Source organism: Cryobacterium sp. Hh11 (genome assembly GCF_004404045.1).
Lineage (GTDB): Bacteria > Actinomycetota > Actinomycetes > Actinomycetales > Microbacteriaceae > Cryobacterium > Cryobacterium levicorallinum.
The window spans coordinates 229,331-287,001 of sequence record NZ_SOHF01000019.1; the positions used below are offsets into that span (position 1 = coordinate 229,331).

A 57,671-nucleotide genomic window follows, 5' to 3' on the forward strand; every position below is an offset into this window, starting at 1 on the left:
GCGCAGCGGCTGTTCGCCACGCAGTCGTCGCACGACGAGATGCGCGACTCGCTTGCTGCCACTCACGAGCAGATGATGCGGGTCGTCCTCGAGCTCACCGGCGACCAGCAGATCGCTGTCGTGCATTTTCTGGATTCGATGAGCGCGATAGCTACGGTGCCGCGCGCTCCGAAGGTACCCGCCGATGAGCTGGCTCCGGAGCGCTCGGAATCCTGACCCTGGCCGTTCCTTCCGCATACGGCTGCGGGCAACGCAGCTTAAGATGAATCAGTGACTCAACTCTCTGCTCCCACTTCGCCGTCCTCCGCCGCCAGCCACGTCGAAGCACTTCTGGCCTCCTATCCCGATTTTCCCCAGCCCGGCATCGTGTTCCGCGATCTGAACCCGGTCTTCGCCGATGCCCTCGCCTTTCGCGCGATCGTCGATGACCTGGCCGACCAGCATCGCGGCCAGTTCGATGCCGTGGCCGGCATCGAGGCGCGCGGCTTTCTGCTGGCGGCCGCCGTCGGGTACGCAGCGCAGACATCCGTTCTGGCCGTGCGCAAGGGCGGCAAACTGCCCGGCACTGTGCTGACCGAAGAATATGACCTCGAGTACGGCTCGGCACGCCTGGAACTCGAGGTCGGCCAGCTGCCCGCAGGTACCCGCGTCTTGATTCTCGACGACGTGTTGGCAACGGGGGGCACCATCGCTGCCACGAGCCGGCTGATCGAACGGGCCGGCTACACCGTCTCCGGTGTCGGCGTCGTGCTCGAACTGACCGATCTGCACGGTCGCGAACGTCTGGGCACAGCCCCGATGCACGCCATCATGTCGATCTAGGGATCGAAAATCCACCGATAGCGGCAATTCGCCGGCCGCCTGAATTCTTTTTGGGGTCGCAGACGGGCATGCTTAGAGCATGACTGACGGTTCTAGCGTGTCTGGTCCGGCTGCGGCCGGTGTGCCTCGTCCTGGCGTGGATCGAGATAGCGGCGACGCCTGGGTTTACAGTCCGGACGGCCGCAAATATTGGGGCCGATTCGGGGCGGCCGGTCTGCTCGTGCATCATCCCGACCGTGGGGTGTTGCTGCAGCATCGCGCGGTATGGAGCCATTTTGGTGATACCTGGGGACTGCCCGGTGGCGCCCGTCACGAGAACGAAACCGCCTTCGACGCGGCGCTGCGCGAAGCGCGGGAAGAAGCGGGCGTCCCGGCCCACCTCGTGACATTGAAATTCACGTCGCGCTTCGACCTGGGATTCTGGTCGTACACGACCGTCGTAGTCGAGGCCACCGAGGTGTTCGAGCCGGTCATCAGTGATCTGGAGAGCATTGCCCTGAGGTGGGTGCCCGCCGACGGGGTGGACCTGCTCGCGCTGCACCCCGGTTTCGCTGCCAGCTGGCCGGCGCTGCGGGCGCGACTGGGCTGACCGAACCCTCGGGCGTGGAGTGCATGGCCGTGCGGTTCCGGTCGGGCGCTCGATAGACTGCGTATGTGACAGGCCCAGTGAACGGCACGGTGAGCGATCGGGTCTTGAATCTGCCCAACGTGCTGAGTTTTCTGCGCCTCCTGCTCGTGCCGGTGTTCCTGGTGCTGCTGGCTCAGGGGGAGGATGCCTGGGCGCTCGTCGTGCTCAGCATCTCCAGTTTCACGGACTGGCTGGATGGCTTTCTGGCCCGCCGTTGGAACCAGATCACCCGCCTCGGTCAGTTACTGGATCCGGCCGCCGATCGCCTCTATATCTTCGCTGCGCTGATCGGCCTGGCCTGGCGCGACCTCGTGCCGTGGTGGATCGTGCTCGTCGTGGTGGGGCGCGATGTGTTTCTGCTGGCTCTGGGAATCGTCCTCGCGAACTTCGGTTTCGGACCGCTCCCGGTGCACCAACTGGGCAAGGTCGCTACCTTCTGCCTGTTCTACGCCCTGCCGATGCTCATGCTGGGGCAGGCATTTCCGCAGCTGGAATGGTGGTCGCAGCCGGTGGGGTGGGCCTTCGGAATCTGGGGCGCTTTTCTGTACTGGTGGGCCGGCATTATCTACGCCATTGAAGCGATGCGAGTGATTCGACTACCGAGGGTCTCCGAGGGTGTATCTTCCGATACGCTGGAACGATAGGAGGTGCATGATGGTCGATCTTTCCGGTAGGAATAATTCCGAGGAGCAGAACGAGCACGTGCCCGCAGATCAGCCAGAGAACCCGACGACAGGCGAAGCAATGCCCAGCAAGGCGCAGTCCACCCCAGCATCGTCCAACGCGGTGTCGTCCAACGGCTCAGTGCCCAACGGCTCAGTGCCCATCGACGCCGTGCCCGGCGAAGCGACGACGGTGCACGACATGCTCAGCACCGATACGACGATGAACTTCAGCCAGGAGTTCGCCGCCCAGATCGCGTCGATCGACTCCAACGTGACCGCAGAGGAGCAGGATTCGATCGCAGCGTTGCCGTCGGGCTCTGCGCTCATGGTGGTGCGGCGTGGCCCCAATGCCGGCGCCCGCTTTCTGCTGGACGCCGATCTCACGAGTGTCGGCCGACACCCCAACGCCGACATCTTTCTCGACGATGTCACAGTGTCCCGCCGTCACGCCGAATTTCTGCGCAACGGCACCGCGTTCACCGTCAAAGACCTCGGCTCGCTCAACGGAACGTACTACGAGGGGGAGCGTATCGAAACCGCGCGACTCACCGACGGTACGGAGGTGCAGGTCGGTAAATTCCGCCTGACCTTCTACGCCTCCCGCCGTGACCTCGCCCGCGCGGCGAGCGAATAGTGGCGGCAAGCGCCGCTCAGGCTCGGCCTGTGTCGGCGGCGAAGGCCCAGTCCCCGGGCTCGGCGCCGTTGCTGAGCATCGGCCAGGTTCTGGCACGCCTCACGCCGGAATTCGCTGATCTCACCCCGTCCAAGCTGCGTTTTCTCGAGGAGCAGGGTCTGGTCTCGCCGGCTCGCACTGAATCGGGCTATCGAAAGTTCTGCACGGGTGACGTGGATCGGTTACGGCTGATTTTGTCGATGCAGCGCGATCACTACCTGCCGTTGAAAGTTATCCGTTCTTATTTGGACGATCTGGACGCCGGTCTCTCGCCGGTGCTGCCGGGCGGAACGACCCCGGGGCCGTCGATGCTCGGCACCGTGCGACGGCTCTCCCGGGAAGACCTCCTGCGCGAAGCGGGAGCATCGGCGACACTGCTGCACGATGCCGTTTCGGCGTCGATCATCCTGCCCGCCGATTACTACGGCGATGGGGCACTGAACGTGCTGCGTGCCCTCGTGGAGCTGCAGCGCAGCGGCATCGAACCGCGCCACCTGCGTGGCTTCCGTGGGGCCGCTGAACGTGAGCTGGGTCTGATTGAGAGTGCACTGGTGCCCCTGGCTCGGCGTAAAGACGCTTCGAGCCGGGCAAAGGCTGCCGAAATGGCGGTAGAAATCGCCGGGCAGCTCGAAGTGATTCGGGGCAGCCTGATTCGCTCAGCTCTGGGCCGACTGACCAAGTAGGTCGTAGACTGACTCAGGCACAACCCGTCGTGAAGTCGAGTGACGCCGTCGCAACGGGTGTCTTAGTCGGTGCCTGGCGCCGACACGCCAAACCGTTGGCGCGAATGTCAGGCACTAAGGCACCCCACCTCGGTACCGTAACTAGAGCGGTCCACAGCAGGACGTCGTCGCATCACCAGCTGCAAGGCGCAAACCTTCAGCACTAGTTTTCTCATTAATTCTTTTGCACCACGTATCTTTTGTACCAGTTCCACACCACAGTGAATCAGGGCGCCACCGCCAGCTGAATCACCGCACCAGGTAAACCCCCGAGAGGCAACCCATATGAGTGAGCTCAAGCCTGACGCTGACGCTTCGCGTTACTCGTTAGGACTGCTGTTCACCGATGGCATGCCCGAGCTCGATGAGAACACAGGCTACCGCGGCGCTGTCGCTGCGCGTGCCGCTGGTATCAGCTATCGCCAGCTCGACTACTGGGCCCGCACTGGCTTGGTCGAGCCCACTGTGCGTGGGGCGGCCGGATCCGGCTCCCAGCGCCTCTACGGCTTTCGCGACATCCTCGTGCTCAAACTCGTCAAACGCCTGCTCGACACCGGAATCTCACTGCAGCAGATTCGCACCGCGGTCAACCAGCTGCGCGAATCGGGCATCAGCGATCTCGCCCAGACCACACTCATGAGCGATGGCGCGAGTGTCTACCTCTGCACCTCCAACGACGAGGTCATCGATCTGGTCAGCCGTGGCCAGGGCGTCTTCGGCATCGCCGTTGGCAAGGTGCTGCGTGAGGTCGAGACCAGCCTGGTCGAGCTCGACATGCAGCCCGTCGACCCCGCCGACGAGTTGGCCGCCCGTCGCACCACCCGCAAAATCTCCTAGCAGCGCCGCACCCGCGAGCACCCACCCGCAGACACGGTCGGGGCGGTAGATGGTGATCTCGCGCTCGATCAACGGATGGAGACGAGCGCAGGCACTGACGGGTCGGCCAGGCCGGTAGCGCAAGTCTGCAGTCGAAGTACTTGGTCACGCTGCGAAGCAGCCGTGACCCGCGTCGGGGACGCGCCCATCCCGAAGTCGATGCGGGGGGGGGCGGTTGGCTGCGGGGTGCGAGTTTCGCCGTTCCGGAGGCGGAATCCGAGCGCTTGATTCGGATTGCACCGGAGCAACGGCGATGCCTGAGCCGAGGAGCAGATGACTGCCCCCGCATTGCCCATCCAAAACCCCGTAAATTCAAAAAGCCGCGGTTCGAACTCAGCGACTTCGCAGGCGCCGAGTTTCGAACTAGTGCGCGGCAACCTCGGCGTACTCGCCGATGCGCGCCGTGCGCAGCACCCGGTCGAGCAGCTGGTCGAAGTAGCCGGCCATTTCGAGGGCACTGTCACCCGGCCAGATGTGCAGCGGCTTCGCAGCCCCCTGCGCCTGCTGCAGCGAGGTGCGCTCGGGCAGCTGCGGGCTGAGCACGAGCGGACCGAACATGTCGCGCAGCTCCTTGATCCGGAACTGGTGCTCGAGCGACGCCGTGCGGGCCCGGTTCACGATGATTCCGAGCGGCTGCAGCCGCGGACTCAGCCCCCGGCGAATTTCTTCGATCGCGCGCAGCGCCCGGTCAGCCGCAGCGACCGAGAACAGACCGGGCTCGGTCACAACCGCAACCCGGTCGCTCGCGGCCCACGCGATACGCGTGAGGGCGTTGAGCGAGGGCGCGCAGTCGATGAGTACGAGCTCATAGTCCTTCTCGATCGTCGAGAGAGCCTCTTCGAGTTTCCAGATATCACGGATGCTCGGGTGCGGCCCGTCGAAATTGATGGCCGAGGGGCTGCCGATCATGACGTCAATGGTGCCGGGATGGTTGTATGTCCAGCCGCTCGGCGCAATAGCGGCCCGAACGGTTTTTTCCTTGGGCGAACCGAGCACATCGGCGACATTGAGGTGACCAGCCACCTGGACGCCCATACCGGTGGAAACATCGGATTGCGGATCGAGATCCACGACCAGCGTTCGCACGCCGCGGGCGAAGGCAGCAGAAGCCAGACCAAGGGTCACCGTGGTCTTTCCTACGCCTCCTTTAAGGGAGCTAACGCTGAGTACGTGCATGAGTAGCAAGGTTACCTTCACTAGTGTTAGAGAACCTAACCGTTAGCTGTGCGCCCGGCTGCCCTCGAAAGGCTTGCATGTTTGAGAAAATCCTTGTTGCCAACCGCGGAGAGATTGCGATCCGTGCCATGCGCGCGGCTTACGAGCTCGGAGCCAAGACCGTGGCTGTGTTTCCGTTCGAGGATCGGAATTCTTTGCACCGCCTAAAAGCGGATGAGGCGTATCAGATCGGCGAGGCCGGGCATCCGGTCCGCGCGTATCTCGACGTGAGTGAAATCATCCGCGTGGCGAAGGAATGCGGCGCCGACGCCATCTATCCCGGTTACGGTTTTCTCTCGGAGAACCCCGAGCTGGCCGATGCGGCCGCCGCTGCCGGCATTACGTTCATCGGCCCGGGCGCCGACGTGCTCGAAATGGCCGGCAACAAGGTCACCGCGAAGGAGCACGCCATAGCGGCCGGCGTTCCCGTGCTGAAGTCGACGCAGCCGTCGACCGATGTTGAACTGCTGATCAGCCAGGCCGACGAGATCGGTTTTCCCATCTTTGCCAAGGCCGTCGCCGGTGGTGGCGGGCGTGGCATGCGTCGTGTCGCCAAGAAGAGCGAGCTGCGTGGAGCGCTCGAAGAGGCCATGCGTGAGGCCAACAGCGCTTTCGGCGACGCCACGATGTTCCTTGAAGCTGCGGTGCTTCGGCCCCGGCACATTGAGGTGCAGATTCTGGCGGATGCGTCCGGCGAGACGGTGCACCTGTTCGAGCGCGACTGCTCGGTGCAGCGTCGGCACCAGAAGGTCATCGAGATCGCTCCGGCGCCGAACCTGAGCGATGAGATTCGGGTGCAGCTCTACGCCGACGCGATCAAGTTCGCCCGCTCGATCGGCTACGTCAACGCCGGCACGGTCGAGTTTCTGCTCGACACCGTCGGCGAACGCGCTGGGCAGCACGTGTTCATCGAGATGAACCCGCGCATCCAGGTGGAACACACCGTGACCGAGGAGGTCACCGATGTTGACCTGGTGCAGGCCCAGATCCGCATCGCGGCGGGGGAGACCCTCGAAGAGATCGGCCTGACCCAGGGCGAGATCCGCCTGCGCGGCGCCGCCCTGCAGTGCCGCATCACCACCGAAGACCCCGCCGCCGGTTTCCGACCCGACACCGGTAAGATCACCACCTATCGCTCTCCCGGTGGCGCCGGCATCCGCTTGGACGGTGGCACGATCAACCCGGGCGCCCAGATCAGCCCGCACTTCGACTCGATGCTCGCCAAGCTCACCTGCCGCGGCCGCGACTACGCCGCCGCCGTCGTGCGGTCCAAGCGCGCGCTGGCGGAGTTCCGCATTCGGGGCGTCTCCACGAACATTTCGTTCCTGCAGGCCGTGCTCGACGACCCCGACTTCGCCGCCGGTGACCTGAGCACCTCGTTCATCGACGAGCGTCCGGAGCTGCTGCGCGGCCGGGAGTCCAAGGACCGCGGCACCAAGATTCTCAACTGGCTGGCCGAGGTCACCGTCAATCAGCCCAACGGCGCGCCGCCCACCACGGTGCACCCGCGCGACAAACTGCCCGAGCTCGACATCACCCAGCCGGCCCCGGACGGCTCACGCCAGAAGCTGCAGCTGCTCGGCCCGACCAAGTTCGCCGCCGACCTGCGCGGGCAGACCGCACTCGCTGTCACCGACACGACGTTCCGGGATGCCCACCAGTCGCTGCTCGCGACGCGGGTGCGCACCAAGGACCTCGTCGCTGTCGCCCCGTATGTGGCCCGGCTGACCCCGCAGCTGCTGTCGGTCGAAGCGTGGGGCGGCGCCACCTACGACGTGGCACTGCGTTTTCTCGGCGAGGACCCGTGGGAGCGCCTTGCGAGCCTGCGCGAAGCCCTGCCGAACATTAACCTTCAGATGCTGCTGCGCGGCCGCAACACCGTCGGCTACACCCCGTATCCGACGGAGGTGACCGACGCGTTCGTTCGGGAGGCCACCGCCACCGGTGTGGACATCTTCCGCATCTTCGACGCCCTCAACGACGTGTCGCAGATGCGTCCGGCGATCGACGCGGTGCTGAACACCGGCACCGCCCTGGCCGAGGTCGCCGTCTGCTACACCGGCGACCTGCTCGACCCGGCCGAGAACCTCTACACCCTCGACTACTACCTGCGCCTGGCCGAGCAGATCGTCGCCAGCGGCGCGCACGTGATCGGCATCAAGGACATGGCCGGGCTGCTCCGTCCGAGCGCCGCCGAGAAGCTCGTTAGCGCGTTCCGTGAACGGTTCGACCTGCCCGTGCACGTGCACACCCATGACACCCCGGGCGGCCAGCTCGCGACGCTGCTCGCCGCGGCGCGCGCCGGTGCGGACGCCGTGGACGTGGCATCCGCTCCGATGGCGGGCACGACCAGCCAGCCGTCGGCATCCTCTCTCGTCGCCGCCCTCGCCCATACCGAACGCGACACCGGCATTTCGCTCAAGGCCACGACCGATCTCGAGCCGTACTGGGAAGCCGTGCGCACCCTGTACCGCCCGTTCGAATCGGGCCTGTCCGCCCCGACCGGCCGGGTGTACTCGCATGAAATTCCGGGCGGGCAGCTGTCGAACCTGCGCACCCAGGCCGTTGCCCTCGGCCTGGCCGACCACTTCGAACTGATCGAAGACATGTACACCGCAGCGAACACCATCCTCGGCCGGGTGCCCAAGGTCACCCCGTCGTCGAAGGTCGTCGGTGACCTCGCCCTCTACCTCGCCGCGGTGAAGGCCGACCCGGCCGACTTCGAGCAAAACCCGGACAAGTACGACGTGCCGGACTCCGTGATCGGATTCATGGCCGGGGAACTCGGCGAGCTGCCCGGCGGCTGGCCGGAGCCCTTCCGTACCAAGGTGCTCGCTGGACGCAACGTGCGCGTCGGCGTCACCGAGATCACCGCGGGGGAGCGCACCGCGCTCGAAGCCACGAGCGCCGAACGTCGCTCGATGCTCAACCAACTGCTGTTCCCGGCGCCGACCCGCCAGTTCGAACAGGTCAAGGAGACCTACGGTGACCTCTCGGTCATCGACACGCTCGATTATCTCTACGGCCTGCATCAGGGCCAGGAACACGCCGTCGAGATTGAAAAGGGCGTTCGCCTGTACGTCGGCCTCGAAGCCATCGGTGAAGCCGACGAGAAGGGCATGCGCACCGTCATGACCATCCTCAACGGCCAGCTGCGCCCCGTCTTCGTGCGTGACACGAGCATTACCGTGCAGACTAAAATCGCCGAGAAAGCGGATGCCAACCAGCCCGGCCAGATCGCCGCGCCCTTCTCCGGCGTGGTCACCCTGCAGGTCGAAGAAGGTGCCCAGGTCGAAGCCGGCCAGAGCGTCGCGTCGATCGAAGCCATGAAAATGGAAGCCGCGATCACCTCGCCGATCGCCGGAACCATCGAGCGGGTCGCCATCCCGCTCACCCAGCAGGTCGATGCCGGCGATCTGCTCGTGGTGGTGTGTCCACGCTAAGATTAGGGCCGTTATCGATCAGTTGAGGATGTGCCGTGCCAGACAAACGTACTGACGACCAGAGCGCGCCCGCGCGCCCCGTGTCGGCCACCGCCAAACGAACCCGGGACGAGCATCGCGGTACCGATGACCGCGGCGACGAGTACCACAGCGAGCTGCCACCGCACACGATCGACAACCTCGCAGCCTCCCTGCCCGAGAGTTTGAGCGTTTCCATCGACGTGCCCGCCGCCCCGCGGCGGGCCGTCGCCGCGGGGGGACTGAGCACCTCCGTCGAAAACGCCCGCGCCCTGCCGACCCCGGCCACCCACACCGTCGAAATCAACACGCCGGCCCCGGCCAGGGCAGCTGGCGCCAGTTCCGCCATCGAATCGCTTTCCAGAACGGATGCCGCCGCGTCGGTTCAGCGCGATCGCATCCGCTCCGAAAACAGCTCAGCCCCCGAGTCGGCGGCCATGCTGACCTCGGATCGCCTGCTCACTGTGAACCGCAAGACCCGCAAGGCGCCGCAGGGCGCCTGGCCGGAATTCATCTACGCGCTCTCGCTGCACCTGGTCAATCTCGGCGACTCGCCCAAGGTGCGCGCCTACAAGGAGATGGATGAGCGCATTCGTCGCAAGTTCGAAGGCGGCACCCGGTTCGTGCCGATCCTTACCCGCAAGGGCGGCGTCGGCAAGACCACCGTCACGACGCTGCTCGGCATGGCGCTGGCCGACGCTCGCGACGACCGCATTATCGCGATCGACGCCAACCCCGACCGCGGAACGCTCTCCGAACGCGTGAGCAAGCAGACCCGCTCGACCGTGCGCGATGTCGTCTCGAAGGCCGCATCGATCGGTAACTTCACCGATTTCTCCACGCTCGTCTCGCGCGATGAAACCCGCCTCGACATTCTTGCTTCGGACACCGACCCGCTGCTCTCCGAAGCCTTCGATGAGAACGACTACAACGTCGTCGCCGACCTGGCCGCGCGTTACTACTCGATCGCCCTCACCGACTGCGGCACCGGCATTGTGCACTCGGTCATGCGCGCCACCCTGCAGCGGGCCGACTCAATCGTCATCGTCTCCGGCGGAAGCGTCGACGAGGCGCGTCTGGCCTCCGAGACCTTGACCTGGCTCGAAGCGAACGGCTACGGCGACCTCGTGCGCAACGCGATCGTCGCGCTCAACACTGCCACGCAGGGCACCAACCTGGTGCGCCTCGAAGAGATCGAGTCGCACTTCCGCTCGCGGGTGCGGGAAATCGTGCGCATTCCCTACGACCCGCAGCTCGCCGCCGGCAGCGTCGTGTCCTACAAGGACCTCAGGCCGATCACTCGGCTGGCAGCGCGCACCCTGGCCGAGCTCGTCGTCGAGGGTCTCCCCGCCGACCGCAGCGCCTAACCCGACCCGCACAGGGGATACGCTGAATCCGCTTGAACCAGTCGTGCCCTCCTGCTCAACCTGCCTCATCCGCTCACCCCGAGGAGTGTCCCCGTGCCCGAACGTCAGATCCGTCTCTTCGGGGATCCGGTGCTGAAGACCGTCTCCGACCCCATCGACGGAATCGACGACCGCGTTCGCGGCCTCGTGCGCGACCTGGTCGACAGCGTGCGCCTACCCGGCCGGGCCGGCGTCGCCGCCTCCCAGATCGGTGTCAACCTGCGCGCCTTCAGTTACAACGTCGACGGCGACATCGGCTACATCCTCAATCCCACCGTCGTCGAACTCTCCGGCGAACCCGACTTGGTGGACGAGGGCTGCCTGTCCGTTCCGGGCCTCTGGTACCCCACCAAGCGCTACCCCTTCGCCCGGGTGACCGGAATCGACCTCGACAATAACCCGGTCGAGCTCTCCGGCACCGGAATTATGGCGCAGGCGCTGCAGCACGAGACCGATCACCTCGATGGCTTTCTCTACATCGACCGTCTCGACAAGGAAAACCGGCGAGCCGCGATGAGGGAAATCCGCGAGTCCAGCTGGTTCTAGCCCCCATTCCCTTCCGCCACCTCCGAGCGTGAATGTTCGGCACTGAGCCGGCACGGGCGAAGCCTCGCGCCGGCAATCAAATAAGGGAACGGGGTAAGTAATCCGCGGGGTTGCGAGTTCAAGGTTTGAGCGAGGAGCGGAGTGCTTCCCCGGGCCCGGCCCGCCAGAAACCGCACTGAGCCCGACCCACGCGGGCCGGGCCCAATCTCGAACTACTCCCGCAGCGAGATTCCTTCAGTCACCGGCGCGTTCGAGTACATCGTGTCGATCTCCTGAGCGAAGTCGCGCAGAATGATGTTGCGCTTGATGCTCATCTTCGGCGTCAGGTGCCCGCTGTCCTCGGTGAGCTCGACCGAAAGCAGCGTGAACTTGCGTATCGATTCCGCCCGCGACACACCCTCATTGGCATGGTCGACCGCGCGCTGAATTTCGGCGAGCACGGTTTTATTGACGGATGCCTGTTCCAGCGTCATTCCGGCATCCTCTTGATGGTTGTTCAGCCAGACCGGCAGCATGTCGGGGTCGAGGGTGATGAGCGCTCCGATGAAGGGCTTCTGGTCACCGACGACGATCACCTGTCCGACCAACGGGTTCGCCCGGATCGGGTCTTCGAGGGCGGCCGGAGCGACGTTCTTGCCGCCGGCCGTGACGATGATCTCCTTCTTGCGCCCGGTTATGGTGAGAAAGCCATCGGCGTCGAAGTCGCCGATGTCGCCCGTTTTGAGCCAGCCGTCGTCGAAGGTGTCTGCCGTGGCCTGCGGGTTCTTCCAGTATTCCTTGAAGACGTTGACGCCCTTGACTTCGATCTCACCGTCGTCCATGACGCGCACTGAAACGCCGGGCAGTGGCGGTCCGACCGTGCCGATTTTGGCCCGAGTGGCCAGGCCAACGTTGGCGGGGGCGGTCGTTTCGGTCAGTCCGTAACCCTCGAGAATGACGATGCCGAGGCTCTTGAAGAAGTGGCCGAGGTGGGCGCCGAGCGGGGCCGAACCGGAGACCGCCCAGACGACCTTTCCGCCCATGGCAGCGCGCAGCTTGCTGTAGACGAGCTTGTCGAACAGGGCGAACTTGATCTTCATGCCGAGCGGAATCGACGTTCCCGCCTGTACGAGCTTGGAATGCTCGACGGCGACGTGGGCTGCGGAATCGAAGATCTTGCCCTTGCCACCGGCAACGGCCTTCTGCTGGGCCGAGTTGTAGACCTTTTCAAACACCCGCGGCACGGCGAGCAGAAAGGTCGGCTGGAAGCTGCCCAGCGCCGCCAGGAGGGTTTTGGTGTCGGCCTGGTGTCCCACGCGCACCCCGGCGTGCACGCACAGCACCGAAATGAAACGCGCGAAGACGTGGGCGGTCGTGATGAAGAGGAGGGTTGAGGCGCCCTCCGGGTGCACCAACACCTCTTTGAGTGCGACCGCTGCATTGCGGCTGGTCTCGAGGAAGTTGGCGTGGGTGAGGACGCAGCCCTTGGGCTTGCCGGTCGAGCCGGATGTGTAGATCAAGGTGGCCATGTCATCGCCGACAGCGAGGTTGCGGCGGCGTTCGATTTCGGCGTCGGTGACGTTGACACCCCCGGCTACGAGCTTGTCCAGGTCGCCCAGGTTGATCTGCCAGACCGAACGGATGTCGCTGAGTTCCGGATGAACTTCATCGAATCGGGCGAAATGATCGGCGGTCTCGACGATGACGGACGTGGCGCCCGAGTCGCTGAGGTTCCACTGCACCTGGCTGGGCGAACTGGTCTCGTAGACCGGAACCAGAATCGCCCCGGCAAACCAGACCGCGAAGTCGATCAGGGTCCACTCGTAGCGCGTCTTGCAGATCAATCCAATCTTGTCACCTGGCTCAATGCCGGCGGCGACGAGGCCCTTGGCCAGCGCCACGACCTGGGCGTGGAATTCCTTCGTGGTGACGGGAAGCCACTGGCCGTTGCGCGGCAGAGAGAACAGAACGAGGTCTGGAGTCGCAGCGAGGCGGTCCATCAGGAGGTCGGTGATGTTGGCGCCAGGATCGGCGGGAACAACGGCGGGCATATCAAACTGTTTCACGGCAACTCCTTTGGTACCGGCTGAACGTGCCAACTGCCCAGCGCCTAAGAATTCTTAGGGTGAGCGGGTGTTTCGTCCAGCGGCAAACTGGTTTACTACACTCTAGAGGGTGTCCTGCACAGCCGCCCGGCTGACAGGCACCGCTTCCCAAATGCCCCAAACGAAAGGTGCCCCGTGCACGCCATAGGTATCGATATCGGGGGCACCAAGATCGCCGGAGCGCTCGTCGACGAAGCGGGCACGATCATCCGCTCTGAGCGCACGCCGACCACCCCCGGCAACCCGCGCGAAATTGAAGACGCCGTCGTGGCCATGATTCAGAGCCTGTCCGAGGGCGAGAACATCGTCGCTGCCGGCGTTGCAGCGGCCGGGTTCATCGATTCTGCCCAGTCGACCGTGTATTACGCGCCGAACATCAGTTGGCGTAACGAACCGTTCCGCGACAAGCTCGAGGCGCGCCTGGACCTGCCCATCATCATCGAGAACGACGCCAATGCCGCCGGCTGGGCCGAATTTCGCTTCGGCGCCGGACGTGCCTACACCGACATGGTCACCCTCACGATCGGCACAGGGGTGGGCGGTGCGATCGTGACCAACAACGCACTGTTTCGCGGTGGATTCGGCGCCGGCGCTGAACTCGGCCACCTGCGCGTCGTTCCCGACGGTCTGGCCTGCGGCTGTGGCGCCCACGGTTGCCTCGAGCAGTACGGCTCCGGCCGGGCACTGCTGCGCATCGCCAATGATTTTGCGGATGCCGGCGGCATCGGCCTCGGCTTGGCTGCTGCCCGCGAGCGGCGCGGCAAACTCACCGGCAAAGAGGTCGGACGGCTGATTCAGGACGGCGACGGCGGAGCCATCGCGGCTCTGCGCCAGCTCGGCGGCGCGCTCGGGCAAGGCTGTGCGAGTCTGGGCGCTGTGCTCGACCCGCAGGTCTTCGTGTTCGGCGGGGGAGTCGCTGCCGCCGGCGAGCTGCTCCTCGAGCCGATCCGGGCGGCCTACCTCGAACACCTTCCGGCCCGCGGGTATCACCCGGAGGCCGAGTTCGCCATCGCCCAGCTAGTCAACGACGCCGGCGTCGTCGGTGCGGCAGACCTAGCCCGACTGCACGCCGTGCGCTGAGTGGGCGTTGAGGGGGCGCTCAGCGGGCCTGGCGCGCGGGTGCGGGAGACCGCGGCGGTGACCGGTCTGGTCTGGCCGCGCGCGGCATCCGCTTGGATAGCGCAGGCGGACTAAGCTTTCACAGCAGGATGAAGGAGTGCGAATGTTCTATTGGATCATGAAGAACATCGTCATTGGCCCGCTGCTGCTCTCGCTGTTTCGCCCCTGGATCATCGGTCTGGACCACATTCCGAAGACCGGCCCGGTCATTCTGGCTAGCAACCACCTGTCGTTCATCGACTCGGTTTTTTTGCCGCTCGTCGTGCCGCGCCGCGTGGCTTTCCTGGCCAAAAGCGACTATTTCACCGGCAAGGGGCTCAAGGGCTGGGCAACGCGGCAGTTTTTGACCGCGGCCGGGCAGCTGCCGATTGACCGCTCCGGCGGCAAGGCCTCCGAAGACTCGCTCAATACCGGCTTGCGTGTCCTACGGGATGGCCGAATTCTCGGCATCTACCCAGAGGGCACCCGCAGCCCGGACGCCCGCCTGTATCGGGGACGCACCGGTGTGGCACGCATGGTGCTCGAGTCGGGCGTCACGGTCATTCCGGTCGCCATGATCGACACCGAGAAGGCCATGCCCACCGGAACTCGCATTCCCCGGGTGCGCCGAATCGGAATCGTGATCGGCAAACCGCTCGATTTTTCCCGGTTCGAGGGCATGGAGGGCGACCGGTTCGTGCTGCGCAGCGTCACCGATGAGCTCATGTACGAGCTGCGGCAGCTGAGCACGCAGGAGTACGTGGACGTCTACGCATCCTCCGTCAAAGAGAAGCGGGCCAGTCTTTCGCGATAGGCTGACAGAAGTGCTGTCTGCGCCGTGCGCGTTACAGCACCTCATCCATTTCGTAGCCGGCGCGCGTTACCGGTCCAGCAGAGAAAACAGGAACTATCCCGTGGTAGACCCCACCGAGCCCATTGTTGCCGCAGAAGCCTCTGTCATCACGGGTCTCGACCACTGGCGCACCCTGCCGATCAAGCAGCAGCCGACCTGGCCGGACGCCGACAAGGTGGCTGCGGCATCCGCCGAATTGGCGACGCAACCGCCGCTGGTCTTCGCCGGTGAGGTCGACATTTTGCGTGACCGGCTCGCGCAGGCCGCCGGCGGGCAGGGATTTCTGCTGCAGGGCGGCGACTGTGCCGAAACGTTCAGCGGCGCCACCGCCGACCAGATCCGCAATCGGGTGAAGACCGTGCTGCAGATGGCGGTCGTACTCACCTACGGCGCATCGATGCCCGTGATCAAGATGGGGCGGATGGCTGGCCAGTTCGCCAAGCCGCGCTCGAGCGACTTCGAAACCCGCGGTGACGTGACCCTGCCCGCCTACCGCGGCGATATCGTCAACGGCTACCCGTTCACCCCCGAATCGCGCGAAGCCGACCCCGACCGGCTCGTCAAGGCGTACCACACGGCAGCATCCACTCTCAATCTGATTCGCGCGTTCACGCAGGGTGGCTTCGCCGACCTGCGTCAGGTGCACAGCTGGAACCAGGGTTTCGCCAAGAACCCGGCCAACCAGCGCTACGAGGGCCTGGCCAAGGACATCGACCGCGCCATTAAGTTCATGATCGCCTGTGGCGCCGACTTCGAAGCCATGCGCCGCACCGAGTTCTACACCAGCCACGAAGGCCTGTTGATGGACTACGAGCGCCCGATGACGCGCATCGACTCCCGCACCGGTACGCCGTACAACACCTCGGCCCACTTCATCTGGATCGGGGAACGCACCCGCGATCTCGTCGGCGCCCACGTCGACTTCCTCTCCCGGGTGCGCAACCCGATCGGGGTCAAGCTCGGCCCGACCACGTCGGCCGACGACATGCTGCGCCTGGTCGACAAGCTTGACCCGAACCGGGAGCCTGGCCGCCTCACCTTCATCACCCGCATGGGTGCCGGCAAAGTGCGCGATGCCCTGCCGCCGCTGCTCGAGGCGATCAAGGCGAGCGAGGCGACGCCGCTCTGGGTGACCGACCCGATGCACGGCAACGGTGTCACCACTCCGACCGGCTACAAGACGCGTCGGTTCGACGATGTCGTCGACGAGGTCAAGGGCTTCTTCGAGGCGCATCGGGCCGTCGGAACCCACCCCGGTGGAATCCACGTCGAACTTACCGGCGACGACGTCACCGAGTGCCTCGGCGGCTCCGAGCACATCGACGAGGCCGCCCTGGCGACCCGCTACGAGTCGCTCTGCGACCCGCGCCTGAACCACATGCAGTCCCTCGAGCTTGCCTTCCTGGTGGCCGAGGAGCTAGCCGCTCGCTAGCCTCTTCTTATCGACCGGGCCCGGGCCCGCAAAGCGGGCCCATGATCAATCGTGGGCCCGCTTTCACAAGGTGGGCCCAGTGAGCAGATGCCTGCATCCGCGTTCCTAGCGCGGCCCGCGTCGGAGACGGGTCATCCGCTCCCCGCTCAAACATTGAGGTGTTCCGGGGCATTGCGCGAAAAGCGTGCGCAACGCCCCGGAACACCTCAAAACTCGCAACTCCGCGAACAACCCGCCTCCGCCGCTTCCGCACAGCCGCTCTGAAGCCAGGGGTTTCGTCGAGCCGTGAGTTTTCGAGGCAGAGCCTTGTCGAGGTGTGAGTTTTGATCGTTTCAACGGCCGAAACTGGCCCGAAACTCACGCCTCGGTGTTCAAAACTCACGGGTCGGCGAGCGGATGCCGCTCCCCGCGACCATCCGCGCCCCTTTAACGACGTCACTTGCCCCGGAAAGATCGGGGCCATATGGTCTCGTATTTGGCTGCGCTTTGCACTGGAGCCAGCAAACCTCAGGTCAGCGACGCTACGCGAGCTCGCCGGTCAGTCTGATTGTGGTTCCCCTTACCGCGGACGTACCAGCCGGAGGGTCGGTTGCCTTTATGACAATGGAGAATCCAGGTACGTCCCATAGTGCGCTGTAGTCGAGTTTGAATCCCAGTGCGCTGAGAGTGGCTTTGCCATCAGCCCAAGTCATACCCACGACGTTGGGCACGATGACCGGCTCGGGGCCGCGTGAGATTACGAGGGTGAGCGTGGCGCCCTCGCGAATCGTGCCCTCGGGAACCTGCGCGGTGATGACGTCGCCCTCGGCCACGGTGTCGCTGTAGGTCTGCTCGCCCGAGACGACGAGCAAGTTCTTTCCGGCCAGAATATCGGTGGCCTCGGCCACGGTCTTGCCATCGACGTTTGGAATCGCCCCGAGCGACACGACGAGGTTCACGGTCAGGCCTTCGAAATACTCGCCACCGGCCGAGACATCGGCACCGTCGGTTTCCTTGCTCGCGGCCACGACGGTGCCCTCGGGCACGTCACCGTTGAAGACCGGGTCGATGCTGCCGACCACGGCCTTCAAATCGGTGATCAGAGCGGATGCCGCCTCCTGCGTAACGCCGGCCAGCGTGGGCAGCGTGATCGGTTGCAGGCCCTGGGAGACGATGACCGTGACGGGACTGTCCTGGGGCACCCGGCTGCCGGCATCCGGATCGGTGCCGATGACGATCCCCTCGGCGACCGTGGCGCTGAAGGCACCACCGAGCTCGGGCTGGAGGCCGAGTTCAGTCAATTCAGCCGAGGCTGTTTCGGGGGAGGCCGACGCGAAATCGGGCAGCATCACGTCGGAGCCCGGGCCGGAGCCAAAGTACCAGCCGGTGCCGCCGAATGCCGCAGCGAGGAGAACGACGAGGGCGAACAGCCAGAATCCGCGGCGTTTGCGCTTGCAGGCCTTCTTGCCCAGCAGTTCGCGGCTGTCGGGCGGTCCCACCGGGCCGGTGCCGACCGGGTGAATGCCGAGCAGGGTTGCGGCGGGCGGTTTGGTGGGAGCGAGCTTGGGACCGAAAACCTGGGTTTCGGCATCCGCCAGAGCGTTGGCGCTGGTGCGCAGGCTCGCGGGCAGCACCATGGTCGATTGCAGGGCCAGCTCTTGGGTACCGCCACGCACGAGTGCGCTGACATCGTGCAATTGGTCGAGCATGACCCGGGCGTCGCGGGGACGATCCTCTGGATCGCGGGCGGTGGCCCAGAGCACGAGTTCATCGAGTTCGCGGGGAATTGAGTCGACCTTGCTGCTCGGCATCGGCACGGTGTCATTGGCGTGCTGATAGGCGATCTGCATCGGGGCTTCACCCACGTAGGGCTGCTCACCGGTCAGCATCTCGAACGTCATGATGCCGAGGGCGTAGATGTCGCTGCGGGCATCGGCGACGCCGCGGGTGACGAGTTCGGGGGAGAGGTAGGCGATGGTGCCGAGCAGGGCCTGACCGGTGGCCGTGTTGTTGTTGACGGCGCGAGCCAGACCGAAGTCGCTGATCTTAATGCGACCGTCGTCGGCCAGCAAGACATTCTCGGGTTTGACGTCGCGGTGCACGATGCCGGCCTTGTGGGCGGCGGCGAGCCCGCTGAGCACGGCTTCGAGAATGTCGAGGGTTTGTTCGGGGGTGAGCCGGCCGTAATCCTTGAGCAGGTCGCGCAGGGTGATGCCGGGCAGGTATTCCATGACCAGGTAGGCCATATCGGCGTCCTGGCCCTGGTCGAAGACGTTCACGACGTTCGGGTGTGCGAGCCGGGCGGCCGAGCGGGCTTCCTGAATGAAGCGGATCTTGAAGGCGCTGTCGTCGGCCAGATGGCCGTGCATGATCTTGATCGCGACGCGACGTTCCAGCCGCAAATCGGTGGCCAGGTAGACCGTGGCCATGCCGCCGCGCGCGATCCGCGAGCGCACCTGATACCGGCCGTCGATAAGACGGCCAATCATCGGGTCGGTCGAGGGAACGCTCACTCCTTGATTCTAGGTAATAGCGTGGCGACCCCGGCGCGCGGCGCGCAGGGTTCGCCGGGGAGACACCCGGTCGGGGCGCTGAATTCGGTCAACCGATTTCGACGAGCCAGGCCTGCGCCGATGTTTCCCACTTCGCGTAGTAGTCGGGGTAGGCCGAAATCTGCACTGCCTGGGCGGCCTGGGTGACGGTCATGGACTCCCAGCCGGGGATGTCGAGCAGACCGCGCGTGATGTCGGGGTTGGGGTTGGACGCGCCGCCAAAGAAAGCCAGGCTGGCCCGTACCGGGTCCATGACCTGTTCCGGGGTGCCCCAGCCGGCGCTCGGGCGCTGTTGGAACAGCCCGAGGGAATCCCGGTCGCCATAGTCGACATTGCGCAGCCCCGACTCCTGGGCGGCGGCCGCCAGCGCGATCACCAGACCGGCATTGTTCACACCCGCGCCGCGCCCCGTCGCCACGATGGTTTGGGCGTTCTGGCGCATTTCGGCGTTCATCGGCGTGACGATGCCAGCGGTGGCGCGAGTGATGGAGGCCGCGGGGGCCACGGTCACGGGCAGCGTCAGAACCTGCCCGGGGTAGATGATGCTCGACCAGCCGAGTCCGTTGGCGTCGAGCACGGCCTGCACGCTCACCCCGGCCGCATCAGCGACCGCGGTAATGGTCTCGCCCGAGGCAATCGTATGGGTGGCGGCGGCAACCGCAACCGCCGGCGCGACGTACACGGCGGCCTCCATCGCGGCAGCAGCTGCCAGCAGCACGACCTGGCCGGGGTAGATCACGCTGCTGCCGTCGAGGCCGTTGGCTCCAAGCAGGTCGGCGGTCTTCAGCCCGTGTGTGGCTGCAATGCCGCTGATCGTGTCGCCGCTCTGTACGACATAATTCGTCGAGACCGGTGCAGCGGATGCGGCCGGCGCCGCTGCCTGAGTCAGGGTCAAGACCTGGCCTGGAAAGATCAGGGCCCGGGAATCGAGACCGTTCAGTGCCAGCACGGCCGCCGTCGACAGACCGAACCGGCCAGCGATACCACTCACGGTGTCGCCGTCCACGACGGAGTACTGCGCCGGTGCGATCTGTACGGTGGCAGCGACCGACGTGGGAACGGCGGCGAGAACCGGTGTGGACTGGGCGAGCTTTGCTTTCAGTGGCTTCTTGGCGAGCGCCTGGGCTTGGGCGGGGGCTGCGAGGTTGAGGCTGATGGCCAGGGTGCTGACCAGCACAATGGGCACAGTGCGCAGGGCCTGGCGGGACCGCAGGTCTGCGGCCTTCTTCACCCGACGCTTCGTGCCGCTGGCGACAGGAGTGCCGGCACGATCAACAGCGCTCACCTCAGCAACGCTCAGCTCAATACCGGCGTGTGCAGCGCCAGTCTGCGGAACGGTGGCGCGCGGTGCGGCCGGCGCCGCGGCATCCGTTTTAGTTTGTGTTTTCACCCTGGTCGACATGGTGCTCCATTTCATTGTGTGCATCACGCTCGATGTGGACATCAAGTTCGCAGCAATGGCTGCGGTGCAGCAATCCCCACCCTGAGGTTTTCATAAATATGAGAGGGAGTCAATTGACACGGATCCGCGAATTGGCACTGATCACGATAAAAAGCTCCACAAGGTTTTGTACCGGCCCCAAAATCATGGGAAGCTACCAAGGTGAGTGATCTGCCTTCAGAGCCCGAGTGGCTTACTATTCCTGCCCTTGTCAACCTCCTCGGAATGAGCCAGAGCCGCGTGCGGCACCTGATCGACGACAAATACCTGCTGGCTATCCGGCGGGACAACGTCGTGTCGGTTCCCTCCCTGTTTCTGCGTGACGGAGCTCCCGTTCCGGAACTGCGCGGCACGCTGTTCGTGCTGGCCGATGACGGCTTCACCGACATGCAGGCCATGACCTGGCTGCTCGAGGTCGACGACAGCCTCGGCGTTGCTCCGATCGAAGCCCTCCGCGCCGGACGCAAGGCCGAGGTGCGCCGCGTCGCCCAGGCGCTCGCCTAAGCGCCTTCGGTTCGGCCCGACAGCGACCGGCGTGCGGCGCAAAATGACCTCACGATAAAACGGATGCGCCGATCACGACGGCTGCGCCGGTCAGTATGCCCGACGCGTCACGCGATCGGTCAGATCGAGCAGGGTCTGCCGGGCCGTTGCGGTGATCGGAGCGGTCTCCAGCACGTTCAGCGCTTCTGCGACCTGGGCGGCGATTAAAGTTTCGACCCGCTCGACCGCGCCGCTGGCCGTGATGAGCTCCTGAAGGGCGCGAATCTGCGCCTGATCGAGCGTCGGGTCGCCGAGCTGGGCATCCAGTGCCTGTCGATCCCGGTCGTTTAGCCGCTCCCGAGCCAGCGCGATCAGCACGGTGCGCTTGCCCTCGGTCAGGTCGTCCCCGCTCGGTTTTCCGGTCACCGCGGCATCACCGAACACCCCGAGCAGGTCGTCGCGCAACTGATAAGCCATTCCGAGCGGCAGGCCGAAGGCCCGCAGCGAGCTGAGCTGGTCGGCCGACGCTCCGGCCAGCGCGGCCCCGATCACGAGCGGAGCCTGCACGCTGTACTTGGCTGACTTGTAGACGATGACTCGCAGCGCACGGTCGAGCAGCTGCGATTCGGGCTGAGCCAGCCAGGCGCGTTCCTCGAGAATGTCGAGGTATTGCCCGGCCGTGACCTCGGTGCGCATGTGATTGAACTCAAGCCGAGCGCGCCGGGCCGACGGTCGGTCGGCGACCGCATCGAGTCCTTCGTCGAGCAGCTCGTCACTCCATCCAAGGAGCAGGTCGCCGAGCAGAATCGCCGATGCCCGTCCGAACGTGACCGGACCGCCGGACCAGCCCTCATTCTCATGCAAACTTTCGAACAGTTTGTGGGCGCTCGGCGCCCCGCGTCGGGTGTCCGAGTTGTCAATAATGTCGTCGTGCACGAGCGCGGCGGCATGAAAAATTTCCAGGGCGCTGGCCGCCGAGACGACCGCCTCGAGCGGTACCGGGGCAGTGGATGCCGCGCCTCGCCCGCTGGCTGCGGCCGCCGGTGTTTTCGCCCCCGACTGGCCTGCATTTGGGCCCGTATCGGCCACACGGACGCTCTGCGCGCCCCAGTAACAAAACTGGGCTCGAAACCGCTTTCCACCGCTGAGAAACTGCCGTGAGAAGTCTGTTAGAGGCGTCAGATCGGAGCTGATCAGGGTCACAATTGGTTCGCGGGACATGAGGAACTCGTCGATGCGAGATTGAACCAAGTCGACCAGGCGTTTGCTTTCAGGCACTCGTATAGCCTAGCCACCATGGCGGGGTTAGAATTGAGTAGTTCGACCTTACCCGGTTCGAATTTTGCAGTTCAAATTTTTCAACCCACCCGCTCGATCCCGTAACTGGAAGGGAATGAGATGCCGCTTTCGGAACAGGAGCAGCGACTCCTTGAAGAGATGGAGCGCAGCCTCTATCACAATGATGCCGACTTCGTCGCCAGCGTTGGTGCGTCGCGACTCCGCCCGAACTATCGTTCCATCGCCATCGGTGTACTCCTCGCCGTCGCGGGCATTGTCGCGCTCATTCTGGGAGTAGCCATTGCCCAGCTCTGGCTGGGCATTCTCGGCTTCATCGTGATGTTCGGTGGCGTTCTCGTCGCCGTCTCGCCCGGCAAAGCCATCCGTGGTGTTCCCGGACCGTCCGCACCCGGTCGTCGACCGGCGCAGGCCAAGTCCAACCAGGGGCTGATGGATCGCCTGAACGACCGCTGGGACCGCCGTCAAGACGGTCAGTAGCGCAAACGGTCAGTAGCGCGAATGGCCTCTAGTCACCTGAGCTGAGTCCTCCACCTAGCTTCCAGAACTCAAGAATTTGCAGCCCCAAAGGGCCGATCATCCGATCGGCCCTTTTTTTGTGCCCAAAAACCAGCAATAGGCATCCATTTTCAATGAGTGTGCTCCCTTTTCCTCCACAGCAAGTTACCAATGAATTCGGGGCAGTTTGCTGAATAAGTTCGGAAACAGGTCAGAATTCTTAGACAAGTGGTTGAAGGTGGAGTAAAGTGGAGGCAGACCTGAATCTGGCCGGAAGAAAGGGGTACGCGTGTTCCTTGGCACGTACGCCCCCCGGCTCGACGAAAAAGGTCGAATCATTCTTCCCGCGAAATTTCGGGAGGAACTCTCCACCGGCGTGGTGATGACGCGCGGGCAGGAACACTGCATCTACGTGTTCAGCACCCGCGAATTCGAAACGCTCCATGACAAGATCCGTCAGGCCCCGGTCACGAGCAAGCAAGCTCGCGACTACCTCCGGGTGTTCCTGTCCGGAGCGAGTTCCGAAACGCCGGACAAACAAAACCGCGTCACCATCCCCGGCAATCTCCGCAGCTATGCGGGGCTTGACCGGGAACTGACCGTCATCGGCGCTGGCAGCCGAGTCGAGATTTGGGACAGCGAAGCGTGGGCCACATACCTCGCCGAGCAGGAAACCTCGTACGCCAACACGACGGAGGAGGTGATTCCGGGACTCTTCTAGCCCCTGGCGCCTGACTCCTCGCCGTTTTTGCCCTGACACACTTCCCCGGTGCCAGGACGAAATGGAGGGGAATCAGGCCTCACGGACTTTCCCGGCATTATGGCCAGCAACGACATCCCCAGCAACAAGATCCACACCCCGGTACTGCTCGAACGCTGCGTCGAGCTGCTTGCCCCCGCGCTCGAACAACCCGGAGCCGTGCTCGTCGACGCGACGCTGGGAATGGGCGGTCACGCCGAAGCGATCCTGTCCCGCTTTCCGGGGCTCACGCTCGTCGGCCTCGACCGTGACACCGAGGCCCTCGCCATCGCCGAGGAACGCCTCAAGGGATTCGGCGACCGGGTCCACCTGGTGCACACCGTCTATGACGGCATCGGCGAAGCCCTCGACGGGCTCGGCATCACCGAGGTCGCCGGCGTCTTGTTCGACCTCGGCGTCTCCAGCCTGCAGATCGACCGGGTCGAACGCGGCTTTTCCTACTCGAAGGATGCCCCGCTCGATATGCGCATGGACGGCACCGCCGGCCTGACAGCCGCGAGCATCCTCGCCGATTACAGCGAACGCGACCTCAAGCGCATCTTCCAGGACTACGGCGAAGAGAAACTGTCCGCCCGCTACGCCAAGGCCATCGTCGAAGCTCGCGAAACGACTCCCTTCGTGCGGTCGGCACAGCTCGTCGACGTGATCACGAAGGCGACCCCGGTCGTCGTTCAGCGGCAGGGCCACCCGGCCAAACGAGTTTTCCAGGCGCTCCGCATCGAGGTCAACCAGGAGCTCGCCGTGCTCGAGCGGGCCATTCCCGCAGCGCTCGAGCGCGTGCAGGTCGGTGGACGCATCGTCGTCATGGCGTACCAGTCGCTCGAAGACCGCATTGTCAAACGGGCCCTCTCCGCGGCATCCGGTTCAACCGCCCCCGCCGGCCTGCCGGTGGAACTCCCCGAACACAAACCGCTCTTCACCCTGCTGCTGCGCGGAGCCGAACTGGCATCCGACGAGGAGAAGGCCATCAACCCCCGCGCAACGCCGGTTCGGCTGCGCGCTGCTGAACGACTGAGAAGGGCCGCCGCATGAGCGACAACCTGGCACGCGTATCTTTTGCGGTCGAACGTGAAAAGTTCGAGTCGCCGGAGCGTCGCCCCTTTCGCATCGTCTCGTCGAACCCGAGACGCCGGGCGCGTCCGCGCATCTTCTATGCCCTCACCGCGGTGGCCGGCATGGCTGCGATCATCGTCGCCCAGCTGCTCCTGAGCGTGGGCATCTCCCAGGGAGCCTACGAGATCTCCAGCCTTCAGTCGAGCCAGTCCGAACTCGGCCGCACGGCCGCGGGCGTCAGCGAAGACCTCGTGCGGGTATCCTCGCCGCAAAGCCTCGCCGCCAACGCCGAGGGACTCGGCATGGTCACCAACTCCAACCCCGTCTACCTGCGCCTGTCCGACGGCGCTGTTTTGGGCGCTCCGGCCTCGGCGTCGGGTTCGCAGGCCGGGGCGGCCAGCCTCGTTCCGAATGCCCTGCTGACCGGCAGCGCCCTGCTGTCGCAGCTGCCCGACGACGCCGCGGCGGCAACGGGCGCTGTCGCGATCACGAGTGCTCCGGTAGTTCCTGCAGGACTCGCGGCGCCCACTACCCGATAGTTTCTCCGTGTCGACCATGATGGGCAGATGAGCGTGCGCAACAGCAGTGCCCGAACCAACCCGACCAACACCCGGTCCAGTCGTCGGCGCACCTTTTTCACCATCGTCGTGCTGTTCGCCGTCATCGGTGTGTTCGTGGTGCGACTCGTCGATATTCAGGTGGTGCAGGCCGATTCGCTCACCAAGGACTCCGTGGGAAACCGTTCCGTCGGCCAAGTGATCTATGGCTCGCGCGGCGAGATCGTCGACGGGAACGGTGTGGTGCTTGCCGGAACGGTCATGCGCTACAACATCACCATGTCGCCGGTCAACGCCACCCCCTTCAAACGCACGGTCGACGGAAAAAAGGTCGAGGTTTCGGTGGCCGAGGCGGCCGCCGAAATCGGTGCCGCCACCGGGCAGACCGGTGACGCCATTCTGCTGACTATTTCCACCGCCCTGGAGGCCAACGCTAAGGCCAATTTCGCCTACATCGCCCAGAAGGTCGACGTCGACGTGCTGCGCGCCGTGCAGGAGCTGCACATTCCGTGGACGTACTCCGAGAACAGCCCGAGCCGGGTCTACCCGAACGGGGCCGTCGCCGGCAATCTGCTCGGCTTTCTGTCGGGGGAGGGAGTGCCGCAGGCCGGCCTCGAATCCGGGCAGGACGCCTGCCTGGCCTCCACCAACGGTTTGGAAACCTATGAAAAGGGAGCCGACGGCGTGCGCATCCCGGGGAGCAGCGTCAGGAGCACCGAGGCCGTTGATGGCGGCGACGTCGTCACCACCATCGACTCCGACCTGCAATGGTTCGTGCAGCAGACCCTTGCCGCTCGGGCGCAAGAGACCGGAGCCGCCTGGGCGAACGCGGTCGTGCAGGACGCCAAGACCGGCAAACTTCTCGCCGTCGCCGACTACCCCTCGGTCGACCCGAACAATGTGGGCGGTACCGAAAACCCCGACGATCGCGGATCCCGGGCCTTCACCCAGTCTTTCGAACCGGGGTCGACCTTCAAAGCGCTCACCGCGGCATCCGTTCTCGATGCCGGCGTTGCCACACTCGATACCGGCGTCGTCTCGCCCTACCGCTACCTGCCCTCCAACGGCGCCAATATCAATGACAGCCACTCGCACCCCGACCAGAACATGACCCTCACCGGGGTGCTGATCGACTCCAGCAACACCGGCATGTCCAAGTTCGGCGAGATGCTCACCAATCAGCAGCGCTACGACTATATGAAGGCTTTCGGAGTGGGCACCGCCACGGAGACCGGATTCCCGCGCGAAGACGGCGGCATTCTGCACCCCGCCGACGAATGGGACAACCAGACCAGCTACGCGACCATGTTCGGGCAGGGCCTGACCACGAGCGCCCTTCAGATCGCCAGCATCTACCAGACCATCGCCAACGACGGCGTGCGCATGCCGGTGCAACTGGTGGAGGGCTGCAGGCAGGCCGACGGCACGCTGACCAATGTGCCCGATGCCACCGGCACCCGGGTGCTCTCCGAAAGCGCGGCGAACGACACGAGCGACGTGCTCGAGATGGTCTATCAGAAGAGCTGGGTGAACAGTAAGTGGAATATTCCGGGCTATCGCGTCGCCGCCAAGACCGGCACCGCCCAGATGCCTGACGGGCACGGGGGGTATTCCAGCGGGTACCTCGTTTCGGTTTCCGGGTTCGCCCCGGCCGACGATCCACAGTACGTCGTCTCGGTCAGCATCGCCGATCCTGTTAAACTGAACACATCTGCCGCACCGGCTCCGGTCTTCCAGGAGATCATGAGCCAGGTTTTGAAAAAGTACCGGGCGGTTCCCTCCGGCGCGAGTGCGCCCGATCTCCCGTCCACCTGGTAAGAAAGCGAGCCCTGCGTGTCTGAATTGGCGCCGTCGGCTCTCCGTCCCGAGCATCCCGTTCCGCGGTCGTTGTCGGGATTGGTTGCCGAATTTGATCTAGAACTACGTGGAGACATCGACGGTCTTGAAGTCACCGGGGTGAGTCTGAGCTCCCGCACGGTGCAGCCCGGTGACCTCTACGTCGGTGTACCCGGAGCGCACCTGCACGGAGCCACCTTCGCCGCCGCCGCGGCAGAGGCCGGTGCCGTGGCTATCCTGACCGACCAGGCCGGGGCGCTGCTGGCCGCGGGCAGCGGGCTCCCCGTGCTCGTCACCCCGGATGCCCGCGCAGCGCTCGGCGCCGTCTCCGGGTGGATCTACCGCACCGCCGACAACCCGGCGACGCTGTTCGCGGTGACCGGCACGAACGGCAAGACCAGCGTGGTCTACCTGCTCTTCGGCATCCTGAACCAGCTCGGCATCGTCTCCGGGCTGACCTCCACCGCCGAGCGCCGCATCGGCGACCTCGCCGTGACCAGTGCGCTGACCACCCCGGAGGCGAGCGAACTGCACGCCCTGCTCGCCCGCATGAACGAGGCCGAGGTGCGCGCGGTCGGCATCGAGGTGTCGGCCCAGGCGCTCAGCCGCTACCGGGTCGACGGGCTGGTCTTCGACGTCGCCGCGTTCACCAACCTCAGCCACGACCACCTCGACGACTACGCGGCGATGGACGACTATTTTCAGGCCAAGCTCGAGCTGTTCCAGCCCGACCGCTCGCACCGCGGCGTCGTCACCGTCGACACCGACTGGGGCCGGCGCATCGCCGACGAATGCCGTATCCCGGTCACGACGATCACCAACCACACGGACATTGACGCCGACTGGCGCATGACCGTGGTCGGTGAAACCGCCAGCCACACCGATTTCGTGCTCGACGGGCCGGACGGCCGGCGCCTGCGCACCCGGGTTCCCCTGCTCGGCTGGTACATGGCTGCGAACGCCGCCCTGGCCATCGTCATGCTGGTCGAATCCGGCTTCGACCTCGAGGCGATTCAGCACACCCTCGACCGCGACGGCGGCATCGTCGCTTACATTCCCGGCCGGGCCGAGCGCATCTCCGGCGACCGGGGCCCGCTCGTCTATATCGACTACGGGCACAGTCCGGACGCCTTCCTCAATATCCTCGCGGCCCTGCGCAAATTTACCCCCGGCAAGCTGATCATGCTGTTTGGCGCTGACGGTGACCGTGACACCACGAAACGCGCCGATATGGGCGCGATCGCTGCCCGGGGCAGCGATATCGTGGTCGTGACCGACTTTCACCCGCGCTACGAAGACGCCGCGAGCATCCGTGCTGTCTTGCTTGACGCAGCGCGCGCGGCCGTTCCCGACGGCGAGTTCTACGAGGTGGCCAACCCTCGTGCGGCATTCCGCACGGCGTTGTCACTGGCACATGAAGGAGACACCATTCTGTATGCCGGCCCAGGCCATGAGGACTACCACGAGGTACAGGGCAAGAAGCTGCCCTACTCCGCCCGCGAGGATGCCCGCGAAGCGCTGCGTTCGGCGGGGTGGCTGTAAATGATTGCCCTCTCCCTGACCGAGATCAGCGAGGCCGTCAACGGTGCGCTGCACCTGGCCGGTCCGGCCGAAGCCGCTGACCAGATCAGCGGCTCGGTACAGACTGACTCCCGCCTGATCGAGCGAGGCTCCATCTTCGTTGCCAAGCCCGGCGCGGTGACCGACGGCCACCTGTTCGCGCCGGTCGCCGCCGAGCGCGGTGCCGCCCTGTTGATCGTCGAGCGCACGCTCGACCTGCCGGTCACCCAGATCGTCGTCGCCGATGCCGTGGCCGCGCTCGGCGCCCTCGCCGCGGCCGTGGTTGCCCGGGTACGCGCCGCCGGAACGCTCAAGGTTGTCGCCGTAACCGGCTCGAACGGCAAGACCACCACCAAGAACCTGCTGCGCAGCATGCTCGAACGGGTCGGCCCGACCGTCGCCCCGCGCGGATCCTTCAATAACCAGGTCGGCGCGCCGATGACCATGCTCGAGGTCACGGCCGAGACTCGTTTTCTCGTGATCGAGATGGGTGCCAGCAGCGAAGGTGCGATCGCGCACCTGGTGCGCCTGGCCCGGCCAGACGTGGGGATCGTGCTGACCGTCGGCCTCGCCCACGCCGGCGAGTTCGGCGATCTTGATGCCACCGTTCGCGCCAAATCCGAGATGGTCACCGACCTGCTGGAAACGGATGTCGCGGTGCTGAATGCAGACGATCCGCGCGTCGCGCAGATGGCCGCGCTCACCCCGGCCCGCATCGTGCGCTTCGGCGAGTACGGTCAGGTCGACGTGCGCGCGAGCGACCTGCATGGAGGCCGCACCGGCACAACGTTCACCCTGCACCTCGCCGGCGGGCAGAGCGCTCCGGTCGTGTTCCGGGTGCTCGGCGAACACCACGTTATGAACGCCCTCGCCGCTGCCGCCGCCGCTGAAGTACTCGGGGTCTCGCTGCCCGACATCGTCGCCGCGCTCGAGGCCACGACTCGGGCCGAACGCTGGCGCATGGAGGTTCTCGGCGGCAAGGACGATGTCACCGTCATCAACGACGCCTACAACGCAAGCCCCGACTCGATGAGCGCCGCGCTCAAGACTCTCGCCCAGATCGGTACCCCCGGAAAGCGCACCATCGCCGTGCTCGGCGAAATGGCCGAACTGGGCGAACTGGCCGGTGAGGAGCACGATCGTATCGGCCTGCTCGCCGTGCGCCTCAATATCTCGCAGGTGATCGTGGTCGGGCGGGGTGCCCGCCGCATGCACATCAGCACCATCAACGAGGGGTCCTGGGACGGTGAGTCTGCCTATGTCGACACGCCGGACGAGGCCTTCGAACTGGTGCGCAGCTCAGTGAATCCGGGCGATACCGTGCTCGTCAAGTCATCCAACTCCGCGGGTCTGCGGTTCCTCGGCGATCGACTGGGAGACTTGTTCTCGTGAGAGTCCTGCTACTGTCCGGCGCGTTTTCACTCGCCTTCACCCTGTTTCTGACGCCGCTGTTCATTCGGCTGTTCAAGAAGTTCGGCTGGGGCCAGTTCATTCGCGACGATGGGCCGAAGAGCCACCACGCCAAGCGCGGCACGGCCACCATGGGCGGAATCATCATTATCCTGGGTGTGTTGATCAGCTATTTCACCGCCATGCTGATCGAGCAACGACCGTTCACCCCCTCGCCGCTGCTCGTGCTGTTCATGATGGTCGGCCTCGGACTGGTCGGGTTTCTCGACGACTTTCTGAAGACCCGCAACCAGCGCAGTCTCGGCCTCGGCGGCTGGTCCAAGGTGCTCGGGCAGGTCATCGTCGCCGGCGCTTTTGGCGTGCTGTCGCTGCAATTCGTCGACCGCAACGGTCAGACCCCCGCCTCGACGAGCGTGTCCTTCATTCGGGACCTGCCGCTTGACTTCATGAAACTGGGCACGTTCATTGGCATCGCCGTGTTCCTGCTCTGGATCTGTCTGATCGTGGCCGCGACCTCGAACGGAGTGAACGTCACCGACGGTCTCGATGGCCTCGCCACCGGAGCATCCATTTTCGCCATTGGATCCTTCGTCGTGATCGGGTTCTGGCAGTCCAACCAGAGCTGCTTCGGGGGAGCGGATGCCGCCGACCAGTACAAGTGCTACCTCGGCCCCGACTCCTTCGACCTCGCCATCGTCGCCGCAACCATCGTCGGCGGCCTGATCGGGTTTCTCTGGTGGAACACCTCACCGGCCAAGATCTTTCTCGGCGACACCGGCTCGCTCGCCCTCGGCGGGGCGCTGGCCGCCCTCGCCATTCTCAGCCGTACCGAACTGCTCCTCGTGCTCATCGGTGGCCTGTTCGTGATGGAAGCCGGCTCGGTCATCGTGCAACGCGCGTACTTCAAGATCACCCACGGTAAACGCATCTTCCTGATGAGTCCGGTCCATCATCACTTTGAGCTCAAGGGCTGGGCCGAAGTCACGGTCGTCGTGCGGTTCTGGATCATCGGCGGCCTGCTCGTCGCCGCCGGTGTCGGCTCGTTCTACCTCGAATGGCTGTCGCAATAGTGAACTCTGAAACCCCCGCTGCCGGCGACCGCCTGAACGGGCTGGTCAGCTGGCACGCCGACTGGCGAGGCCTGCGCGTCGCCGTGCTCGGTCTCGGCGTGACCGGCTTTGCCGCCGCCGATACCCTCGCGGAACTGGGCGCCGACGTGCTCGTGCTCGCCTCGCCGGGCGCCGACGAACGCTTCGACCTGCTCGGGGTTCTCGGGGTGCCGTTCGTGCAGGCTGACCTGCGTCAGGTGCCGGCTGAGCTGGCGGCGCAGCTACCGGAATTGATCATCGTCTCGCCGGGATTTCACCCAGATCACCCCCTGCTGCTCTGGGCGGTGGAGCACAACGTACCGGTCTGGGGCGACATCGAGTTGGCCTGGCGGCTTCGCGACAAGGTCGGCACTCCGGCCGAATGGATGCTCGTCACCGGCACCAACGGCAAGACCACCACGGTACAGCTGACCGCCACGATGCTTGCCGCGCACGGTAGCCGGGTCGCCCCCTGCGGCAATATTGGCGTGCCCGTACTTGATGCCATTCGTGACCCGCAGGGCTGGGACGTGCTCGTCGTCGAACTGTCGAGCTACCAACTGCATCACCTGCCCGCAAGCGGCCCGGGCGCCTTGCGTCCCTGGGCCAGCCTCTGCCTCAACATCGCCGATGATCACCTCGACTGGCACGGCTCCGCTGCGGCCTACCGCGCGGACAAGGCGAAGGTCTACCTGAACACGGCGGTGGCCTGCGTCTACAACACAGCGGATGCCGCGACCCTCGCGATGGTGGAGGACGCCGAGGTGCAGGACGGCGCCCGCGCGATCGGTTTCGGTCTCGGCGTGCCCGGACCGAGCGAATTGGGTATCGTCGATGGCATCGTCTGCGACCGGGCCTTTCTCGAGGACCGCTTCGAACGGGCCCTGGAACTGACCACCGTGCCGCACCTCGTCGCGGCCGGGCTCGGCGCCCCGCACGTGATCATGGACGTGCTTGCCGCGAGCTCCCTGGCCCGGTCGTTCGGGGTCGAGCCGGCGACCATCCACCGCGCGCTCGAAACCTTCCACCTCGACGCACACCGCATCGAAACGGTCGCGATCGCCGACGATGTGGAGTGGATCGACGATTCCAAAGCCACCAACCCGCACGCCGCCGATGCCTCGCTGGCGGCCTATGAGTCAGTCGTGTGGGTGGTCGGCGGGCTGCTCAAGGGCGTCGATATCGCCGAGCTCGTGCAGAAGCACATCGGCCGACTACGCGGCGCCGTCATCATCGGCGTCGACCGGGTGGCAGTCCGCGAAGCATTCGCGCGACACGCCCCCGACCTGACCGTGTTTGAGATTGACGCGAACGACACTGTATCCAACGGCGGCGAACAGGTGATGACGGCTGCGGTGCGGCTGGCAGCCTCGATCGCGCAGGCCGGCGACACCGTTCTGCTCGCACCGGCCGCCGCATCGATGGATCAGTTCGAGAGCTATGCCGAACGCGGCCGGCTTTTCAATCAGGCAGTACACGACTTCTTGGGCAGGTGACGCGGATGGTACAGGTGCCTCGCAACCCCGCCTCTCGCCCGGCCGGGCAGAACCAGGGCAGCACGGGCGCCACACCCGGAAAACGCCCCAATCCGGGGGCGCGCCCCGGGCGCCCGGCGCGGATTCCCGAACAGGCGGTGGCGGGCGGTGCACAGGTCCGAATCAATCTCGGTCGGGTGTTCAAGGCCGAGGGCGGCAACTACTTTCTGCTGCTCGGCACCACCCTGTTCCTGGTGGTTTTCGGTCTCATCATGGTGCTGTCGTCGTCGTCGGTCGATTCCTTTCTGGCCGATATGGGCTTCTTCGGCGGGATCCTGCGCCAGGGTATGTTCGCTCTGATCGGCATTCCGCTCATGCTCGTCGTGAGCCGGCTGCCGCTCGCTTTTTGGCGTCGCGTGGCCTGGCCGGCGATGCTGATCACCTGCTTCTTTCAGTTTCTGGTCGTGGCCACCGGCCTTGGCGTCGGCACCGGCGGCAACACCAACTGGCTGAACATCTTCGGCATTCAGTTTCAGCCGTCCGAGGGCATCAAGGTTGCCCTGGTCATCTGGCTCGGCGTGATCCTCTCCAAGAAGCAGCACCAGCTGCACGACTGGAAGCACGTGTTCATTCCAGTCTTCGGTGTCGGCGGCGGCGCAGCATTTCTCGTCATGCTCGGCGGTGACCTCGGAACCACGATGATCATGGCCGGCATTTTGTTCGGTGCCCTGTTCTTCGCCGGCGTCAAACTGCGCCTGCTCGCCGTACCGCTGCTGGTCGGCGTTGGCGCAGCGGTTGTGCTGGCGATTGCGAGCCCCAACCGGCTGACTCGCATCACGAGCTTTCTCAACGAGGGCTGCACGGAACTGGTCGGGGAGATCTCCTCAAGTTGCTGGCAGCCGCTGCACGGCACCTGGGCCCTGGCCAACGGAGGAATCTTCGGCGTCGGCCTCGGAAACTCCAAGGCCAAATGGTCCTGGTTGCCGGCCGCTGACAACGACTACATCTTCGCCATCATCGGCGAAGAACTCGGCCTGATCGGCTGCATCGTCGTTCTCGGCATGTTCATTCTGCTGGCCTTCGCCTTTTTGCGCATTATGCGCGCGGCCACGACCGTGCAGGCCAAGGTCTCCACCGCCGCCGCCATGGTTTGGATCATCGGACAGGCCTTCGTCAACATTGGCGTAGTGCTCGGGGTGTTCCCCGTGTTGGGTGTACCGCTGCCGCTCATCTCGGCCGGTGGTACCGCCCTGCTCACCACCCTCGTCGCGATCGGCATCGTGCTCTCCTTCGCCCGCGGCGACCGCTCGAGCGACGCCGAGAGCGCCTTTCACGACACCGATCTTATTGAGGCTGACCGAGCATGACTACCTACCTTCTGGCGGGCGGCGGCACCGCCGGCCACGTCAACCCCCTGCTCGCCGTCGCCGACCGCATCCGCGCCAGCGAAGCGGATGCCACGGTGTTGGTTCTCGGCACCGCCGAAGGTCTCGAGGCGCGCCTGGTTCCGGCCCGCGGCTACGAACTCATCGTCGTTCCCCGGGTGCCGTTTCCGCGCCGGCCGAACCGGGCGGCCCTGGCCTTTCTGCCTCGCTTCAGCGCGGCCGTGCGCGGAGTGGCCGCGGTCATTCGCTCTCGCAAGGTCGACGTGGTCGTGGGCTTCGGCGGGTATGTCTCCACGCCGGCCTACCTCGCGGCCCGGCGTGCGGGGGTGCCGATTGTCATCCACGAGGCCAACGCCAAGCCGGGCCTGGCCAACAAACTCGGCGCCCGCCTGACCGAGTACGTCGGTGTCGCTTTCGCCGGCACCCCGATTCGGCACGCCCGCTTCGTCGGAATGCCGCTCCGGCCCGAAATCGAACAGCTCGACCGGTCGGCCGTTCGCGCCGAGGCCCTCGCGTTCTTCTCGCTCGAGGCCGATCGTCCCGTGCTGCTGGTCACCGGGGGATCGCTCGGCGCGCGCAAGCTCAACGCGACCATTCTGGCCTCGGCGCCCGCGCTCGTGGCCGCCGGCTGGCAGGTGCTGCACATCACCGGGTCCAATTCCGAGATCGTCGACCCCGGCGTGCCGGACTACCACCTGGTCGCCTACTGCGATCGCATGGACCTGGCCCTCGCCGTAGCCGATTTCGCCGTGACCCGGGCGGGAGCGGCGACGGTCAGCGAACTCTGCGCGCTCGGCATTCCGGCCGTATACGTGCCGTATCCGGTCGGCAACGGCGAGCAGCGCTTTAATGCCGCGCCGGTGCTGGCCGTCGGCGGCGGTGTGCTGATCGATGACGCGGACTTCGTGCCGGCCTGGGTTCGCAGCGAGCTGGTGACCCTGTTGGGTGACGGGCCGCAGCTGGCGAAGATGGGGCGGGGGGCGGCATCCGTCGGTGTGCTGGACGGCACGGCCCGCATGCTCGACCTGGTGCACGGGGCGCTCACGACCTGAGTGTCGGTCGGCGCGCGTAACCTAGTGCCCGCACGAACTGTTTTATTTGCTTCGATCGAGAAGAGCGCACCACCGTGATCAAACCAGACCTCACCCTGACCATTCCCGAGGACCTCGGACGTGTGCACTTCGTGGGCATCGGAGGCTCCGGAATGAGCGGAATCGCCCGCCTGTTCCTGAACCAGGGCTATACGGTCACCGGTTCCGACGCCAAGGATTCGCCCAACGTGCAGGCGCTGCGGGAACTCGGTGCGAGCGTGTTCATCGGTCACGATGCGGCCAATGTCGGCGAGGCCGACACCCTCGTCGTCACCGGCGCGCTCTGGCAGGACAACCCGGAGTACGTGCTCGCCAATGAGCGCGGCCTGCCGGTGCTGCACCGCGCGCAGGCCCTCGCCTGGCTCATTCGCGAGCACCGCCTCGTTTCCGTCGCGGGCGCCCACGGCAAGACCACCTCAACCGGAATGATCGTCACCGGGCTGCTCGGCCTCGGCCAGGACCCGAGCTTCGTCAACGGCGGCGTGATCGAATCCCTCGGGACGAGTTCCGCCAGCGGAGCCGACGACCTGTTCGTGGTCGAAGCCGACGAATCCGACGGCTCCTTCCTGCTGTACCACACGGCGGTAGCCCTGATCACAAACGTCGACCCCGACCACCTCGACCACTACGGCTCGCTCGAAGCGTTCGAGGCCGCGTTCGTCCAGTTCAGCACCAAGGCCAGCGAGCTCGTCGTCATCTCCTCCGACGATGTCGGCGCCGTGCGGGTCACCGCAACGATCACCGCCGGCCGGACCGAAGCGGATGTCGCCGCGCGCGTGATCACGTTCGGCGAGCACCCCGAGTCCACCGTTCGCGTCCACTCCATCACCACGACCGTTCCGGTGAGCTTCAGCGTCGCCTGGCAGGGTCAGGATTACAGCGCCACCCTGCGCATTCCCGGCAAGCACAACGCCATCAACGCGGCCGGCGCCTTCGCCGTGCTGGTCGGGCTCGGCTTCGAACCTGCGGCGAGCCTCGACGCGATCGCCGGCTTCGGTGGCACTCAACGCCGGTTCGAACTGCACGGCACCGTCGGCGGCGTCAGCGTCTACGATGATTACGCCCACCACCCGACCGAGGTCGCCGCAGCCCTCGCGGCCGCGCGCACAGTCGTGGGGGAGGGCCGCATCATCGCGGTGCACCAACCACACCTGTACAGTCGCACCCGCCTGTTCGCCCAGGAATTCGCCGACGTGCTCGAGAACTTTGCCGATCAGACCATCGTGCTCGCGGTGTACGGCGCCCGCGAAGACCCGGAGCCCGGCGTGACCGGAGCGCTCGTGTCCGAGCGGTTCCGCGAACCGTCGCACGTCGCCTACGTGCCGGACTGGCAGGATGCCGCTGATTACCTCGCCAGCATCGCCCGCGAGGGCGACTTCGTGGTCACCCTTGGCTGTGGTGACGTGAACCGCATCGTTCCCCAGCTGCTCGCTGCACTCGAACAGGCACGCGGATGAGGTGGCGGTGAGGCGGCCGGCCGGCTTCGAGCGCCCGGCCAAGGCGACCCCGACCCCAGCGGCGAAACCGACTCGGGTTCAGTCGGACGCTCCGTCGACCGCTCAGCCCACTCCAGCGGCGAAACCGGCTCGCTCTAAGTCGTCGGCTCAGGCGACTCCAGCGGCGAAGCGCTCGCGTGCCCGGCCGCAGGCGGAGCCGAACCAGAAATCCGACGGCCCGACCGGCGCCGCCGCGGGTTCGGTAACGACCCCGAAGGCGTTCCCCCGGGGAGGCACCGGCGGGACGAGCGGGTCGCATGACCCCTCGACGGTGTCGTCGACACCGTTCGTAAAGCCGTCCTCGAAGCCGTTGCCCCAGAACTCGTCGACACCGTCCGCAAGGTCGTTCGATGGCTCCGACACGACGACGGAGCCGATAGTCATCCCGGGGGCCGGAGCATCCGGTTCACCGGTTTCAGCAGATCTGAGCGCGCCTGTCACCGCGGCAGACCTGGCCGCACTCACGACCCCCCGGTCAACGACGGGCGCAGCAATCCCGGCGACGCCCGTGACCCGGCGGACGTCGACGACGGCCGCGCCCGCCGGACTGCCGAGCGGCGGAACCGCCGGGGTCCGCGCAGCACGGTCGGTCTTGCGGGCAGCTCAGCGCGCCCGCAAACGCTTCGAACGCGCGGAGGTGCGTCGGTTCACCGGGCGTACCCGGCGCCGTCGTATCGCCTGGATCGTCGGGGGCGGCAGCGTCGCTCTCGCCTTTGGTCTCATCATCGGCGCCGCCTACTCGCCGCTCATGGCGCTGCGCACGATCGAGGTCGTCGGCACCAGTCGCATTCCCGCTGGCGACGTCGCGGCCGCCCTCGCCGACCAGCTCGGCACCCCGTTGCCGCTCCTCGACGCGGACGAGGTCAAGACCGAACTCTCCCAGTTCAAGCTCATTCAAAGTTATGTCACCGAGAGTCGCCCGCCGGGCACGCTCGTGGTGCGGGTCATCGAACGGGTTCCGGTGGGCGTCCTCGCTGGTGCGACCGGCTTCGACCTCGTCGATGCCGCCGGCGTCGTTGTGGAAACAACGCCGGAGCGCGCCGTCGGCTACCCGCTCATCGAAGCTCCGGATGGCGTCGACAGCGCCGGATTCACCGCCGCTGCCGCCGTGCTCGCCGTGTTGCCCGAAAGTATCCGCACGCAATTGGATTCCGTCACCGCCGTCACCACGGATGACGTCACGCTCAGCCTGCTCGGCGGCGAACGGGTGGTCTGGGGCAGCGCGGAGAAGTCGGAGTACAAGGCCGTCGTGCTCGCCGCTCTGCTGGTCGGCCACCCGGCCGGCACGGTCAACGAGTACGACGTCTCCTCGCCCGACAGCGCCGTGCTGCGCTAGTTCGCCGTGAGCCCACCGCGACCGATTTGGGAAGCAGTCACGGTAACTAACGAACCGCAGCAGCGACCATCCGCTTTGGGCGCGGGCGGGGTCGCGAGCAGCGTTGGCGCATGAGGCGCAAAATAGACGGCCAAGCGGCTCGCAAGGAGCCGTGCGGAGGGTCGCGGCAACGGATTCTGCGTGTACTTCGCGACACGCGGGCGTGCCTCCCCATTCGCGCGCCTCGCCCGCATACTTTCGTAATCAGGAATTGCATACTCAGCATAACTTTAAACCTCGACTAGAGGTTTAGGGTTCCACCCGGAGGCCGGACGTGTCAAACAATCAAAATTATCTAGCCGTCATCAAGGTTGTCGGCATCGGCGGTGGTGGCGTCAACGCCGTCAACCGCATGATCGAACTGGGCCTCCGCGGTGTCGAGTTCATCGCCATCAATACGGATGCCCAGGCTCTGCTCATGAGCGACGCCGACGTCAAGCTCGACGTCGGTCGTGACCTCACCCGCGGCCTCGGTGCCGGTGCGGACCCCGAGGTGGGTCGCCGCGCCGCGGAGGATCACGCGGAAGAGATCGAGGAGGCCCTCGCCGGGGCCGACATGGTCTTCGTCACCGCCGGTGAGGGTGGTGGCACCGGAACCGGTGGCGCCCCCGTCGTCGCCCGCATCGCCAAGTCGATCGGTGCCCTCACCATCGGTGTCGTCACCAAGCCGTTCGGCTTCGAGGGCAAGCGTCGTCAGGCTCAGGCCGAGACCGGCGTTGCCTCGCTCAAGAACGAGGTCGACACCCTCATCGTCGTGCCCAACGATCGCCTGCTCGAGATCAGCGACCGCGGCATCAGCATGCTCGAGGCCTTCGCGACCGCCGACCAGGTGCTCCTCGCCGGCGTGCAGGGCATCACCGACCTGATCACCACCCCCGGCCTGATCAACCTCGACTTCGCCGACGTCAAGTCGGTCATGCAGGGCGCAGGATCCGCACTCATGGGTATCGGCTCCGCTCGCGGCGCCGACCGTGCCATCAAGGCTGCCGAACTGGCCGTGGCCTCGCCGTTGCTTGAAGCCTCGATCGATGGCGCGCACGGCGTGCTGCTGTCGATCCAGGGTGGCTCCAACCTTGGAATCTTCGAGATCAATGATGCGGCCCGCCTCGTGCAGGAAGCAGTGCACCCCGAAGCGAACATCATCTTCGGTGCCGTCATCGATGACACCCTCGGCGACGAGGTACGCGTCACTGTTATCGCCGCCGGCTTTGATGGCGGCGAGCCCGGCGCCAAGGCGGTCGAGGTGCGGCGTGCCGACCTCGTCGCTGCCGGCATCGCGGCCGGTGCCGGTACGGCAGCCGGAGCGGCCTCCGCTGGAGCAGCCGGCGCGCCGGCCACCGACTCGGGCAGCTACAGCGATGGCGAGCTTGCGGCCTCAGTCTGGGGTGGTTCCGACTCCGCGAACGGCGTGACCGTGGCTGACCCGGCCTTCGAAGAAGAGGCCGACGACCTGGACATCCCCGACTTCCTCAAGTAGGACGAGATCCCTCCCGGGGCCGACTGAGTCGGCCCCGGGTATCGTGCCTTAATCGCCTGAAACGAAACGAAGCGAACATCATGAGCATGGTATCTCCAGGCGCGGCACCGGTCGATCTGGCCACCCGTCTCGAAACCGTGCGCGCTGGTGTGACCGACGCCGCCCGTGAGGCCGGTCGCGATGCGGCCGAGGTCACGATGATCGTCGTCACCAAGTTTCATCCGGTGTCGCTGATCGAAGCGTTGTACGCCCTCGGGGTGCGCCACGTGGGGGAGAATCGACACCAGGAGGCGCAGTCCAAGGCCGCTGAGCTCGCCGAGCTCGACCTGACCTGGCATTTTGTCGGACAGGTGCAGGGCAAGAAGGCGCGCCAGGTGCGCGCCTACGCCGACGTCATCCACTCGGTTGATCGGGACTCGCTCGTGGCCGCACTCGCCTCGGGGGAATCGACCATCGACTGCTTCATTCAGGTCAATTTAACGGATGATGCGGCTCGCGGCGGCGTGGATCCCGCGAACCTGCCGGCCCTGGTCGACACCGTTCTCGCCGCGCCCGGCGTGCACCTGCTGGGGCTCATGGCCGTTGCGCCGCTGGCGGAGGAACCACGCCGCGCGTTTGCGCGCGTGCGCGAGCTCAGTGAGCAGATTCGCAGCCAGGCCCCCGCGGCGACGGCGCTGTCGATGGGTATGAGCCAGGACTACGCCGCTGCCGTGCTCGAAGGGGCGACACACCTAAGAATTGGCACCGCAATCACCGGTAATCGTCCGGCGTTCAGTTAATCTCGAAGAAGCAAACCAACACGGAGGTCGACATGTCCAACCCGCTCAAGAAAACCATGGTCTACCTGGGTCTGGCAGACGAAGAGCTGGAGTACCAGGCGCCCGCCGGCGCCCAAGGTGCTGCCAACACGAACCACGTGAGCGCGGTGCCGGCCCGTGGGCACGACAACACGCCCCACGGTACCGCCGCGCACTCCAGCGCAGCCCAGAACACCGCCGGTCGTGCACCGGTCACCCCCCTGCGCAAGACTTCGACCCCCCAGAATGTGGTTGCGTCCGAAATGAATGAAATTCTCACCGTTCACCCGCGCGCTTACAAGGACGCCCAGGTCATCGCCGAATCCTTCCGTGACGGCATCCCGGTCATTATCAACCTGTCGCAGATGAGCGACGGCGACGCTCGCCGCCTCATTGACTTCGCCAGCGGCCTGTCTCAGGGACTGTACGGCAAGATCGAGCGGGTCACCGCCAAGGTCTTCCTGCTGTCGCCGTCCCACGTCGTCGTCTCCGGCGACAGCACGACCGAAGAGGGCGCTGAGGACAGCTCCTTCTTCGCGCAAGGCTAAACTGAACTGTGACTGGTATACCGATTCTCGGGAATCTCTTCTACTTCCTGTTCTTTATGTACTTCCTCGTGCTGTGGGGTCGATTCATCATCGACCTCGTGCGCGGCGTGAATCGTTCGTGGCGGCCGCAGGGCTTCTTGCTCGTGCTGGTGGAGCTCGTCTACACGCTGACCGATCCGCCGGTGCAGTTCTTTCGAAAACTGGTACCGCCGCTTCGGATCGGTCCCATCGCGTTGGATTTCGGTTTCACACTGACGATGCTGTGCTGCATCGTGGGCATGTCTCTGTCGGGCTTACTGTAAATAGCCCCACCGGGGCATGTATCCTTGTCCGATGATGGTTCGCCGTGAGTCCATACTCGCTCGTCGGCAGCTCGGGTCGTTCCTAGGACCCAGTCATTCAACTGCTCAAGTCATTCATATGCTCGAAGCAATCAATTGCTCGAGTAAGTCAAATGTTCGCAACAAATATAGTTTTGAGGGTGAAAAGCCATGGCGCTAACTCCGGAAGATGTAGTCAATAAAAGGTTCCAGTCGACCAAGTTCCGCGAGGGATACGACCAGGATGAGGTCGATGACTTCCTCGATGAGGTCGTCGTCGAACTGCGTCGCCTGACCAAGGAAAACGAAGAACTGCGCGGCGGGGCCGGCTCCGAAGCTGCCCCCGCAGCCGAGTCCGCTCCGGTTGCCGCAGTGGTCGCCGAACCGGTTGCCGTCGCTGCCCCCGTGGCCGCGGCTGCGCCGATCGTACCGACGCCGATCGACGAGACCGCCGGCACGACCAACCTGCTGCAGCTGGCTCGCCGCCTGCACGAGGAACACGTCAAGGAAGGCGCCGAGAAGCGCGATGCCCTGATCGCTGAAGGTCACGCCACCGCCGCTCGCGTCATCGCCGAAGCCGAGACCCAGCAGCGCGTTCAGCTGCAGAAGCTCGACCTGGAGCGCACGGCGCTCGAGGGCAAGATCGATGGCCTGCGCACGTTCGAGCGCGAGTACCGCCTCAAGCTCAAGAGCTACATCGAGGGTCAGTTGAACGACCTCGACGCGAGCTCGGTCGACTCGCCGTCGTCCGACTCGAGCTCGAAGCCCAGCTTCCAGGGCTTTGGAGCCTAGGGCCCGAACGAAGAAGCGTTCGCGAGCGCTTATCGTTCTAGCCCTCGTCGCGCTCGGCGTTTACGCGCTCGATCAAATCAGTAAGTATCTCGTCGTCGCGTCGATGACGGAGGGCTCCGTCATCCGGGTTCTGAACGATGTGCTGCAACTGCACTTCGTTCGGAACCCGGGTGCCGCGTTCTCCCTCGCGAGCGGATCCACCTGGATCTTTTCGATCATCGCCGCGGCCGTCGTGGTGTTCATTATCTGGTTCGCCCGGCGCATCCGCTCGCTCGCCTGGGGACTCGTCTTCGGCCTGCTGCTGGGCGGTGTGCTCGGCAACCTGACCGATCGCCTGCTGCGCGAGCCCGGTTTCGGACTCGGCCACGTCATCGACTTCATCTCAACGCCCTGGATGCTGCCGGCGATCTACAACGTGGCCGACATGGCCATCGTGACCAGCATGGCCATCTTCATGATCCTGACCATCCGCGGCATCGGCGTCGATGGCAACAAGGTCGTGGCCGAAAGCAAGAAGACTGCGTCAACCTTGAAACAAACGGATGCTGTGACTCCAGAAACACCCACCACCGCACCAACCGCAGCTGCACCGGCCGAAACACCGACCACCGAGCCGCGGCCATGACCGGTAGCTCGGAAAGTCGTTCCCTGCCCCTGCCCGACGGGCTGGAGGGCGTGCGCGTTGACGCCGGTCTGGCCAAGCTGTTCGGATTCTCCCGCAGCTTCGCCGCCGAGGTCTCCGAAGCCGGCGGCGTCCTGCTCGACGGCACCGTTGTCGGCAAGTCCGACCGGCTGCGAGCCGGAGCCTGGATCGAAGTCACCTGGCAGCCCAAGCAGCCGCTGCGCATCATCCCCATCGCCGTACCCGACCTGACGATCGTGCACGACGACGAGAGCATCGTCGTCATCAATAAGCCTGCCGGGGTCGCCGCGCACGCGAGCGTCGGCTGGACCGGGCCGACCGTTCCGGGCGCCCTCGCGGCGGCTGGATTCCGCATCGCGACCTCCGGCGCGGCCGAACGCGCCGGCATCGTGCACCGCCTCGACGTCGGCACCAGCGGACTCATGGTCGTGGCCAAGTCGGAGACGGCCTACACGGCGCTCAAGAAGGCCTTCCACGACCGCGAGGTGCAGAAGATCTACCACACCGTCGTGCAGGGGCATCCCGACCCGCTGACCGGAACGATCGACGCCCCGATCGGTCGCCACCCGCGGTCGGACTGGAAGTTCGCGGTCATGGCCGATGGCAAGCCGTCGATCACCCACTACGAGACCCTCGAAGCTTTTCCCTACGGTTCCCTGCTCGAGGTACACCTGGAGACGGGGCGCACTCACCAGATTCGGGTGCACATGACGGCCCAGCGGCATCCGTGTGTCGGCGACGCCATGTACGGCGCCGATCCGTCGATCACCGCCCGGCTCGGCCTGAAACGGCAATGGCTGCACGCCAAGCAGCTGGCTTTCACCCACCCGGACAGTCACGAATGGGTCACCTACAATGCCGACTACCCGGCCGACCTCTCGCACGCCCTCGGCGTGCTGCGCGGAGATTAGTCGCAGCCTCCGCTAGCCCAGAATCAAGCCAGGCGATCGACCCCATCGAACACCGTTCCATCAACTGCTCGGAGCAATCGTGAGTAACCCGGCCAGCGCGACCGACTCGTTCGTGCATCTGCACGTGCACAGTGAATATTCCATGCTCGACGGAGCGGCCCGGGTGAAACCCCTGATCAAGGCTGCCGTCGACGAGGGGATGCCGGCGGTCGCGATCACCGACCACGGCAACGTGTTCGGTGCATTCGACTTCTGGAAGAGTGCGACCGATGCCGGCATTAAGCCGATCATCGGCACCGAGGCGTACATCACGCCCGGCACCGATCGCCGGGACAAGACCCGGGTGCGCTGGGGCACGAGCGGCCAAAACCGGGACGACGTCGGTGGCGCCGGTTCGTACACCCACATGACGCTGCTCTCCGAAAACACCGAGGGCATGCACAACCTGTTCCGACTCTCGTCGAAGGCGAGCCTCGAGGGCTACTACTTCAAACCGCGCATGGACCGCGAGCTGCTCAGCCAATTCTCCAAGGGACTGATCGGCACCACCGGCTGCGTCGGTGGCGAGGTTCAGACCCGGCTGCGCCTCGGCCAGTATGAGGAGGCCAAGAAGGCCGCCGGCGACTTTCAGGACATCTTCGGCAAAGAGAATTTCTTCTGCGAGATCATGGACCACGGCATCGACATCGAACGCCGCACCATGACCGACCTGCTCAAGCTGGCCAAGGAACTTGACCTTCCGCTGCTGGCCACCAACGACCTGCACTACACCCACGCGCACGATGCGACCGCCCACGCAGCGCTGCTCTGCGTACAGTCGGCCTCCACTTTGGACGACCCGAACCGGTTCAAGTTCGACTCCAACGAGTTCTACCTGAAGACCGCGGCGCAGATGCGGCATATGTTTCGGGACCACCCCGAATCCTGCGACAACACGTTACTCATCGCCGAGCGCTGCGAGGTGGAATTCAACACCAAAGCCAACTACATGCCCCGCTTTCCCTGCCCCGAGGGCGAGAACGAGGAAAGCTGGTTCATCAAGGAGAACGAGATCGGGCTGGCCAAACGCTACCCGAAGGGCATCCCCGATGACGTGCGCAAGCGCGCGGACTACGAAATCGGCATCATCGTGCAGATGGGCTTTCCCGGCTATTTTCTGGTCGTCGCCGACTTCATCATGTGGTCCAAGCAGCAGGGCATCCGCGTCGGTCCCGGTCGCGGCTCCGGCGCCGGCTCGATGGTCGCCTACGCGATGGGCATCACCGACCTCGACCCGCTCGTGCACGGACTCATCTTCGAACGGTTCCTCAACCCCGACCGCGTCTCCATGCCCGACTTCGACGTCGACTTCGACGAGCGTCGCCGCGGTGAGGTCATCAAATACGTCACCGAGAAGTACGGCGAGGAACGCGTCGCCCAGATCGTCACCTACGGCACGATCAAGGCCAAGCAGGCCCTGAAAGACGCCTCGCGCGTGCTCGGCTTTCCGTTCGGAATGGGCGACAAGCTCACCAAGGCCATGCCGCCGGCCATTATGGGCAAGGACGTGCCGCTGACTGGCATGTTCGATAAGGACCACCCGCGCTACCGCGAAGCGGCGGATTTTCGGGCCGTGATCGAAAGCGATCCAGAGGCCCGCACCGTCTTCGACACCGCGCTCGGCCTGGAAAACCTCAAACGCCAGTGGGGTGTGCACGCGGCCGGCGTGATCATGTCGAGCGACCCCCTGATCGACATTATTCCGATCATGAAGCGTGAAGCGGATGGTCAGGTCGTCACGCAGTTCGATTACCCGGCTTCCGAAGCCCTCGGACTGATCAAGATGGACTTTTTGGGGCTGCGCAACCTCACCATTATCGACGACACCCTCGACAATATCGCCGTGAACCGCGGCCACCGGCCCGTGCTCGAAGACCTCGGCCTCGAAGACCCCGCCGCCTACGAACTGCTCGCCCGCGGCGACACGCTCGGTGTGTTCCAGCTCGACGGCGGCCCGATGCGGGCCCTGTTGCGGCTCATGAAACCTGACAACTTCGAGGACATCTCGGCCGTCATCGCGCTGTACCGCCCGGGGCCCATGGGCGCCAACTCGCACACCAACTACGCGCTGCGCAAAACCGGCGTACAGGAGATCATCCCGATTCACAAGGAGCTCGAAGAGCCCCTCAAGGACGTCATCGGCACCACCTATGGCCTGATCGTGTACCAGGAGCAGGTTATGTCGATCGCGCAGGTGCTCGCCGGCTTCACGCTCGGTGAAGCCGACCTGTTGCGCCGGGCCATGGGTAAGAAGAAGAAGTCCGAGCTGGACAAGCAATTCGAGGGCTTCGCCAAGGGCATGCAGGACCGCGGCTATTCGATGGATGCCGTCACCACGGTCTGGAATATTCTGCTGCCGTTCTCCGACTACGCCTTCAACAAGGCGCACTCGGCCGCGTACGGCGTGCTCTCCTATTGGACCGCCTACCTCAAGGCCGTCTACCCGGCCGAGTACATGGCGGCCCTGCTGACGAGCGTCGGAGACTCCCGGGACAAACTCGCGCTGTACCTCAACGAGTGCCGCCGCATGGGCATTCAGGTGCTAGCGCCCGACGTGAACGAGTCGATCGGATTCTTTGCGGCGGTGGGTACGGACATCCGTTTTGGTCTGGGTGCTGTGCGTAACGTCGGTTTCAACGTGGTGGAGGCCATTCGCGGCGCCCGCGAGGAGAAGGGGCGCTTCGAATCGTTCCACGATTTTCTGCGCAAGGTGCCGCTGCCGGTGGCCAATAAGCGCACGATTGAATCACTGGTCAAGGCCGGGGCGTTCGACTCGCTCGGCGCCACCCGTCGGGGCATGGTCGAGATTCACGAGTCGGCCGTCGAGTCGGCCGTCAAGATCAAGCGTGAAGAGAGCAACGGCAATATCGGGTTTGACTTTGACAGCCTGTTCGACGAGCCGCAGGACACCGAACAGGTGCCAGACCGGCCGGAGTGGAGCAAGAAAGAGAAACTCGCCTACGAACGTGACATGCTCGGACTGTACGTGTCCGACCATCCGCTCGCCGGGCTGGAGATACCGCTCGCCAAGCACGCCAGCACCACGATCGCCGACCTGATCGCGTCGGAGTCGACCGAGGACGGCGACACGGTGACCGTGGCTGGCCTGATTACGAGCGTGCAGCATCGCATCGCGAAGAAGTCGGGCAACCAGTACGGCATGATTCAGGTCGAGGACTTCGGCGGCGAGATCACCGCGATGTTCATGGGCAAGGCCTATCTGGAGTTCGCGCCGGAGCTGATCAGCGACTCGGTCGTCGTGGTGCGCGGTCGGGTGAGCCTGCGCGACGACGGCATGAACCTGCACGCCTTCAGCGTGTTCCAGCCCGAACTCGGCCAAGGTTCGGACCAGAGCATGGTCGCGATCACGGTGGGAGAGGCGCGGGCGACGACCGACACGGTGAGCGCGCTCGGCGAGATTCTCCAGCGCCACGCCGGCGACGCCGAGGTGCGCCTCAAACTGGTCAAGGGTGATGTGGCGCGGGTGTTCGAGTTGCCGCACCGGGTGAAGGTGAGCGCGGACCTGTTCGGCGAGCTGAAGAGCATCCTCGGGCCCAACTGCCTGACCTGACCCGGTTCACTGGGCTGCAGATGACTGACAGGATGCCCGCTTAGGCTGGATACATGCACAAGCGAGAGCCGATCTACTCGACCGCTATCAGCGCCGGACGCGCCCTGTTCGGCGTGCTCCGGGTACGCCAGAACGTGACCGGGCTGGAGCAACTGCCCGCCACCGGCGGCGCCGTGCTCGCGATCACCCACTTCGGCTACCTGGACTTCGCCCTGGTCGAGTGGGTCACCTGGCTGCACAATCGCCGACACATCCGCTTCATGGCCAAGAAGGGCGCCTTCGACCAGCCGCTGGTCGGGCGGCTGCTGCGTGGCATGAAGCACATCTCCGTCGATATGGAGAGCGGCGGCGAGGCTTACGGGCAGGCCGTGACCGCTCTTCGCGAAGGCGAACTGCTTGGCGTGTTTCCCGAGGGCGGCGTCAACGCCTCGTTCACCGTGCGCCAGCTGAAGACCGGCGCGGTGCGCATGGCCCAGGCCGCGAACGTACCGATCATCCCGGTGGCCGTGTGGGGTGGTCATCGCCTGATGACCAAGAACCACCGCTCGACGCTGCGGCAACGGGTCGGCGTTCCGGTCAGCATCCGCTTCGGCACGCCGTTTCAAACGGATGCTGCCGGCCAGGACGATGACGCAGCGGTCGCCACCCTTCGGCTCCACGCTGCTCTGCAGTCCCTGGTCGATGCCGTGCAGTCGGAGTATGCGGTGCCGGGCTCTGGCCAGTGGTGGCAGCCCGCGCACCTCGGCGGAACCGCGCCAACCCCGGACGAGGCCGCCATTGTCGAAGCTGAACGTCGTCGTCGCAAAGCCGCCGCAAAGTTAGCCGCCCAGAAGTAGCCGCGCGGCTCGACCAGGCCCGGACCAAGGGTGCCCGCGCTGGCGGGCACGGCCGCTACCCACAGGGAACCACGGCAGCTTTAGACGGCGGCGCCCGGTACCCGGTAGGTGCGCTCGTGGTAGAGCAGGGCCTCATCGTCGGTGCCCATGCCGCCGCCCTCGATCTGCACCACCACCACGGCGTTATTGTGCACCGATACCCGTTCGACAATCCGACCGATCATCCAGCTGGTCACCCCGGTCAACACGGGAAGCCCATAGGGCCCCGGCTCCCAGTGGTCACCGACGAAGCGTTCGGCATGTGGGCCGGCCAGTTTCTCGGCAATCGCCCGGTTCTGGGCCCCGAGCATGTGGATGACCACGCGCTCGGCCACAGCAATCGCAGCCCAGGAGCTGGCCGACCGGGCCATATTGAAGGTCGCCAGCGGCGGAACGGCCGAGAGTGAGGCGAGGGAGGTGGCGGTGAATCCGACCGGACTACCGTCGGGCGCGAGCGTCGTGACTGCGGCGACCCCGGCGGCATGACGGCGGAACGCGTGCTTGAACGCGGCCAGGTCATCGGGAGCATTCGGGTCAGCTGCAAGCGGCGGGCCGGCGGGCAGAGTAATAGCGGCTTCACTAATGACTTGGGGTTCAACGTTGCTTTGCATACTCAACCAACAATCTGTTTCACCTTCAGCCTATTCCCGGGCACGGAGTGTCACGGCGTGTTGGGCAGTCCGAGCGGCTGCGCCGGTCGGCGCGCAGCGTTCACGGATAGGCTGGACACGATGATCCAGACTATTGACCTTCGCGGCACAGAGCCGACCCCCGCCGACCTCCTGGCGTCCGTACCCCGCGCGCTGACCAGTGTCGCCGTCGCCGCCGATATCGCCGCCGAGCTCATTGCCGACGTGCGCGAGCGCGGCGAGGCTGCCCTGCTCGACCAGGCTGAACGTCTCGACCGGGTGCGCCCCGAGCAGGTGCGCGTTCCGGCCAGCCACATTGCCGACGCCATCGCCGGGCTCGACCCGGCCGTGCGCACCGCCATCACCGAGACCATCCGCCGGGTTCGCCTGGCCAGCGCCGCCCAGGTGCCCCCGCACGTGACCACCACGATCGAGGCCGGCGCCACCGTCACACAACGCTGGCAGCCGGTGAACCGGGTCGGCCTCTACGTTCCCGGCGGCAAGGCGGTCTATCCGTCCAGCGTCGTGATGAACGTCGTACCGGCGCAGGTCTCCGGCGTGCGCTCGATCGCGCTCGCATCGCCGCCGCAAAGCCACTTCGACGGCCGCGTACACCCGACCATCCTCGCCGTCGCCTCGCTCCTCGGCGTCGATGAGATCTACGCCATGGGCGGCGCCGGCGCGATCGGCGCCCTCGCCTACGGCGTCAAAGACATCGGCCTCGACCCGGTGCAGATCGTCACCGGACCGGGCAACGTCTACGTTGCCGCCGCCAAACGCCTCATTCGCGGCCAGGCCGGGATCGATTCCGAAGCTGGCCCCACCGATATTCTCGTGATAGCGGATGCCGCCGCCGACCCGCTGCTCGTCGCCGCCGACCTGGTCAGCCAGGCCGAGCACGACGAGCTCGCCGCGGCGGTGCTCGTGACCGACTCGTTTGACCTCGCCGAGGCCGTGGCGGCGCGCCTCGCCGTGCTGACAGCATCCACTACCCACAGCGAACGGGTTCGGGCTGCGCTTGGCGGCCGCCAGTCGGCGATCGTGCTCGTCGACAACCTGCAGATCGCGGCCGCGTTCAGCAATGCCTTCGGGCCGGAACACCTCGAAATTCAGACCGGCGACCCCGATGCCGTGCTGGCCGAGATTGAAAACGCCGGAGCAATCTTTCTTGGCCCGTATTCGCCGGTCAGCCTCGGCGACTACGTCGCCGGATCCAACCACGTGCTGCCCACCGGGGGACAGGCTCGGTTCTCCTCCGCACTCGGCGCCTACACGTTTCTCCGGCCGCAGCAGGTCGTTCGCTACAGCCGCGAAGCCTTGCAGGGCGTCGCCGGTCACATTGCGGCGCTCTCCAACGCCGAGGCGCTCCCCGCGCATGGCGACGCCGTGACCGCGCGGTTCGCTCCCCAGTAGGCCCCGTCGCGCGAGAGCGGCCTGCTCTCGCGGAGCAGCGGAGCAGCGGGGGAGGCCGGGACCGGTAGACTGGCAGCACAATGTTTTGCCCGTTCTGTCGCCACCCCGATTCCCGAGTCATCGACTCGCGCACGAGCGACGACGGCCTCTCGATTCGTCGTCGTCGTCAGTGCCCCGAATGCGGTCGCCGCTTCAGTACCACCGAAACAGCGAGCCTGAACATTATCAAGCGCAGCGGCGTGGTCGAGCCGTTCAGCCGCGAGAAGATCGTCACCGGCGTGCGCAAGGCCTGCCAAGGCCGACCGGTCACCGACTCCGACCTGGCCATGCTGGCCCAGAAGGTTGAAGAGACGATTCGGCAGACCGGAGCGGCACAGATCGAGGCCAACGACATCGGCCTGGCCATCCTCCCGCCGCTACGCGACCTCGACGAGGTCGCGTACTTGCGCTTCGCGAGTGTGTATCAGAGCTTCGATTCTCTCGACGACTTCGAAAGCGCCATCGCGCAGCTGCGCACGGAGCACAAGGCCGCTCAGGCCAGCAAACGAGCGCAACCAGCGGATGCTGCCGCTGCCGCTGCCGCTGCCGCTGCCGCGGCCGCGTCAGCGGAGTCCACGTCCACCAGTTCCACTAAACCGTAGGCGTAAGGTCCAGGGCGCGATGTATCCACTTTTCTTCAAATTCGTGCTCACCAGGATGGACCCCGAGCGCGCCCACCACCTCGCGTTCATCGTCATCCGTCACCTGCCGAGCCTCGGAATCGGCCGCCTCGTGCACCGTTTCACCCGGCCGCGCACCGACCTCGGCGTCGACACCCTCGGCCTGCACTTCGACTCACCGTTCGGCGTCGCCGCCGGGTTCGACAAAGACGGCGAGGCCGTCATCGGACTCGGCCAGCTCGGATTCGGGCACGTCGAGGTCGGCACCCTCACAGCGCTCGCCCAGCCCGGCAACCCGACCCCGCGACTTTTTCGGTTGGTGGCCGACCGCGCCGTCATTAACCGCATGGGCTTCAACAACCACGGCGCCGCGGCCGCTGTCGATCGACTCGCTCGCGTGCGTGCAGTGCCTGGGCGCCCCGTGCTCGGCATCAACATCGGCAAGAGCCGTGTCACCGCCGTCGAGAATGCAACGGCCGACTACCTACAGAGCGCTAAAACCCTCGCTGCTCTCGCCGACTATCTCGTCGTCAACGTCAGCTCGCCCAACACTCCAGGCCTGCGCGGCCTGCAAGAGCTTGACCAGCTCGCCCCGCTGCTGACCGCGGTCAAACAGGCTGCCGGCGATACCCCGCTGCTCGTGAAGATCGCCCCCGATCTGGCGGATGCCGAGGTCGCCCGCATCGCCACCCTCGCCGTCGAACTGGGCCTCGACGGAATCATCGCCACCAACACCACGATCTCCCGCACCGGCCTGAAAACGGATGCGGCGACCGTCGACGCCGCCGGAGCCGGCGGCCTGTCCGGCGCCCCGCTGGGGGCCCGCTCCCTCGCCATCCTGCACCAGATTCGCGCTGTCGTGCCGGCCGGGTTCTGTGTCATCTCGGTTGGCGGCGTCGACACGGCAGCCCAGGTCGCCGAGCGTCTCGCCGCCGGAGCCACCCTCGTGCAGGGCTACACCGCGTTCCTCTACCGCGGTCCGCTCTGGGCTCGCCAGATCAACCGCGGCCTCGACCGCCTGCTGGCGCCGACGGGCTGAGCGGCGGGGCCGGACCAGTGCGGCGTAGAACCGGGCTGGCGGAGGCAACCCTTCATTTTTAGTCATCCGTTCGAAACAAAGTCGAACTCGAATCGATATCTGCCCCGCCTATACTGCGATTTCTGGTGCTGTTCTGCCCAGGAAATTCATGATCCACAGCGTCTGTACCACCGCAGCGCCCTTGCACCCTCGAGAGGAATCCCGCAATGACACCATCCAGAGGCTTTTCCACCCATAATCGAGCGGTTGTCCGGGTGGTCAAGGGCGTCGCCACCGCCGCCGTGCTGGCCTTGGCACTGACGGCCTGCGCGGGCAACGATACCCCGGATGCCGCGGGTACGGCCGGGGAGGGTGCCTCCTTCGGTGACGCGAGCATCCAGTTCAGCTGGATCAAGAACGCCGAGTTCATGGGCGAATACCTCGCCGATCAGAACGGTTACTTCGCCGAGGCCGGTTTCGATGCCGTGGACATGATCGAGGGTCCGGCGTCCATTGAAGCTGCCGTCATCTCGGGCAACGTCGACGTCGGCATCGGCAACGCCATCTCCACCGGAACGATCATCGCCAACGAGGGCGCTCCGCTGAAGATCATCGGCGCCACCTACCAGAAGAACCCGTTCACGATTCTTTCGCTCGCCGACAAGGGCAATATCGCCGGTCTCGACGATCTGTTGGGCAAGACCATCGGCGTGCAGGCGAGCAACCTGAGCCTGTGGGAAGCCTTCCTCGAAATCAACGACATCGACGAGGATTCCCTGACCACCCTTCCGGTGCAGTACGACCCGACCCCGCTGTTCAACGGTGAGGTCGACGGTTGGTTCTCCTACCTGACCAACGAGTCCATCGACGCGGAGCTCCTCGGGCTCGACCCGGTCAACCTGCCGCTGGCCGACTTCGGCCTGCCGTTCGTCGCCGAAACCTTCACCGTGACCGACGACGCGATCAAGAACGACCGGGAGAAGCTCAAGGCCCTGCTGGTCGCCGAGATCCGTGGCTGGACCGACGCTATCAACGACCCGGCCGCCGCGGCGAAACTCACCGTCGACACCTACGGGCCGACCTTCGATCTCACCATCGAGAAGGAAACCCGCCAGGCCGAGATTCAGTCCACCGACCTCGTGGTGAGCGCGGACACCCTGGCCAACGGGCTGTTCACGATCAGCTCTGAGCTGCAGCAGCAGAGCATCGACACGCTCGAAGCGACCGGCCTGACGATCACGGCGAGCCAGTTGTTCGATCTCACCCTCCTCGCCGAGGTCTACGCCGAGAACCCCGACCTGCTCGCGTACAGCAAGTAGCAGCCCGGTCGGCCGGCTTGCGGGGCGCGTCAGCGTTCCGCAAGCCGGTCTGACCGGAACGTAAAATGGACACCGGACGAGAATCAATCGCTGTCGCCGCTAAGGAGTAAGAAGACGTGAGTAGTACTGATGCCGGTGTTCGTGATTCAGTGGTCCGCGCCGAGGCGGAGGCGGCTGCTTCGGGAACCGGCTTGCATATCTCCCAGTTGCACAAGGTCTTCGCCGCCGGGCGCAAAGAGGTCGTCGCCCTCGACAATGCCAACCTGCACACCGACAAGGGCAGTTTTCTCTCCCTGCTCGGGCCGTCCGGGTGTGGAAAATCCACCATTCTGCGCATCCTTGCCGGGCTCGAGCAGCCAACGAGCGGCACGACCAGGGTGGACGGCAAGAGCCCGCAGGAGTTGCGTGGCGGGCACCAGCTCGGCATCGCCTTCCAGGATTCCGCCCTCCTGCCCTGGCGCAGCGTGCGCTCGAATATCCGTCTGCCGTTCGAAGTCGCTCGCATTCCCGTCGACGATGCCTACATTGATGAACTGATCGCCCTCGTCGGACTGCAGGGCTTTGAGAAGGCCAAGCCCGCGCAGCTCTCCGGCGGTATGAAGCAGCGCGTGTCCATCGCCCGGTCGCTTGTACTCAAACCCTCGGTGCTGCTGCTCGACGAACCCTTCGGGGCCCTCGACGACATGACCAGGCAGCGTCTCAACCTTGAGCTGCTGCGCATCTGGACCCAGAAGCCGGCCACCACGCTCATGGTCACCCACGGCATCGCCGAGGCGATCTTCCTCTCCGACCACGTCGCGGTAATGAGCGCACGTCCCGGTCGGGTCAAGGAAGTCATCGACATCGACCTGCCCCGGCCCCGGTTGCCGGAGATGATGCGTTCGCCCGAGTTTCACTCCCTGCACGACCGTGCGTCCGACCTGCTGTTTAGCGATGCCGCCGTGCAGGGCGACGACCAGTGATTCGAAGTTCGCTGCGCGCCCTGCCCGCCTGGGCGACCGGGCTGATCGGCGTTGCCGGCGTTGTCGCACTGTGGTGGATCAGCGCCGTCACTGTCTTGGCCGAGGTCGGCTCGATGCCGGGCGGCGCGGTGCCGACCCCGCTCGATGTGCTCCGCCAACTGATCAGCGATGGGCCGGCCTTCTACCTGCCGCACGTCAGCGTTACCGTGCTCGAAGCGCTCATCGGCTTCGCCTGGGGCAACGGGCTCGCCCTGGCCCTCGCCGGCCTCGTGCTGCTGCTGCCACGCATCGAGAAGATCGCCATGCAGATCGCCGTGATTACCTACTGCATCCCGATCGTCGCCATCGGCCCGATCGCCTACATCGTGATCGGCGCGCCGAGCGCCGGCGACCCGGCGGGAACGGCGGTCTTTCTCGCGGCCATATCCGTGTTCTTCACGACCGTGATCGGTTCCCTGGTCGGTCTCAAGGCAGCGGATGCCGCGAGCCTCGACCTCATCACCGTGTATGGCGGCAGCAGATTCACGCAGCTGCGCAAGGTGCGCCTGATCGCGGGGCTGCCCAGTGTGCTGACGGCGCTGCAGATCGCCGCGCCGGCCGCCTTCATCGGGGCGATCCTGGGGGAGTACCTGGGCGGGGTCAGCCGCGGCCTCGGCATCGCCATGCTCGTGGCCGGTTCAACGGCCAACGTCGACCGGGTGTGGAGCCTCGCGCTCGTCGCAGGAGTCACCGCGGGGCTCGGCTACGCGATTTTCGCCGTCATAGTGCGCTTCGCCACGCCGTGGACGACCGGACGGAGCAGCCGATGAGCTTCGCACGAGTCGCAGTCACGACCGTACTGCGCGGACTGCTGACCGGGCTCGTCACCCTCATTCTCGTGCTGCTCGCCTGGCAGGCACTGCTCCTCGTGCTGGATATTTCGCCCTTCCTGGCCAAGGGACCCCTCGACGTCTGGACCTGGCTCGTCACCGTTCCCGAGGCCGCCGATAATCGGGCCCTCATTCTGGGCAATCTCGTGGTGACCCTGAGCGACGCCTTTCTCGGGTTCGTCGCCGGGCTCACCTGTGCCCTGCTGCTCGCGGTCGTGTTCACCCTGTCGCGGGGTATCGAGCATGCCCTCATGCCCATCGCCCTGCTGCTGCGGTCGGTGCCGCTCGTGGCCCTCGTGCCGATCATCAGCCTCATCACCGGGCGCGGACTCACCACCGCGGTCGTGATGGGCGCCATCGTCGTTCTGTTCCCCGCCCTCGTGAACATCGCCTTCGGTCTGCGGTCCTCCTCACCGCAGATCAGCGATGTGATCACGGTCTACGGCGGCAGCGCCGTCACGACCCTGCGCAAGGTGGCATTGCCGAGCTCCCTGCCCTCGTTCTTCGCCGCGGTGAAGATCTCGGTGCCCGGCGCTATCACCGGGGCACTCTTGGCCGAGTGGCTGACCACCGGCCAGGGCCTCGGCAACTCGATCGTCGCCGCTGTCGCCAAGGTGCAGAATTCCGAGGTGTGGGCCTCGGTCGTGGTGATCACCATTGTCTCGCTCGCCCTCTACGGCCTGGCCCAGGTCGTCGAGAACCTGGTGCTGCGCCGCATGAGCATGGATCAGAGCACCGCGGGGTAACCCAACGCGATCACATCGCTGGTCGTGTCAAAGCGGCTCAGATCAGGCCGGGCTCAAATCAGCCCGTGCTCGGCGAGCTGACTTGACAGGCTCGAGCCGTCCGGACCATAGACCCACGGAGCCTCCGGGCCGCCCTCGATGAGCACGGCGTCGCGGGAACGGCCGCCGGCGAGCACGGCCTCGCTCGCAGAGAGCTGGCGAATGGCCACGGCGGCGACGCTTCCGGGGTAGTCGCGTTGAAAGTCGCTGTAGATGGCTTCGTCGTGCTGGCCGTCGTCACCGATCAGAATCCAGCGGATTTGCGGAAACTGTTCGGCGAGCCGCCGCAGGTTGTCGCGTTTGTGGGCACTCCCGCTGCGGAACCAGCGGTCGTGCGTCGGGCCCCAGTCTGTCAGGAGCAGTGCCCCGGCCGGGTACAGGTTGCGGGAGAGGAAACGGGACAGGGTCGGTGCCACGTTCCAGGCTCCGGTTGAGAGATAGATGACCGGAGCACCCGGGGTGAACGCCGCGAGCCGTTCCAGAAAGACCGCCATCCCTGGGGTCGGCACGCGGGCATGCTCGTCGAGCACAAACGTGTTCCAGGCTGCCAGCAGGGGCCGGGGGAGGGTTGTGACCATGACGGTGTCGTCGACATCAGAAACGACACCGTAGCCGACCGTTGGGGCAACGATGAAGATGGGGGCGTGTTGAACGTCGGAGAATTCGGTGTGCAGTCGGGCGACGTGCCACCCCGGGGGCAATGACACGGGCACCACGGTGTCGACGACCCCGCCCCGGTCTGCCTGCACGTGATGGGTCTGGCCATCGATCTCGATCGTGACCGTGACGTCATTGACCGGAACGCTTGTGAAGCTGCGCCAGCCTCGAATGCCGGCGTCGCGGCCATCCGCTCTCGGACGTTTTTGCCGTTTTTCCGGCTTGTCCGGCTTGGCCAGCAGAACGCGGCAGAGAATGCGCACCCACCCGGTGGAGCCATAGCCGGAATACGGGATGACGGTCGGTCGGTAGCCGCGGCGACGGGCGGAGTGTTCCCGCCGATCGTGCAGCCAATCCTCGATCCGGGCGGCGCGGTGCATGATTCGCACGGGACTGGTCGCGTTCGGCGTGTTGTCTCGGGACTCTGGCACTCCCTCATTCTGCCATGCTTGCTGTGCATCCCCCGATCAGAGATGTATAAATGGGGTTTTACCCCGTATGATGTTGACTTATCTTCAAGGGGGATAAATGCCGCTTAATGGCCTATTGGGTGAAGACGCTGGCGCCGCACCACAGCAGGTGCGCGCTGAGCCGATTCAGCAGCGCAGTGCAGCACGGTTGTCCGGTTTGCTCGATGCCGCAGCTGCGGTCGTGGATGAGGTCGGTTTCGACCGCATCACGACGGCGATGATCGCTGAGCGTGCCGGTGCGTCGATCGGTACGGTCTACCGCTATTACCCCGACCGGGTGGCTGTTCTGCATGCCCTGCACGAGCGTGCCGTCGCGCGTTTTCGGCAGCGCGTCGTCGACGAGCTCGGCGCAAGCACCCTTACTACCTGGTGGGACGCTGTCGACTGTGTCGTCACGGCCTTCGTCGGTCTGTACCGTTCAGAGCCCGGCTTTCGCATCGTCAACTTCGATGACCGAGACGGTGTTCCGGCAGCGGATGCCGCGGCCGAGGTTGATTTCTTCGCCCGCCGCCTGGCTGATGTGCTCGTAAACGAGTTCAATCTGCCCGCCGGCCCGGAGCTCATCTTTCGCCTCGAAGTCGCCGTCGAAATGGCCGACGCACTATTGGCACGTGCTTTCCACAGCGAGCCGCTCGGTGAAGAACGGTTTATCGCCGAGTGTCGGCTGGTGTTGCGCGAGTACCTCGACCGCTATTACAGCCCGGAGGCGCTCAGCCTCCTCGTCGCTGCGTCGTAGCCTCTGCTCGTCGTAGCGGCTCTGCGTCGATCTGCCGCTGCATTGCTCGGTGGTGTGGTCGGAATTTGAGGCAGTGGGTTGCCTGTTCGCTCCGGGATGAATTCTTTTTGCGCAATCTGTTTTGCCTGTCGCATAGAAAAGTGGTTGGGTTAGCATCTGGTTTGTCTGACCCGACTTGATGCGAGGAGCGAGCCACCACGATGATTGAATTCCACTCGGTGACCAAACGGTTCCCCGACGGCACCGTTGCCGTCGATGGCTTCAGCCTCGTGCTGCCCTCGCGCAAAACCACCGTTCTGGTCGGAACCTCGGGGTCAGGAAAGACAACGCTGCTGCGCATGATCAACCGGATGGTCGACCCGACG

At 65.4% G+C, this 57,671-nt stretch carries 53 protein-coding genes (2 of these 53 running past the window's edge); 45 read left to right on the forward strand and 8 right to left on the reverse strand.

The window, feature by feature from the left end:
• The 7 genes from E3T46_RS09360 to E3T46_RS09390 all read left to right on the forward strand — a co-directional run.
• Window positions 1–216, forward strand: the 3' end of a protein-coding gene (locus tag E3T46_RS09360; protein WP_134578337.1) for a MarR family transcriptional regulator. 339 nt of this gene lie to the left of the window's left edge; only the last 216 of its 555 coding nucleotides appear in the window; its start codon lies beyond the left edge, outside the window; it ends in the stop codon at window positions 214–216.
• Between the two features lie 54 nt (window positions 217–270).
• The gene (locus E3T46_RS09365) at window positions 271–822 is read left to right on the forward strand and encodes an adenine phosphoribosyltransferase (RefSeq protein ID WP_134469079.1); all 552 of its coding nucleotides are present in this window, start codon (window positions 271–273) and stop codon (window positions 820–822) included.
• Between the two features lie 79 nt (window positions 823–901).
• Entirely contained in the window at window positions 902–1,411 is a 510-nt protein-coding gene (locus E3T46_RS09370; protein ID WP_134469078.1) for an NUDIX hydrolase, read from the forward strand.
• Window positions 1,412–1,476: 65 nt separating this feature from the next.
• A complete protein-coding gene (locus E3T46_RS09375) occupies window positions 1,477–2,094 on the forward strand; it encodes a CDP-alcohol phosphatidyltransferase family protein (RefSeq protein ID WP_241978844.1) in 618 nt (205 codons plus the stop codon).
• Between the two features lie 241 nt (window positions 2,095–2,335).
• Window positions 2,336–2,749, forward strand: a complete 414-nt coding sequence (locus E3T46_RS09380; RefSeq protein ID WP_241978854.1) for an FHA domain-containing protein — start codon at window positions 2,336–2,338, stop codon at window positions 2,747–2,749.
• A gap of 29 nt (window positions 2,750–2,778) precedes the next feature.
• Complete coding sequence (locus E3T46_RS09385; RefSeq protein ID WP_166787598.1) at window positions 2,779–3,471, forward strand: MerR family transcriptional regulator; 693 nt, start codon at window positions 2,779–2,781, stop codon at window positions 3,469–3,471.
• Window positions 3,472–3,795: 324 nt separating this feature from the next.
• On the forward strand, window positions 3,796–4,347 hold the full coding sequence (locus tag E3T46_RS09390) for a MerR family transcriptional regulator (protein WP_134443128.1): 552 nt from the start codon (window positions 3,796–3,798) through the stop codon (window positions 4,345–4,347).
• 402 nt (window positions 4,348–4,749) lie between these two features.
• Here E3T46_RS09390 and E3T46_RS09395 read toward each other — a convergent pair whose 3' ends face one another.
• A complete protein-coding gene (locus E3T46_RS09395; RefSeq protein WP_134578413.1) occupies window positions 4,750–5,562 on the reverse strand; it encodes a ParA family protein in 813 nt (270 codons plus the stop codon).
• Between the two features lie 77 nt (window positions 5,563–5,639).
• On the opposite strand from E3T46_RS09395, the gene E3T46_RS09400 reads away from it, so the two are divergent.
• The 3 genes from E3T46_RS09400 (at window position 5,640) to E3T46_RS09410 (ending at window position 11,014) form a co-directional block, all read left to right on the forward strand.
• Window positions 5,640–9,044, forward strand: a complete 3,405-nt coding sequence (locus E3T46_RS09400; RefSeq protein ID WP_134578338.1) for a pyruvate carboxylase — start codon at window positions 5,640–5,642, stop codon at window positions 9,042–9,044.
• A 35-nt stretch (window positions 9,045–9,079) separates the two neighbouring features.
• Window positions 9,080–10,429: a MinD/ParA family protein gene (locus tag E3T46_RS09405; RefSeq protein WP_241980572.1), complete on the forward strand. Its 1,350-nt coding sequence runs from the start codon at window positions 9,080–9,082 to the stop codon at window positions 10,427–10,429.
• Window positions 10,430–10,522: 93 nt separating this feature from the next.
• A complete protein-coding gene (locus E3T46_RS09410) occupies window positions 10,523–11,014 on the forward strand; it encodes a peptide deformylase (RefSeq protein ID WP_092450571.1) in 492 nt (163 codons plus the stop codon).
• 212 nt (window positions 11,015–11,226) lie between these two features.
• On the opposite strand, the gene E3T46_RS09415 is transcribed toward E3T46_RS09410, so the two are convergent.
• Complete coding sequence (locus E3T46_RS09415) at window positions 11,227–13,059, reverse strand: AMP-dependent synthetase/ligase (RefSeq protein WP_134443125.1); 1,833 nt, start codon at window positions 13,057–13,059, stop codon at window positions 11,227–11,229.
• A gap of 174 nt (window positions 13,060–13,233) precedes the next feature.
• Between E3T46_RS09415 and E3T46_RS09420 the strand changes: the two genes are divergently transcribed.
• From E3T46_RS09420 to E3T46_RS09430, 3 genes are all read left to right on the forward strand, one after another.
• Complete coding sequence (locus tag E3T46_RS09420) at window positions 13,234–14,178, forward strand: ROK family glucokinase (RefSeq protein WP_134578339.1); 945 nt, start codon at window positions 13,234–13,236, stop codon at window positions 14,176–14,178.
• Between the two features lie 142 nt (window positions 14,179–14,320).
• Complete coding sequence (locus E3T46_RS09425) at window positions 14,321–15,010, forward strand: lysophospholipid acyltransferase family protein (RefSeq protein WP_092450565.1); 690 nt, start codon at window positions 14,321–14,323, stop codon at window positions 15,008–15,010.
• A gap of 100 nt (window positions 15,011–15,110) precedes the next feature.
• Entirely contained in the window at window positions 15,111–16,481 is a 1,371-nt protein-coding gene (locus E3T46_RS09430) for a 3-deoxy-7-phosphoheptulonate synthase class II (RefSeq protein ID WP_134578340.1), read from the forward strand.
• A gap of 521 nt (window positions 16,482–17,002) precedes the next feature.
• Here the strand turns inward: E3T46_RS09430 and pknB are convergent.
• Complete coding sequence (gene pknB / locus E3T46_RS09435; RefSeq protein WP_134578341.1) at window positions 17,003–18,973, reverse strand: Stk1 family PASTA domain-containing Ser/Thr kinase; 1,971 nt, start codon at window positions 18,971–18,973, stop codon at window positions 17,003–17,005.
• 88 nt (window positions 18,974–19,061) lie between these two features.
• Window positions 19,062–20,402: a LysM peptidoglycan-binding domain-containing protein gene (locus E3T46_RS09440; RefSeq protein WP_241980575.1), complete on the reverse strand. Its 1,341-nt coding sequence runs from the start codon at window positions 20,400–20,402 to the stop codon at window positions 19,062–19,064.
• A 213-nt stretch (window positions 20,403–20,615) separates the two neighbouring features.
• On the opposite strand from E3T46_RS09440, the gene E3T46_RS09445 reads away from it, so the two are divergent.
• Window positions 20,616–20,957 carry an Rv2175c family DNA-binding protein gene (locus E3T46_RS09445; protein WP_134443121.1) on the forward strand — a complete coding sequence of 114 codons (342 nt, stop codon included), beginning with the start codon at window positions 20,616–20,618 and terminating at the stop codon, window positions 20,955–20,957.
• Between the two features lie 90 nt (window positions 20,958–21,047).
• Here E3T46_RS09445 and E3T46_RS09450 read toward each other — a convergent pair whose 3' ends face one another.
• Window positions 21,048–22,157 carry a polyprenyl synthetase family protein gene (locus tag E3T46_RS09450; protein WP_347232614.1) on the reverse strand — a complete coding sequence of 370 codons (1,110 nt, stop codon included), beginning with the start codon at window positions 22,155–22,157 and terminating at the stop codon, window positions 21,048–21,050.
• Between the two features lie 177 nt (window positions 22,158–22,334).
• Here E3T46_RS09450 and E3T46_RS09455 point away from each other — a divergent pair, with 177 nt between their 5' ends.
• The 12 genes from E3T46_RS09455 to murC all read left to right on the forward strand — a co-directional run bounded on the left by E3T46_RS09455 (window position 22,335) and on the right by murC (window position 36,402).
• The gene (locus E3T46_RS09455) at window positions 22,335–22,712 is read left to right on the forward strand and encodes a DUF3040 domain-containing protein (protein WP_092450553.1); all 378 of its coding nucleotides are present in this window, start codon (window positions 22,335–22,337) and stop codon (window positions 22,710–22,712) included.
• Between the two features lie 307 nt (window positions 22,713–23,019).
• Complete coding sequence (gene mraZ, locus E3T46_RS09460) at window positions 23,020–23,451, forward strand: division/cell wall cluster transcriptional repressor MraZ (RefSeq protein ID WP_092339873.1); 432 nt, start codon at window positions 23,020–23,022, stop codon at window positions 23,449–23,451.
• Between the two features lie 99 nt (window positions 23,452–23,550).
• Window positions 23,551–24,522, forward strand: a complete 972-nt coding sequence (gene rsmH / locus E3T46_RS09465) for a 16S rRNA (cytosine(1402)-N(4))-methyltransferase RsmH (RefSeq protein WP_134578414.1) — start codon at window positions 23,551–23,553, stop codon at window positions 24,520–24,522.
• The gene (locus tag E3T46_RS09470) at window positions 24,519–25,082 is read left to right on the forward strand and encodes a hypothetical protein (protein ID WP_134578344.1); all 564 of its coding nucleotides are present in this window, start codon (window positions 24,519–24,521) and stop codon (window positions 25,080–25,082) included. The genes rsmH and E3T46_RS09470 overlap by 4 nt, the downstream gene beginning before the upstream one ends.
• Window positions 25,083–25,109: 27 nt before the next feature.
• A complete protein-coding gene (locus E3T46_RS09475; RefSeq protein ID WP_134578345.1) occupies window positions 25,110–26,918 on the forward strand; it encodes a penicillin-binding protein 2 in 1,809 nt (602 codons plus the stop codon).
• Window positions 26,919–26,933: 15 nt separating this feature from the next.
• Window positions 26,934–28,478, forward strand: coding sequence for a UDP-N-acetylmuramoyl-L-alanyl-D-glutamate--2,6-diaminopimelate ligase (locus E3T46_RS09480; RefSeq protein WP_134578346.1), 1,545 nt, complete (start codon window positions 26,934–26,936; stop codon window positions 28,476–28,478).
• Window positions 28,479–29,888, forward strand: a complete 1,410-nt coding sequence (gene murF / locus E3T46_RS09485; RefSeq protein WP_134578347.1) for a UDP-N-acetylmuramoyl-tripeptide--D-alanyl-D-alanine ligase — start codon at window positions 28,479–28,481, stop codon at window positions 29,886–29,888.
• Window positions 29,885–30,976 carry a phospho-N-acetylmuramoyl-pentapeptide-transferase gene (gene mraY / locus E3T46_RS09490; RefSeq protein WP_092450543.1) on the forward strand — a complete coding sequence of 364 codons (1,092 nt, stop codon included), beginning with the start codon at window positions 29,885–29,887 and terminating at the stop codon, window positions 30,974–30,976. The genes murF and mraY overlap by 4 nt, the downstream gene beginning before the upstream one ends.
• Window positions 30,976–32,490, forward strand: coding sequence for a UDP-N-acetylmuramoyl-L-alanine--D-glutamate ligase (murD, locus tag E3T46_RS09495; RefSeq protein ID WP_241980576.1), 1,515 nt, complete (start codon window positions 30,976–30,978; stop codon window positions 32,488–32,490). The genes mraY and murD overlap by 1 nt, the downstream gene beginning before the upstream one ends.
• A gap of 5 nt (window positions 32,491–32,495) precedes the next feature.
• Window positions 32,496–33,836, forward strand: a complete 1,341-nt coding sequence (gene ftsW, locus E3T46_RS09500) for a putative lipid II flippase FtsW (RefSeq protein WP_134578349.1) — start codon at window positions 32,496–32,498, stop codon at window positions 33,834–33,836.
• Window positions 33,833–34,906, forward strand: coding sequence for a UDP-N-acetylglucosamine--N-acetylmuramyl-(pentapeptide) pyrophosphoryl-undecaprenol N-acetylglucosamine transferase (locus tag E3T46_RS09505; RefSeq protein ID WP_134578350.1), 1,074 nt, complete (start codon window positions 33,833–33,835; stop codon window positions 34,904–34,906). The genes ftsW and E3T46_RS09505 overlap by 4 nt, the downstream gene beginning before the upstream one ends.
• A 74-nt stretch (window positions 34,907–34,980) precedes the next feature.
• Entirely contained in the window at window positions 34,981–36,402 is a 1,422-nt protein-coding gene (murC, locus tag E3T46_RS09510; protein ID WP_134578351.1) for a UDP-N-acetylmuramate--L-alanine ligase, read from the forward strand.
• Between the two features lie 147 nt (window positions 36,403–36,549).
• Here the strand turns inward: murC and E3T46_RS09515 are convergent, their stop codons facing one another.
• Window positions 36,550–36,825 carry a hypothetical protein gene (locus E3T46_RS09515; RefSeq protein ID WP_134578352.1) on the reverse strand — a complete coding sequence of 92 codons (276 nt, stop codon included), beginning with the start codon at window positions 36,823–36,825 and terminating at the stop codon, window positions 36,550–36,552.
• 124 nt (window positions 36,826–36,949) lie between these two features.
• Here E3T46_RS09515 and E3T46_RS09520 point away from each other — a divergent pair, with 124 nt between their 5' ends.
• The 10 genes from E3T46_RS09520 to E3T46_RS09565 all read left to right on the forward strand — a co-directional run bounded on the left by E3T46_RS09520 (window position 36,950) and on the right by E3T46_RS09565 (window position 47,750).
• Entirely contained in the window at window positions 36,950–37,777 is an 828-nt protein-coding gene (locus tag E3T46_RS09520) for an FtsQ-type POTRA domain-containing protein (protein ID WP_134578353.1), read from the forward strand.
• Window positions 37,778–38,090: 313 nt separating this feature from the next.
• The gene (gene ftsZ / locus E3T46_RS09525) at window positions 38,091–39,293 is read left to right on the forward strand and encodes a cell division protein FtsZ (protein WP_134443110.1); all 1,203 of its coding nucleotides are present in this window, start codon (window positions 38,091–38,093) and stop codon (window positions 39,291–39,293) included.
• Between the two features lie 80 nt (window positions 39,294–39,373).
• Window positions 39,374–40,072, forward strand: a complete 699-nt coding sequence (locus tag E3T46_RS09530; RefSeq protein WP_134578354.1) for a YggS family pyridoxal phosphate-dependent enzyme — start codon at window positions 39,374–39,376, stop codon at window positions 40,070–40,072.
• A gap of 32 nt (window positions 40,073–40,104) precedes the next feature.
• On the forward strand, window positions 40,105–40,638 hold the full coding sequence (sepF, locus tag E3T46_RS09535) for a cell division protein SepF (RefSeq protein ID WP_134578355.1): 534 nt from the start codon (window positions 40,105–40,107) through the stop codon (window positions 40,636–40,638).
• An 8-nt stretch (window positions 40,639–40,646) separates the two neighbouring features.
• Entirely contained in the window at window positions 40,647–40,940 is a 294-nt protein-coding gene (locus E3T46_RS09540) for a YggT family protein (RefSeq protein ID WP_241977903.1), read from the forward strand.
• A 189-nt stretch (window positions 40,941–41,129) separates the two neighbouring features.
• Entirely contained in the window at window positions 41,130–41,750 is a 621-nt protein-coding gene (locus E3T46_RS09545; protein ID WP_134578356.1) for a DivIVA domain-containing protein, read from the forward strand.
• Complete coding sequence (gene lspA / locus E3T46_RS09550; protein ID WP_134578357.1) at window positions 41,740–42,375, forward strand: signal peptidase II; 636 nt, start codon at window positions 41,740–41,742, stop codon at window positions 42,373–42,375. The genes E3T46_RS09545 and lspA overlap by 11 nt, the downstream gene beginning before the upstream one ends.
• Entirely contained in the window at window positions 42,372–43,304 is a 933-nt protein-coding gene (locus E3T46_RS09555; protein ID WP_134578358.1) for an RluA family pseudouridine synthase, read from the forward strand. Before lspA ends, E3T46_RS09555 begins: the two co-directional genes overlap by 4 nt.
• 79 nt (window positions 43,305–43,383) lie before the next feature.
• Window positions 43,384–46,914, forward strand: coding sequence for a DNA polymerase III subunit alpha (dnaE, locus tag E3T46_RS09560; protein WP_134578359.1), 3,531 nt, complete (start codon window positions 43,384–43,386; stop codon window positions 46,912–46,914).
• Between the two features lie 53 nt (window positions 46,915–46,967).
• Window positions 46,968–47,750: a lysophospholipid acyltransferase family protein gene (locus E3T46_RS09565; RefSeq protein WP_134578360.1), complete on the forward strand. Its 783-nt coding sequence runs from the start codon at window positions 46,968–46,970 to the stop codon at window positions 47,748–47,750.
• 80 nt (window positions 47,751–47,830) lie between these two features.
• On the opposite strand, the gene E3T46_RS09570 is transcribed toward E3T46_RS09565, so the two are convergent.
• Entirely contained in the window at window positions 47,831–48,400 is a 570-nt protein-coding gene (locus E3T46_RS09570; protein ID WP_134443103.1) for a flavin reductase family protein, read from the reverse strand.
• 120 nt (window positions 48,401–48,520) lie between these two features.
• Here E3T46_RS09570 and hisD point away from each other — a divergent pair, with 120 nt between their 5' ends.
• The 7 genes from hisD (at window position 48,521) to E3T46_RS09605 (ending at window position 55,404) form a co-directional block, all read left to right on the forward strand.
• Window positions 48,521–49,831, forward strand: coding sequence for a histidinol dehydrogenase (hisD, locus tag E3T46_RS09575; RefSeq protein WP_134578361.1), 1,311 nt, complete (start codon window positions 48,521–48,523; stop codon window positions 49,829–49,831).
• An 80-nt stretch (window positions 49,832–49,911) separates the two neighbouring features.
• On the forward strand, window positions 49,912–50,472 hold the full coding sequence (nrdR, locus tag E3T46_RS09580; protein ID WP_134578362.1) for a transcriptional regulator NrdR: 561 nt from the start codon (window positions 49,912–49,914) through the stop codon (window positions 50,470–50,472).
• Between the two features lie 19 nt (window positions 50,473–50,491).
• Window positions 50,492–51,529 (forward strand): quinone-dependent dihydroorotate dehydrogenase, encoded by a 1,038-nt coding sequence (locus E3T46_RS09585; RefSeq protein WP_134578363.1) that lies wholly within the window; start codon window positions 50,492–50,494, stop codon window positions 51,527–51,529.
• A gap of 206 nt (window positions 51,530–51,735) precedes the next feature.
• Complete coding sequence (locus E3T46_RS09590) at window positions 51,736–52,827, forward strand: ABC transporter substrate-binding protein (RefSeq protein WP_134578364.1); 1,092 nt, start codon at window positions 51,736–51,738, stop codon at window positions 52,825–52,827.
• A gap of 149 nt (window positions 52,828–52,976) precedes the next feature.
• Window positions 52,977–53,789, forward strand: a complete 813-nt coding sequence (locus E3T46_RS09595) for an ABC transporter ATP-binding protein (RefSeq protein ID WP_134578415.1) — start codon at window positions 52,977–52,979, stop codon at window positions 53,787–53,789.
• The gene (locus E3T46_RS09600; protein ID WP_241980577.1) at window positions 53,786–54,598 is read left to right on the forward strand and encodes an ABC transporter permease subunit; all 813 of its coding nucleotides are present in this window, start codon (window positions 53,786–53,788) and stop codon (window positions 54,596–54,598) included. Before E3T46_RS09595 ends, E3T46_RS09600 begins: the two co-directional genes overlap by 4 nt.
• Entirely contained in the window at window positions 54,595–55,404 is an 810-nt protein-coding gene (locus E3T46_RS09605; RefSeq protein ID WP_134443098.1) for an ABC transporter permease subunit, read from the forward strand. Before E3T46_RS09600 ends, E3T46_RS09605 begins: the two co-directional genes overlap by 4 nt.
• Window positions 55,405–55,457: 53 nt before the next feature.
• On the opposite strand, the gene E3T46_RS09610 is transcribed toward E3T46_RS09605, so the two are convergent.
• Complete coding sequence (locus tag E3T46_RS09610; protein ID WP_134578417.1) at window positions 55,458–56,480, reverse strand: phosphatase domain-containing protein; 1,023 nt, start codon at window positions 56,478–56,480, stop codon at window positions 55,458–55,460.
• Between the two features lie 148 nt (window positions 56,481–56,628).
• Between E3T46_RS09610 and E3T46_RS09615 the strand changes: the two genes are divergently transcribed.
• Both E3T46_RS09615 and E3T46_RS09620 read left to right on the forward strand, forming a co-directional pair.
• Window positions 56,629–57,306, forward strand: a complete 678-nt coding sequence (locus E3T46_RS09615; RefSeq protein WP_134578365.1) for a TetR/AcrR family transcriptional regulator — start codon at window positions 56,629–56,631, stop codon at window positions 57,304–57,306.
• A gap of 200 nt (window positions 57,307–57,506) precedes the next feature.
• Window positions 57,507–57,671: the beginning of an ATP-binding cassette domain-containing protein gene (locus tag E3T46_RS09620; RefSeq protein WP_134578366.1), read on the forward strand. 768 nt of this gene lie beyond the right edge of the window; only the first 165 of its 933 coding nucleotides appear in the window; its start codon is at window positions 57,507–57,509; its stop codon lies off the right edge, out of view.

Excerpts from the sequence above, each read along its gene's own strand:
- E3T46_RS09370 (WP_134469078.1), top strand. The coding sequence starts at position 902 with ATGACTGACGGTTCTAGCGTGTCTGGTCCGGCTGCGGCCGGTGTGCCT.
- E3T46_RS09380 (WP_241978854.1), top strand. The coding sequence starts at position 2,336 with ATGAACTTCAGCCAGGAGTTCGCCGCCCAGATCGCGTCGATCGACTCC.
- E3T46_RS09390 (WP_134443128.1), top strand. The coding sequence starts at position 3,796 with ATGAGTGAGCTCAAGCCTGACGCTGACGCTTCGCGTTACTCGTTAGGA.
- E3T46_RS09395 (WP_134578413.1), bottom strand. The coding sequence starts at position 5,562 with ATGCACGTACTCAGCGTTAGCTCCCTTAAAGGAGGCGTAGGAAAGACC.
- E3T46_RS09400 (WP_134578338.1), top strand. The coding sequence starts at position 5,640 with ATGTTTGAGAAAATCCTTGTTGCCAACCGCGGAGAGATTGCGATCCGT.
- E3T46_RS09425 (WP_092450565.1), top strand. The coding sequence starts at position 14,321 with ATGTTCTATTGGATCATGAAGAACATCGTCATTGGCCCGCTGCTGCTC.
- E3T46_RS09450 (WP_347232614.1), bottom strand. The coding sequence starts at position 22,157 with ATGTCCCGCGAACCAATTGTGACCCTGATCAGCTCCGATCTGACGCCT.
- E3T46_RS09455 (WP_092450553.1), top strand. The coding sequence starts at position 22,335 with ATGCCGCTTTCGGAACAGGAGCAGCGACTCCTTGAAGAGATGGAGCGC.
- rsmH (WP_134578414.1), top strand. The coding sequence starts at position 23,551 with ATGGCCAGCAACGACATCCCCAGCAACAAGATCCACACCCCGGTACTG.
- E3T46_RS09470 (WP_134578344.1), top strand. The coding sequence starts at position 24,519 with ATGAGCGACAACCTGGCACGCGTATCTTTTGCGGTCGAACGTGAAAAG.
- E3T46_RS09475 (WP_134578345.1), top strand. The coding sequence starts at position 25,110 with ATGAGCGTGCGCAACAGCAGTGCCCGAACCAACCCGACCAACACCCGG.
- murF (WP_134578347.1), top strand. The coding sequence starts at position 28,479 with ATGATTGCCCTCTCCCTGACCGAGATCAGCGAGGCCGTCAACGGTGCG.
- ftsW (WP_134578349.1), top strand. The coding sequence starts at position 32,496 with ATGGTACAGGTGCCTCGCAACCCCGCCTCTCGCCCGGCCGGGCAGAAC.
- E3T46_RS09505 (WP_134578350.1), top strand. The coding sequence starts at position 33,833 with ATGACTACCTACCTTCTGGCGGGCGGCGGCACCGCCGGCCACGTCAAC.
- E3T46_RS09515 (WP_134578352.1), bottom strand. The coding sequence starts at position 36,825 with ATGACTATCGGCTCCGTCGTCGTGTCGGAGCCATCGAACGACCTTGCG.
- E3T46_RS09530 (WP_134578354.1), top strand. The coding sequence starts at position 39,374 with ATGAGCATGGTATCTCCAGGCGCGGCACCGGTCGATCTGGCCACCCGT.
- sepF (WP_134578355.1), top strand. The coding sequence starts at position 40,105 with ATGTCCAACCCGCTCAAGAAAACCATGGTCTACCTGGGTCTGGCAGAC.
- E3T46_RS09545 (WP_134578356.1), top strand. The coding sequence starts at position 41,130 with ATGGCGCTAACTCCGGAAGATGTAGTCAATAAAAGGTTCCAGTCGACC.
- E3T46_RS09555 (WP_134578358.1), top strand. The coding sequence starts at position 42,372 with ATGACCGGTAGCTCGGAAAGTCGTTCCCTGCCCCTGCCCGACGGGCTG.
- E3T46_RS09565 (WP_134578360.1), top strand. The coding sequence starts at position 46,968 with ATGCACAAGCGAGAGCCGATCTACTCGACCGCTATCAGCGCCGGACGC.
- E3T46_RS09570 (WP_134443103.1), bottom strand. The coding sequence starts at position 48,400 with ATGCAAAGCAACGTTGAACCCCAAGTCATTAGTGAAGCCGCTATTACT.
- hisD (WP_134578361.1), top strand. The coding sequence starts at position 48,521 with ATGATCCAGACTATTGACCTTCGCGGCACAGAGCCGACCCCCGCCGAC.
- nrdR (WP_134578362.1), top strand. The coding sequence starts at position 49,912 with ATGTTTTGCCCGTTCTGTCGCCACCCCGATTCCCGAGTCATCGACTCG.
- E3T46_RS09585 (WP_134578363.1), top strand. The coding sequence starts at position 50,492 with ATGTATCCACTTTTCTTCAAATTCGTGCTCACCAGGATGGACCCCGAG.
- E3T46_RS09590 (WP_134578364.1), top strand. The coding sequence starts at position 51,736 with ATGACACCATCCAGAGGCTTTTCCACCCATAATCGAGCGGTTGTCCGG.
- E3T46_RS09605 (WP_134443098.1), top strand. The coding sequence starts at position 54,595 with ATGAGCTTCGCACGAGTCGCAGTCACGACCGTACTGCGCGGACTGCTG.
- E3T46_RS09610 (WP_134578417.1), bottom strand. The coding sequence starts at position 56,480 with ATGCACCGCGCCGCCCGGATCGAGGATTGGCTGCACGATCGGCGGGAA.
- E3T46_RS09615 (WP_134578365.1), top strand. The coding sequence starts at position 56,629 with ATGCCGCTTAATGGCCTATTGGGTGAAGACGCTGGCGCCGCACCACAG.